The sequence below is a fragment of the Bradyrhizobium sp. Kon10 genome, assembly GCF_055807395.1.
In genome coordinates this window covers 1-56148 of record NZ_JBVVOZ010000023.1, presented here as the reverse complement: position 1 = coordinate 56148, position 56148 = coordinate 1, and the positions used below count along the sequence as shown (strand labels likewise).

55 protein-coding genes and 1 tRNA gene (1 of these 56 only partly in view) are annotated in these 56148 nt (G+C 63.7%); 34 read left to right on the top strand and 22 right to left on the bottom strand.

The genetic code is table 11. From position 1 onward, the window contains the following. Positions 1-1236 carry the 5' portion of an MFS transporter gene (locus AC0L2O_RS26455; RefSeq protein ID WP_473371773.1) on the bottom strand. The gene continues 153 nt to the left of window position 1, outside the view, so the window shows 1236 of its 1389 coding nt (coding positions 1-1236); its start codon is at positions 1234-1236; its stop codon lies beyond the left edge, outside the window. 96 nt (positions 1237-1332) lie between these two features. Between AC0L2O_RS26455 and ggt the strand changes: the two genes are divergently transcribed. Both ggt and AC0L2O_RS26445 read left to right on the top strand, forming a co-directional pair. Further along, positions 1333-3084, top strand: a complete 1752-nt coding sequence (ggt, locus tag AC0L2O_RS26450; RefSeq protein ID WP_473371772.1) for a gamma-glutamyltransferase — start codon at positions 1333-1335, stop codon at positions 3082-3084. Positions 3085-3181: 97 nt separating this feature from the next. Then, positions 3182-4477 (top strand): MFS transporter, encoded by a 1296-nt coding sequence (locus AC0L2O_RS26445; RefSeq protein ID WP_369720090.1) that lies wholly within the window; start codon positions 3182-3184, stop codon positions 4475-4477. Positions 4478-4597: 120 nt separating this feature from the next. Here AC0L2O_RS26445 and AC0L2O_RS26440 read toward each other — a convergent pair whose 3' ends face one another. Beyond that, positions 4598-5263, bottom strand: coding sequence for a glutathione S-transferase family protein (locus AC0L2O_RS26440; protein WP_409191250.1), 666 nt, complete (start codon positions 5261-5263; stop codon positions 4598-4600). Between the two features lie 161 nt (positions 5264-5424). Between AC0L2O_RS26440 and AC0L2O_RS26435 the strand changes: the two genes are divergently transcribed. The 4 genes from AC0L2O_RS26435 to panE all read left to right on the top strand — a co-directional run bounded on the left by AC0L2O_RS26435 (position 5425) and on the right by panE (position 9183). Further along, positions 5425-6006 carry a DUF2239 family protein gene (locus AC0L2O_RS26435; RefSeq protein WP_409191251.1) on the top strand — a complete coding sequence of 194 codons (582 nt, stop codon included), beginning with the start codon at positions 5425-5427 and terminating at the stop codon, positions 6004-6006. Positions 6007-6097: 91 nt separating this feature from the next. Continuing rightward, on the top strand, positions 6098-7447 hold the full coding sequence (locus AC0L2O_RS26430; protein WP_473371771.1) for an MATE family efflux transporter: 1350 nt from the start codon (positions 6098-6100) through the stop codon (positions 7445-7447). A gap of 95 nt (positions 7448-7542) precedes the next feature. Continuing rightward, on the top strand, positions 7543-8151 hold the full coding sequence (locus AC0L2O_RS26425; protein WP_409191253.1) for a 2-hydroxychromene-2-carboxylate isomerase: 609 nt from the start codon (positions 7543-7545) through the stop codon (positions 8149-8151). Positions 8152-8259: 108 nt separating this feature from the next. Then, positions 8260-9183, top strand: coding sequence for a 2-dehydropantoate 2-reductase (gene panE, locus AC0L2O_RS26420; protein ID WP_473371770.1), 924 nt, complete (start codon positions 8260-8262; stop codon positions 9181-9183). 167 nt (positions 9184-9350) lie between these two features. On the opposite strand, the gene AC0L2O_RS26415 is transcribed toward panE, so the two are convergent. The 3 genes from AC0L2O_RS26415 to AC0L2O_RS26405 form a co-directional block, all read right to left on the bottom strand. After that, complete coding sequence (locus AC0L2O_RS26415) at positions 9351-9944, bottom strand: c-type cytochrome (protein ID WP_409191255.1); 594 nt, start codon at positions 9942-9944, stop codon at positions 9351-9353. Positions 9945-10131: 187 nt separating this feature from the next. Further along, the gene (locus AC0L2O_RS26410; protein ID WP_473371769.1) at positions 10132-11409 is read right to left on the bottom strand and encodes a PQQ-dependent sugar dehydrogenase; all 1278 of its coding nucleotides are present in this window, start codon (positions 11407-11409) and stop codon (positions 10132-10134) included. Positions 11410-11788: 379 nt separating this feature from the next. After that, on the bottom strand, positions 11789-12775 hold the full coding sequence (locus AC0L2O_RS26405; RefSeq protein ID WP_473371768.1) for an NAD-dependent epimerase/dehydratase family protein: 987 nt from the start codon (positions 12773-12775) through the stop codon (positions 11789-11791). Positions 12776-12958: 183 nt separating this feature from the next. Between AC0L2O_RS26405 and AC0L2O_RS26400 the strand changes: the two genes are divergently transcribed. Both AC0L2O_RS26400 and AC0L2O_RS26395 read left to right on the top strand, forming a co-directional pair. Next, on the top strand, positions 12959-13219 hold the full coding sequence (locus tag AC0L2O_RS26400) for a hypothetical protein (RefSeq protein WP_473371767.1): 261 nt from the start codon (positions 12959-12961) through the stop codon (positions 13217-13219). An 81-nt stretch (positions 13220-13300) separates the two neighbouring features. Beyond that, positions 13301-13873, top strand: coding sequence for a nucleotidyl transferase AbiEii/AbiGii toxin family protein (locus AC0L2O_RS26395; protein WP_473371798.1), 573 nt, complete (start codon positions 13301-13303; stop codon positions 13871-13873). A 153-nt stretch (positions 13874-14026) separates the two neighbouring features. On the opposite strand, the gene AC0L2O_RS26390 is transcribed toward AC0L2O_RS26395, so the two are convergent. Then, positions 14027-14101: transfer RNA gene (locus tag AC0L2O_RS26390), tRNA-Gly, on the bottom strand. Positions 14102-14375: 274 nt separating this feature from the next. Here AC0L2O_RS26390 and trxA point away from each other — a divergent pair. After that, complete coding sequence (trxA, locus tag AC0L2O_RS26385) at positions 14376-15299, top strand: thioredoxin (protein WP_369720100.1); 924 nt, start codon at positions 14376-14378, stop codon at positions 15297-15299. Positions 15300-15413: 114 nt separating this feature from the next. Further along, positions 15414-16091 carry an LON peptidase substrate-binding domain-containing protein gene (locus tag AC0L2O_RS26380; RefSeq protein ID WP_473371766.1) on the top strand — a complete coding sequence of 226 codons (678 nt, stop codon included), beginning with the start codon at positions 15414-15416 and terminating at the stop codon, positions 16089-16091. A 39-nt stretch (positions 16092-16130) separates the two neighbouring features. Here AC0L2O_RS26380 and AC0L2O_RS26375 read toward each other — a convergent pair whose 3' ends face one another. The 4 genes from AC0L2O_RS26375 to AC0L2O_RS26360 form a co-directional block, all read right to left on the bottom strand. Beyond that, positions 16131-16961, bottom strand: a complete 831-nt coding sequence (locus tag AC0L2O_RS26375; RefSeq protein WP_473371765.1) for an FTR1 family iron permease — start codon at positions 16959-16961, stop codon at positions 16131-16133. Between the two features lie 12 nt (positions 16962-16973). Further along, positions 16974-17318 carry a cupredoxin domain-containing protein gene (locus AC0L2O_RS26370; RefSeq protein ID WP_369720103.1) on the bottom strand — a complete coding sequence of 115 codons (345 nt, stop codon included), beginning with the start codon at positions 17316-17318 and terminating at the stop codon, positions 16974-16976. A gap of 27 nt (positions 17319-17345) precedes the next feature. Further along, entirely contained in the window at positions 17346-18215 is an 870-nt protein-coding gene (locus tag AC0L2O_RS26365; protein ID WP_369720104.1) for a hypothetical protein, read from the bottom strand. Between the two features lie 202 nt (positions 18216-18417). Continuing rightward, positions 18418-18768, bottom strand: a complete 351-nt coding sequence (locus tag AC0L2O_RS26360; RefSeq protein ID WP_369720105.1) for a hypothetical protein — start codon at positions 18766-18768, stop codon at positions 18418-18420. A gap of 95 nt (positions 18769-18863) precedes the next feature. On the opposite strand from AC0L2O_RS26360, the gene AC0L2O_RS26355 reads away from it, so the two are divergent. Together AC0L2O_RS26355 and AC0L2O_RS26350 are read left to right on the top strand one after the other, a co-directional pair. After that, positions 18864-19394 carry a TetR/AcrR family transcriptional regulator gene (locus tag AC0L2O_RS26355; protein WP_473371764.1) on the top strand — a complete coding sequence of 177 codons (531 nt, stop codon included), beginning with the start codon at positions 18864-18866 and terminating at the stop codon, positions 19392-19394. A gap of 153 nt (positions 19395-19547) precedes the next feature. After that, complete coding sequence (locus AC0L2O_RS26350) at positions 19548-19745, top strand: Trm112 family protein (RefSeq protein ID WP_074117933.1); 198 nt, start codon at positions 19548-19550, stop codon at positions 19743-19745. A gap of 192 nt (positions 19746-19937) precedes the next feature. On the opposite strand, the gene AC0L2O_RS26345 is transcribed toward AC0L2O_RS26350, so the two are convergent. Further along, positions 19938-21158 (bottom strand): ubiquinone biosynthesis hydroxylase, encoded by a 1221-nt coding sequence (locus tag AC0L2O_RS26345; protein ID WP_473371763.1) that lies wholly within the window; start codon positions 21156-21158, stop codon positions 19938-19940. A gap of 196 nt (positions 21159-21354) precedes the next feature. On the opposite strand from AC0L2O_RS26345, the gene tesB reads away from it, so the two are divergent. Then, on the top strand, positions 21355-22218 hold the full coding sequence (gene tesB, locus AC0L2O_RS26340) for an acyl-CoA thioesterase II (RefSeq protein ID WP_369720108.1): 864 nt from the start codon (positions 21355-21357) through the stop codon (positions 22216-22218). 46 nt (positions 22219-22264) lie between these two features. On the opposite strand, the gene AC0L2O_RS26335 is transcribed toward tesB, so the two are convergent. Continuing rightward, positions 22265-23149, bottom strand: coding sequence for a DUF4339 domain-containing protein (locus AC0L2O_RS26335; RefSeq protein ID WP_473371762.1), 885 nt, complete (start codon positions 23147-23149; stop codon positions 22265-22267). A 234-nt stretch (positions 23150-23383) separates the two neighbouring features. On the opposite strand from AC0L2O_RS26335, the gene AC0L2O_RS26330 reads away from it, so the two are divergent. From AC0L2O_RS26330 to xth, 12 genes are all read left to right on the top strand, one after another. After that, positions 23384-23722 carry a P-II family nitrogen regulator gene (locus AC0L2O_RS26330; RefSeq protein WP_014438868.1) on the top strand — a complete coding sequence of 113 codons (339 nt, stop codon included), beginning with the start codon at positions 23384-23386 and terminating at the stop codon, positions 23720-23722. Between the two features lie 74 nt (positions 23723-23796). After that, complete coding sequence (locus tag AC0L2O_RS26325) at positions 23797-25098, top strand: ammonium transporter (RefSeq protein ID WP_473371761.1); 1302 nt, start codon at positions 23797-23799, stop codon at positions 25096-25098. A 77-nt stretch (positions 25099-25175) separates the two neighbouring features. Next, on the top strand, positions 25176-25490 hold the full coding sequence (locus tag AC0L2O_RS26320; RefSeq protein ID WP_473371760.1) for an ArsR/SmtB family transcription factor: 315 nt from the start codon (positions 25176-25178) through the stop codon (positions 25488-25490). Then, positions 25487-25843 carry an SRPBCC family protein gene (locus AC0L2O_RS26315; protein ID WP_369720111.1) on the top strand — a complete coding sequence of 119 codons (357 nt, stop codon included), beginning with the start codon at positions 25487-25489 and terminating at the stop codon, positions 25841-25843. Before AC0L2O_RS26320 ends, AC0L2O_RS26315 begins: the two co-directional genes overlap by 4 nt. A 40-nt stretch (positions 25844-25883) precedes the next feature. Then, positions 25884-26486, top strand: a complete 603-nt coding sequence (locus tag AC0L2O_RS26310) for an ATP-dependent Clp protease proteolytic subunit (protein WP_369720112.1) — start codon at positions 25884-25886, stop codon at positions 26484-26486. Between the two features lie 436 nt (positions 26487-26922). Continuing rightward, positions 26923-27261: a P-II family nitrogen regulator gene (locus tag AC0L2O_RS26305; RefSeq protein ID WP_007598642.1), complete on the top strand. Its 339-nt coding sequence runs from the start codon at positions 26923-26925 to the stop codon at positions 27259-27261. 39 nt (positions 27262-27300) lie between these two features. Beyond that, positions 27301-28749 (top strand): ammonium transporter, encoded by a 1449-nt coding sequence (locus AC0L2O_RS26300; RefSeq protein WP_369720113.1) that lies wholly within the window; start codon positions 27301-27303, stop codon positions 28747-28749. 208 nt (positions 28750-28957) lie between these two features. After that, positions 28958-29362, top strand: a complete 405-nt coding sequence (locus tag AC0L2O_RS26295; protein WP_473371759.1) for a GFA family protein — start codon at positions 28958-28960, stop codon at positions 29360-29362. Positions 29363-29713: 351 nt separating this feature from the next. Further along, complete coding sequence (locus tag AC0L2O_RS26290; protein WP_473371758.1) at positions 29714-30928, top strand: aminotransferase class I/II-fold pyridoxal phosphate-dependent enzyme; 1215 nt, start codon at positions 29714-29716, stop codon at positions 30926-30928. Between the two features lie 8 nt (positions 30929-30936). Further along, entirely contained in the window at positions 30937-33402 is a 2466-nt protein-coding gene (locus tag AC0L2O_RS26285) for a DNA translocase FtsK (protein WP_473371757.1), read from the top strand. Between the two features lie 152 nt (positions 33403-33554). Then, complete coding sequence (locus tag AC0L2O_RS26280; protein WP_369726580.1) at positions 33555-34310, top strand: outer-membrane lipoprotein carrier protein LolA; 756 nt, start codon at positions 33555-33557, stop codon at positions 34308-34310. Positions 34311-34507: 197 nt separating this feature from the next. Then, a complete protein-coding gene (gene xth, locus AC0L2O_RS26275; RefSeq protein ID WP_369720117.1) occupies positions 34508-35323 on the top strand; it encodes an exodeoxyribonuclease III in 816 nt (271 codons plus the stop codon). 104 nt (positions 35324-35427) lie between these two features. Here xth and AC0L2O_RS26270 read toward each other — a convergent pair whose 3' ends face one another. Together AC0L2O_RS26270 and AC0L2O_RS26265 are read right to left on the bottom strand one after the other, a co-directional pair. Continuing rightward, complete coding sequence (locus tag AC0L2O_RS26270; protein WP_409191268.1) at positions 35428-35871, bottom strand: Crp/Fnr family transcriptional regulator; 444 nt, start codon at positions 35869-35871, stop codon at positions 35428-35430. Between the two features lie 58 nt (positions 35872-35929). Next, entirely contained in the window at positions 35930-36616 is a 687-nt protein-coding gene (locus tag AC0L2O_RS26265; RefSeq protein WP_007598630.1) for a response regulator transcription factor, read from the bottom strand. Positions 36617-36820: 204 nt separating this feature from the next. Between AC0L2O_RS26265 and AC0L2O_RS26260 the strand changes: the two genes are divergently transcribed. Beyond that, positions 36821-37390: a L,D-transpeptidase family protein gene (locus AC0L2O_RS26260; protein ID WP_473371756.1), complete on the top strand. Its 570-nt coding sequence runs from the start codon at positions 36821-36823 to the stop codon at positions 37388-37390. 61 nt (positions 37391-37451) lie between these two features. Here the strand turns inward: AC0L2O_RS26260 and AC0L2O_RS26255 are convergent, their stop codons facing one another. Next, positions 37452-38141 (bottom strand): YggS family pyridoxal phosphate-dependent enzyme, encoded by a 690-nt coding sequence (locus tag AC0L2O_RS26255; RefSeq protein ID WP_369720120.1) that lies wholly within the window; start codon positions 38139-38141, stop codon positions 37452-37454. Between the two features lie 108 nt (positions 38142-38249). On the opposite strand from AC0L2O_RS26255, the gene AC0L2O_RS26250 reads away from it, so the two are divergent. From AC0L2O_RS26250 to holA, 4 genes are all read left to right on the top strand, one after another. After that, positions 38250-39947: a diguanylate cyclase domain-containing protein gene (locus AC0L2O_RS26250; RefSeq protein ID WP_369720121.1), complete on the top strand. Its 1698-nt coding sequence runs from the start codon at positions 38250-38252 to the stop codon at positions 39945-39947. A gap of 160 nt (positions 39948-40107) precedes the next feature. Further along, positions 40108-42744: a leucine--tRNA ligase gene (gene leuS, locus AC0L2O_RS26245; protein WP_473371755.1), complete on the top strand. Its 2637-nt coding sequence runs from the start codon at positions 40108-40110 to the stop codon at positions 42742-42744. Then, the gene (gene lptE / locus AC0L2O_RS26240) at positions 42731-43282 is read left to right on the top strand and encodes an LPS assembly lipoprotein LptE (protein ID WP_369720123.1); all 552 of its coding nucleotides are present in this window, start codon (positions 42731-42733) and stop codon (positions 43280-43282) included. Before leuS ends, lptE begins: the two co-directional genes overlap by 14 nt. 27 nt (positions 43283-43309) lie before the next feature. After that, complete coding sequence (gene holA / locus AC0L2O_RS26235) at positions 43310-44338, top strand: DNA polymerase III subunit delta (protein ID WP_473371754.1); 1029 nt, start codon at positions 43310-43312, stop codon at positions 44336-44338. 275 nt (positions 44339-44613) lie between these two features. On the opposite strand, the gene AC0L2O_RS26230 is transcribed toward holA, so the two are convergent. The 7 genes from AC0L2O_RS26230 to hemJ all read right to left on the bottom strand — a co-directional run bounded on the left by AC0L2O_RS26230 (position 44614) and on the right by hemJ (position 53015). Continuing rightward, positions 44614-45498, bottom strand: coding sequence for a ParB/RepB/Spo0J family partition protein (locus AC0L2O_RS26230; RefSeq protein WP_369720125.1), 885 nt, complete (start codon positions 45496-45498; stop codon positions 44614-44616). 148 nt (positions 45499-45646) lie between these two features. Beyond that, a complete protein-coding gene (locus tag AC0L2O_RS26225) occupies positions 45647-46501 on the bottom strand; it encodes a ParA family protein (RefSeq protein ID WP_369720126.1) in 855 nt (284 codons plus the stop codon). 30 nt (positions 46502-46531) lie between these two features. After that, positions 46532-47161, bottom strand: coding sequence for a 16S rRNA (guanine(527)-N(7))-methyltransferase RsmG (rsmG, locus tag AC0L2O_RS26220; RefSeq protein ID WP_369726581.1), 630 nt, complete (start codon positions 47159-47161; stop codon positions 46532-46534). Between the two features lie 150 nt (positions 47162-47311). Then, complete coding sequence (gene mnmG / locus AC0L2O_RS26215; protein WP_473371753.1) at positions 47312-49192, bottom strand: tRNA uridine-5-carboxymethylaminomethyl(34) synthesis enzyme MnmG; 1881 nt, start codon at positions 49190-49192, stop codon at positions 47312-47314. A gap of 237 nt (positions 49193-49429) precedes the next feature. Further along, complete coding sequence (mnmE, locus tag AC0L2O_RS26210; protein WP_473371752.1) at positions 49430-50761, bottom strand: tRNA uridine-5-carboxymethylaminomethyl(34) synthesis GTPase MnmE; 1332 nt, start codon at positions 50759-50761, stop codon at positions 49430-49432. Between the two features lie 319 nt (positions 50762-51080). Next, a complete protein-coding gene (gene rho, locus AC0L2O_RS26205; RefSeq protein WP_369720129.1) occupies positions 51081-52346 on the bottom strand; it encodes a transcription termination factor Rho in 1266 nt (421 codons plus the stop codon). Between the two features lie 246 nt (positions 52347-52592). Continuing rightward, positions 52593-53015 (bottom strand): protoporphyrinogen oxidase HemJ, encoded by a 423-nt coding sequence (gene hemJ / locus AC0L2O_RS26200; RefSeq protein WP_473371797.1) that lies wholly within the window; start codon positions 53013-53015, stop codon positions 52593-52595. Positions 53016-53538: 523 nt separating this feature from the next. Between hemJ and AC0L2O_RS26195 the strand changes: the two genes are divergently transcribed. The 4 genes from AC0L2O_RS26195 to dnaQ form a co-directional block, all read left to right on the top strand. Continuing rightward, a complete protein-coding gene (locus AC0L2O_RS26195; protein ID WP_369720132.1) occupies positions 53539-54378 on the top strand; it encodes a pyruvate, water dikinase regulatory protein in 840 nt (279 codons plus the stop codon). An 8-nt stretch (positions 54379-54386) separates the two neighbouring features. Beyond that, entirely contained in the window at positions 54387-54995 is a 609-nt protein-coding gene (locus tag AC0L2O_RS26190; protein WP_409191274.1) for a Maf family nucleotide pyrophosphatase, read from the top strand. Positions 54996-55016: 21 nt separating this feature from the next. Continuing rightward, on the top strand, positions 55017-55616 hold the full coding sequence (coaE, locus tag AC0L2O_RS26185; RefSeq protein ID WP_473371751.1) for a dephospho-CoA kinase: 600 nt from the start codon (positions 55017-55019) through the stop codon (positions 55614-55616). Positions 55617-55643: 27 nt separating this feature from the next. Beyond that, positions 55644-56148, top strand: a 505-nt coding sequence (gene dnaQ / locus AC0L2O_RS26180) for a DNA polymerase III subunit epsilon (protein WP_473371750.1), incomplete at its 3' end; no start/stop codon positions are given.

Sequence of the window (56148 nt, the reverse complement as noted above, 5' to 3'; positions counted from 1 at the left end):
CAGGCCAAAATACTGCGCGATACGGTCCTTCGGCGCGAGGCGGATCAACAGCGTGCGCGAGGCCGCCTGAAGCGGGCCGCCGGCTGCGCCAATCAGACAGCCCAGGATGACGTAGGCGCGCTCCGCGGCACCCGCGAACAGCGCACCTCCGGGCTCCGGTGGCGCAACTTTGACGAAGAAGATCGAGTCCTTGTCGACGAGAAGAATGGCCGCGAGCGCCAGCAGCAGGATCAGCATGCTGCCGGCGATGACGCGCTTCGGCCCCAGAAGGTCGTCGAGCTTGCCGCCAAGCCACGCGCCAAAGGTGCCGGCGATGGCGAGGATGATGCCAAACGTGCCGATCTGGATCGTATGCCAGCCGAAGGTGCCCGCGGCGTAGATGCCGCCGAATGCAAACAGCGAGACCAAGCCGTCGGTGTAGATCATATTGGCGAGCAGAAAGGCTGCCAGCGACTTCTGCTGCGGCAGGCTCTGTAGCGATTGCTTCAGTCCGGAGAGCCCCTCGCGCAGCGCCGCGCGCAGCGGTCGCTTCGCCGGATAATCCGGCGTGAACACGAACATCGGCGTCACGAAGACGATGAACCACAGCCCGGTCAACGGACCCGCGGCGCGGTCGCCTTCATGGCTGGCGGGATCGAGCCCGAACAGCGGCGAGAATCCGAGCAGCGTCCGCCCGGTCTCGGGATTGGCGGCGAGGAAGCCGAGCACGATGATCAGGCTGACGATGCCGCCGATGTATCCCGTGGCCCAGCCCGTGCCGGAGAGCCGGCCGATCCGCTCCGGTGGCACCAGGGTCGGCATCATTGCATTGTTGAAAACGGTGGCGAACTCCGCGCCGACGCTGGCAAGCGCGACCGCAGTGAGCAGCGGCGCAATGATGGTGTGATCCCCGGGCTTGCCGATCCAAAGCGCGCAGGAGGCCACCACCAAGACGGCGCCGAACGCCGCGATCCATGGCTTTCGCCGACCGGAGGCATCCGCGATGGCCCCTAACACCGGCGACAGCAGGGCGATCGCCAGGCCCGCGGCAGCCATCGTGAAACCCCATAGCGATTGTCCGGTGGCAGGATCCGGTGCGACGCTGGTGGCGAAATAGGGCGCGAACACGAAGGTCGTGATCAGCGTGAAATAAGGCTGTGCGGCCCAATCGAAGAAGATCCAACTGATGACGGCGGCGCGCGGCGGATAGGTCGGCTGAGCGACGGCCATGCGCGCATCCGGGGCGATCGTCGTCATCACGTAGTCCTCTTCACGAACAGTTTTGTCTCTCGTGGGGCAAACCGTATAGCATTGCGGCGCAGTGAATTGGCTCGAAGCCACGGCGGAAATTTGATGATGTCGTCATTTTCGACACGGCGGGCGTTTTTCGCCCTCATTGCCACTCTGGCGTTTGGCCTTGCATCCGCGACCGCGCAGGATGCGCGGCGGGCTTATGTTCCGCCCGCGCTCGACACGGTGCACGCCGTTCCCGCCGAGCACGGCATGGTGGTGGCGCAGGAGAAGATGGCTGCGCAAGTTGGGGCCGACATCCTGCGGCGCGGCGGCAATGCGGTCGACGCCGCGGTCGCAACCGGCTTTGCCATGGCGGTGACCTATCCGCGCGCCGGCAATATCGGCGGCGGCGGCTTCATGGTGATCCACTCCACTGAGCGCAACGAGGACATCGCGATCGATTATCGCGAGACCGCACCGGCGGCGACGACGCCACAGATCTTCCTCGGACCCGACGGCAAACCTGATGCCGCCAAGTCGCGCGATTCCGCGCTCGGCATCGGCGTGCCCGGCACGGTCGCGGGACTCGCGCTGGCGCTGGAGAAATACGGCTCGGGCCAGTTCACGCTGGCGCAATTGCTGGAGCCCGCGATCGCACTCGCCCGCGACGGCTTTGTCGTCAGCGACGATATCGCCGATACCCTGCCGGGCCTGTACCCGCGGCTGGCGCACTGGCCGTCCTCCGCCAGGATCTTCTCGCGGCCTGACGGCAAGGCGCTCAGTGAAGGCGATAGGCTGGTGCAGAGCGATCTCGCCGACACGCTGTCGGCCGTTGCGGCGCAAGGGCCGCGCGGCTTCTATCAGGGTCCGGTGGCGGACAAGCTCGCCAAGGCCGTGTCGGACGCCGGCGGCATCATGACATCAGCCGATCTGAAGGCCTACGTGCCAGTGATCCGTGCACCGGTGCGCGGCACCTATCGCGGCTATGACATCGTGTCGATGCCGCTGCCGTCCTCCGGCGGTGTGGTGCTGGTGGAGACCCTCAACATCCTTGAAGGTTTTCAACTCGGAGATCTGAAGCAGGGTTCACCGGCGTCGCTGCATCTCCTCATCGAAGCCATGAAGCGCGCCTATGCGGATCGCGCGCGCTATCTCGGCGATCCCGCCTTCGTCAACGCGCCGATCGAGACGCTGACCGCCAAGGACTACGCTGCCAGGCTGCGCGCCGGCATCTCCACCGCTCGCGCCACGCCCGCAAAGGATATTGTGGCCATCGCGGCTTCGCCGCGCGAAGGCAGCAACACCACGCATTTTTCTGTCGTCGATGCCCGCGGCAATGCCGTCAGCAATACCTATACGCTGAACTTCAGCTACGGCGTCGGTCTCGTCGCCGGCGGCACCGGCGTGCTGCTCAACAACGAGCTTGACGATTTCACCGCGGCGGTCGGCGCCTCCAACGCCTATGGCCTGGTCGGCTACGAGGCCAATCTGCCCGGACCGGGCAAGCGCCCACTGTCCTCGATGTCGCCGACCATCGTGTTGAAGGACGGCAAACCAGTGCTGGTGACCGGCTCGCCCGGCGGCAGCCGCATCATCTCGACCGTGCTCCAGGTCATCGTCAACGTGCTCGACTACAAGATGGACGTGGCGGCCGCCGTGGCCGCGCCGCGGCTGCATCACCAATGGTTGCCGGACGAGGTGCGCGTCGAGCGCGGCTTTCCCGACGACGTCCTGTTCGAGCTCAAAGCGATGGACCACCTCATCGTCGAGCCGATGGGACAGACCTCCGCCAATTCGATTCTCGTAACGCCGAACGGCCCGCTCGGCGCGCCCGATCCGCGCACCCGCGGCGCTGCAGCCGCGGGACAGTAACGCGGCCCTCGCATGGCATGACAGCACGCACCGGCTTGCGCCGGCCGCCGCCCGTGCTACCACCGCGGGACACAAAAAATTGCCCGGGGAAACGCAGATGACCACAGCCGATCCGACCGAGCGCATTGAACGCGCCGAGATCGAGGACACCAGCCTTCTCGCCTTCTATCGCGACATGAATGCGCCGGAACGGCGGACGTTCTGGGCGTGCGCCGCGGGCTGGGCGCTCGACGGCATGGATTTCATGATCTACCCGCTGGTGATCGGGACCATCATCGCGCTGTGGAAGGTCGATCCGGGCTCGGCCGGCCTCGCTGGCACGGTGACGCTGCTGGCGTCCGCCATCGGCGGCTGGCTTGGCGGCTATCTCTCCGACCATATCGGCCGGGTCAGGACACTGCAGATCACCATCCTCTGGTTCTCGGTGTTCTCGCTGGTCTGCGCGGTCGTGCAGAATTTCGAGCAGCTTCTGATCGCCCGCGCGGTGCTGGGCCTCGGCTTCGGCGGCGAGTGGGCCGCGGGCGCCGTGCTGATGGGCGAAGCGATCCGGCCGCAATATCGCGGGCGCGCGGTCGGCTCGGTGCAGTCGGGCTGGGCGGTCGGCTGGGGGCTCGCGGTGCTGTCGCAGGCGATCCTGTTCTCGCTGATCCCGGCCGAGACGGCGTGGCGCTGGATGTTCGTGATCGGCGCGCTGCCCGCACTGCTGGTGTTTTATATTCGCCGCTCCGTCACTGAGCCGGAGATCGCGGCGGCGGCGCGCGCCAGGCACGCTGAGAGCGGCAATCGTCCGGCGCTCTGGGAAATCTTCTCCGGCCCGATCCTGAAGACCACGATTTTAGCGTCGCTGATGGCGACGGGCTGCCAAGGCGGCTACTACGCCGTCACGTTCTGGGTGCCGCAGTTCCTGACCAAGGAGCGGCATCTGTCGATCGTCGGCTCGACCGGCTATCTGTCGACGCTGATCATCGGCTCCTTCGTCGGTTATCTCGTGGGCGCCTGGCTCGCCGACCGGATCGGACGGCGCAATTTGTTCCTGACCTTCTCGCTCGGCGCAATTGCCGTGGTGCTGCTCTACACGCAGTTGCCGCTGACCAACCAGATCCTGTGGGTGCTGGGCTTCCCGCTTGGTTTCTTCGCCTCGGGTTATTTCTCCGGCGTCGGCGCCTTCCTGACTGAACTCTATCCGACGCGCTTGCGCGGCTCGGGCCAGGGCTTTTGCTACAATTTCGGCCGCGGCATCGGCGCGCTGTTTCCGTTCCTGGTCGGCGCGCTCTCAGCGACGGCGTCGCTTGCCAATGCGATCGCCATCTTTGCGGTGGTGGCTTACGCGGTGTTCTTCATTGCCGCATTCGCATTGCCGGAGACGCGCGGTCGCGTGCTGCACCCGGACTAGCAGTCAACGTCGTTCCGGGGCACGCGAAGCGTGAACCCGGAACCCCGAGATTCCCCGGTGCGCAATTGCGCACCTGAGGTCTGGTCCTTTGGACCATCCCGGAATGACGATCAAAGTGGCTTATCGTCCGACCAGGTACGGCCCGCCCTTCTCGAGGGCGCGGCTGTAAGCCGGGCGCGCGTGGATGCGTTCGAGGAACGCCATCGCCCTGGGATGGCCCTGCTCGAGGCCGCCGCGCGCCTGCGCTGCTTCGAGCGGAAAGCTCATCTGAATGTCGGCGGCGCTGAACTCGTTGCCGGCGAACCACTCGGACTTGCCGAGCTCGCTTTCCCAGTAATCCATGTGCTGCTTGAGCTGCGGATTGACCAACCCGGTCAGCGCCTGGTTCGAGACCTTGCGCACCAGAGGCCGCAGCAAGGCCGGCGCGCGCTTCGGCATCAACGTGAACAGCAATTTCAACAGCAGAGGCTGCATCGCAGAACCCTCGGCGTAATGCAGCCAATAGGTGAAGCGCAGCCGCTCCGGCGTGTTCGGCGGCGGGATCAGCCGGCCGTTGCCGTAGGTCGCGATCAGATATTCGATGATCGCGCCGGACTCGGCGACGGTGTTGCCGTTGTCGGTGACGACCGGCGACTTGCCGAGCGGATGGATGGCGCGGAGCTCCTTCGGTGCGCGCATGTCCGGCTGACGCTGATAGCGCACGATCTCGTAGGGCACCCCCAACTCCTCGAGCAGCCACAGCACGCGCTGCGAGCGTGAATTGTTGAGGTGATGAACGGTCAGCATCGGAGGTCCCCAGCTTGCGGTGGTCGGTTGGCCGCGCGTTCGTGCCAGCCCGGGACGGCAATGTCGAGCCGTGCGGACGATAATTTCACCCGGGTATATTGACGTTGGCAATTTACCCGGGTATTAAGAGGCCGACGTCACAAATTTTGGCAATGATTTCGATGCATAGGACTTTCACCGCCTTCCAGGGCCAGCGGCGCCTGGCGTCCGGACCGGCCGGAGAGGTCGCGCTGGTCGTCAAGCGGATGGCAGCGCGGCCGGACGAGCCCATCATCATCTTCGAGGACAGCACGGGCCGATCGATCGATTTCGATCTGCGTGGCGGCGATCGCGAGGTGCTGGCGCGGGTGGCGAAGCTCGTGCCGCCGCCGGCCGACGTCGCCGAACCAGCGAGCGAGCCGCGCGGGCGCGGCCGGCCGAAGCTCGGCGTGGTCGCGCGCGAGGTGACCTTGCTGCCGCGCCACTGGGAGTGGCTCAACGCGCAGCCGGGCGGCGCCTCGGTCGCGCTGCGCAAGCTGGTCGAGGAGGCGCGGCGCACCAGCGGCGACAAGGACCGCGAGCGGCAGGCGCGCGATGCGGCCTATCATTTCATGTCGACCATGGCCGGCAACCTGCCGCAGTTCGAGGAAGCCTCGCGTGCGCTGTTCGCCGATGACCGGCGCCGCTTTACCGGACTGATCGCCGACTGGCCCGCCGACATCCGCGACCACATCGTCAAGCTCGCCTATAGCGACCGCGCTTAAGCCGCGCCGCTCTCCAACCACCCCATCGACGGCCAGGCCGCGCGTGCTTCGCGCGGCAACGGTCTTGCTCGCCCTGATGAAAGGCCCATCCATGTCCGCGCCAAAGCCACTCTGGAAAACCTTCCTGCGCTTCCTCGCACCATTGATGCTGAGCAACGCGTTGCAATCGTTGTTCGGCACCATCAGCAATGTCTATCTCGGCCAGATGATCGGCGTCGATGCGCTCGCGGCGGTCTCGGTGTTGTTCCCGGTGATGTTCTTCCTGTTCGCCTTCGTCATGGGCCTGAGCACCGGCGCTACCGTGCTGATCGGCCAGGCCTTTGGCGCCGGCGAGCACGGCCGGATCAGAAGCATCGTCGGCACGACGCTCGCGGTGGGCCTGCTGCTCTCGATATCGGTTGCACTGGTCGGCGGGATGTTCGGCCGGCAATTGATGATGGCGCTCGCCACGCCGGCCGATATTCTCGACCAGGCCAGCGCTTATGCGCGCGCGATGCTGGTCACGATGCCGCTCGGCTTCACCTTCCTGTTGACGACCGCGATGATTCGCGGCGTGGGCGACGCGGTGACGCCGTTGCTGGCGCTGGCCTTGTCGACCACGATCGGCCTGATCCTGACGCCGATGCTGATCCGCGGCATGTTCGGATTGCCCGCGACCGGCATCTGTAGCCCCGCCTGGGCGTCCGCGATCGCCAACGCACTGACGCTGATCGCGCTGGCCGCGTATCTGCGGCGGAGGAAGCATGCGCTGGCACCGGACGCTGCACTGCTGCGCCATCTGCGGCCCAGCGGCGCCGTATTTGGAAGGATCCTCAGTATCGGACTGCCGAGCGCGATCGGCATGGTGGTCATGGCGATCGCCGAGCTGGTGCTGCTCGGCCTCGTCAACGGCTTCGGCTCCGACGCCACCGCGGCCTACGGCGCCGTCAACCAGGTGATGGGCTACACCCAGTTCACGGCGATCTCGATTTCGATCGCGGTCTCGATCCTCGGCGCGCAAGCGATCGGCGGCGGCGACAAAGCGCGCCTCGAGGGCATCGTGCGCACTGGCCTCGCGTTCAACCTGGTCCTGACCGGGGGACTTGTGGCGCTGATTTATCTCGCGCCGCGTGCGGTGCTCGGCATTTTCATTACCGACGGCGCTGTGCTCGATCTCGCCAAGGAATTGCTTCACATCGCGTTGTGGAGCTCGGTGCCGTTCGGCATGGCGACGGTGTTCTCGGGTGCAATGCGCGCCGCCGGCGTGGCGCTGACGCCGATGCTGCTGGCGATCTTCGCCATCGTCGCGATCGAGCTGCCGGCAGCGGTGATCCTGAGCCGCGCGGTCGGCGTTCAGGGCGTATGGGCCGCCTATCCGATCGTGTTCTGCGCCATGTTCGTGTTGCAGATGGGCTATTACCTGCTGGTGTGGCGCAAGCGCGCGATCCGGCGTCTGATCTAACCGGATCATCAAGGTATTATGACCATCATTATACGGTGGACCTGCGGCGCGCCCTGCGCCACAATGTGACAAAAGCGATGTCAGGGAGGACGATTTTGACCCGCACAGCCCCGCAATTCCTGTTCGATTTCGGCAGCCCGAACGCCTATCTCAGCCATCTGGCTATTCCGGCGATCGAGCAGCGGATCGGCGTGAAATTCGAATATGTTCCGATCCTGCTCGGCGGTATCTTCAAGTCGACCAACAACAAGTCGCCCGCCGAAACCCTCGCCGGCGTCAAGAACAAGCGCGAATTCCACGCGGTCGAAACCGAACGTTTCGTCAAGCGTTTTCAGGTCCCGCCCTATGTCTGGAATCCCTTCTTCCCTGTCAACACGCTGAACCTGATGCGCGCCGCGATTGCGGCGCAGGTCGAAGGTGTATTCGAGGCCTATGTCGACGCCGCATTCCACCACATGTGGCGCGAGCCGAAGAAGATGGATGATCCCGACGTCGCCGCGAAAGCGCTCGCGTCCTCCGGCCTCGATGCCCAAAAGCTGTTCGCCCGAGCCCAGGAGCCGGAGGTGAAGGGCAGACTGATCAAGAACACCGAGGAGGCGGTCGCGCGCGGCGCGTTCGGCTCGCCGACGTTCTTCGTCGGTGAGGAAATGTTCTTCGGCAAGGAGCAGTTGCGCGAGGTCGAGGAGATGGTGTCGGGGAAGTGATTTTCGTATGATGGATAGATCGAGCCATCATCTCTGATGTCGTCTTGACGAAAGCCAGGACGACGGCAAGAAACAACAACGACGGCAAGAAACAACAAGGACAATCCCATGCGTATCCTCGTGGTCGGCGCTGGCGCCATCGGCGGTTATTTTGGCGGCAGGCTCTTGCAGGCCGGTCGCGACGTCACCTTCCTGGTCCGGCCAAGGCGCGCCGCCGAGCTTGCGAGCGCCGGCCTCGTCATCAAGAGCCCGAATGGCGATGTGACGCTGAAGGATCCGCCGCGGGTCGAGGCCGACAAGCTCAAGGACAAGTTCGACGTCGTGCTGTTGAGCTGCAAGGCGTTCGACCTCGACGACGCCATCAACTCCTTCGCGGCCGCGGTCGGCCCTAACACCGCAATCATCCCGATGCTCAACGGCATGAAGCATCTCGACACGCTCGACGGCAAGTTCGGCAAGGAGCGCGTGCTCGGCGGCCTCTGCGCCATCGCGGCGACGCTGAACGAGAAGCGCGAAGTGGTGCAGCTTCAGCCGATGCAGTCGATTAACTACGGCGAGCGCGACGGAAAATTGTCGGACCGCGTCAAGGCGATCGACGCGGCATTCAAGAGCGGGATCAATGGCGCAACCGCCAGCCAAAACATCATGCAGGACATGTGGGAGAAGTGGGTCTTCCTGTCGTCGCTGGCGGCGTCCACCAGCCTGATGCGCACCTCGGTCGGCAACATCCTCGCCGCCCCCGGCGGCCGGGATTTCCTACTCGGCATGCTCGATGAAACCAGCGCGATCGCCACGGCTTACGGCTATGCGCCCGCAGGTGCGTTCTTCGAACGCGCCAAGGGCATGCTCACCACCGAGGGATCGCCGCTGACGGCGTCGATGTTCCGCGATCTCAAGGCAGGCTTGCCGGTCGAGGCCGATCACGTCATCGGCGACCTCATCGCGCGCGGCGATGCGGCGAAGGTGCCGGTGCCGAAGCTGCGCATCGCCTATACGCATTTAAAGGCGTATGAGAGGCAGCGGGAGGGGTAGCGATCTCTGTCGTCCCGGCGAAGGCCGGGACCCATACCGCGGAATCCATCCATCGTGAATGGTAGTCGTCCCGTCACGACCAATCATCGCCAAACTAGTCCCTGGGGTAATGGGTCCCGGCCTTCGCCGGGACGACAGCAGAGTTTGCTGCTTGCCTTGCACGACCCCTACTGCAAATGCGCCAGATAATGTGCGAGCGCGGTGATCTCTTCCTCGTTCAGGGAGTAGGCGATTTCGGCCATGGCGGCGCCGGCGCCGCCGACGCGCTGGCTGGTTTTGTAGTCGTGCAGCGCCTTCACCAGATATTCCTCGCGCTGGCCGGCGAGCCGCGCGACGGCCTTGGTGCCGGCATAGGAATCCGTATGGCATGAGGCGCAGCGGCGACCGGCCGCGGCTTGCGCGCCTTTCTTGGAGAGATCGGGGTCGTTGTCCTCCGCGCCCTTCGGCGGCGTCAGCGAGGCGAAATAGGCGCCGAGATTGCGGATGTCCTCGTTGTTGATCTCTCCGATGATCGGCTGCATCTGCTCGTTCTTGCGCGAGCCGGAACGGAAGAACACGAGCTGCCACTGGATATACTGGTCCGGCTGGCCGGCAATCGAAGGGATGTTCTCGGTCTGCGAGATGCCATTGTCGCCGTGGCAGCCGGCGCAGATTTCTGCTTTTGCCTGGCCGGCCGCGACATCGGCGGCGTTCGCGGGGAGAGGGTTGAGCGTGACCAGCGCAAGCGTACTGATTGCGAGTAAGGGAAGCTGCCGACGCATGTTTGGAGATCCGATCTCACAGGCTCGTCATTCCGGGGCGCGCGGAGCACGAGCCCGGAAGCCATAACCACCAGTCGGGGCTATGGGTTCCGGACTCGCGCTAACGCGCGATCCGGAACGACATTGGAACTAAAACAAAGAGGCTGCGGCCGCCGTACAGGCTGCCGCAGCCTCGTTTCGTCACGCGCTACTTCTTGTAGCTGATGCGATAGATCGCGCCGGCCCAGTCGTCGGCGACGAGGATCGAACCATCCTTGGCGAGGACGATGTCGTCGGGACGGCCGAGATAGCCCTGGTCGCCTTCGATCCAGCCGGAGGCGAACACCTCCTGCTTGGCGTTCTTGCCGTCGGGCCCGACGATCACGCGCATGATGCGGCCGCCCTGGTACTTGTGACGATTCCAGGAGCCGTGCTCGGCGATCAGGATGTTGTTCTTGTACTCAGGCGGAAATTGGTCGCCGGTATAGAACTTCATGCCGAGCGGAGCGACGTGCGCGCCGAGATTCAGCACGGGCGGCGTGAACTCGGAGCATTTGTGCCCCATCGCGAACTTCGGATCGGGAAGGTCGCCCTGGTGGCAGTAGGGATAGCCGAAGTGCTCGCCCATCTTGTTGATCATGTTCAGCTTGTCTGAGGGCAGATCGTCGCTGACCCAATCGCGGGCGTTCTCGGTGAACCAGTATTTGCCCGTGCGCGGATCGACGTCGCCGCCGACCGAGTTGCGGACGCCGAGCGCATGGATTTCGGCGTTGCCGGTCTTGGGATCGACGCGCCGGATCTGCGAGACGCTGGTCGGCGGAATGCCGATGTTGAAGGGCGGTCCGAATGGAATGTAGAACCAGCCGTCCTTGTCGACCGCGATGTATTTCCAGCCATGCGCGGCATAAGACGGCATGTCGTCATAGACGACCTTGCCCTCGCCGAGCTTGTCCAGATTGGCTTCCGCATTGTCGTAGCGGATCAGCTTGTCGACCGCGATGACGTAGAGCGCGCCATCCTTGAAGGCGAGACCGGTGGGCATGTTGAGGCCCTTAAGGATCGTCTTGACCTCCTTCTTGCCGTTGTTGTCGGTGATGGCATAGACGTTGCCGAGGCCGAACGAGCCGACGAACAGCGTGCCCTTGTCACCCCAGGCCATTTGCCGCGCGGCCAGCACGCCGGACGCATAGACGTCGATCTTGAAGCCCGCCGGCAACTTGATCTTCTTGACGATATTGGCGAGCTCGGCGTCGGAGGCGCCGGTCGGCGGGCCTGAGGGCGGCGCGAGGCCCTTCTGCGCCTCGGTCTCGTCGCCGAGGAACCAGTCGTCCGGCGGATGGGTCCAGAATTCCTTGGTGCCGGATTCGTATTTCTTCAGTGGCTTGTTTTTGTCTTGCTGTTGCGCATGGCCGACGCTTGTCCCCGCAAGAAGGGCAAACGCTGCAAGCGCCAGGATCGATTGAAACACGGATCGATGGAATGTCATCGCGTCACTCCCCTAAGGCAGCCATCAGGGCTGCACGTTATTTGTTTTATTCGTCGAGAGGCGAGGTTCTGCGTCTGTCGAAAAGGCAGACGCCGAAAGGTTAGCACATCCGCGCGTGCTGAAAAGCGCGTCGCGTGCACCGGGGTTGCGCTGAATAAAAATTGAGACGGATTGTCAATCAAGGCGACCGTGAGGCGAACAAAACCCTCGCTGCGACGCGGAATCAAAATGGCGCGCGGCTCATTTTCCGGCCGCCCGGCGTCGCCCCAAACAAAAACGCGAAAACAACCCCATGCACAGTAGAACGACTTGGGCCAGGCTCGTTCCGGTGAGGCCCGGCATACATTTGACGCGCCAAGCAAAACGGCAAAAGCAGCGATTACGATGCGACGGGGTAGGGCCCGTCGTCGAAAGTCGTCTCATGATAGCCTTTTGATCCGACCTCGCGCGCCAGCGCGCTGCGAAAATCCTGTCCGGTGCGAAGGCTGCTCAGGACATGGGCAAAGTCGAATTCGGGACGCCAGCCCAATTCGCGCCGCGCGCGATCGTTGACGTAGACCCGATCGATCTGCGGGAACAATTGCCAGCCGCGCGCCGCATAGAGTTGCGCGCAATCCGGATAGAGCTCGCGTACGACGCTAGCTGCGTCGCGAGCGAGCGCCGCGAGATGGTGCGGCTGGAATGGGCTGGTCGCGGACACGATGTAACGGGCGAAGCCGATGTCAGGCGCGCGCTCGACGGCGGCAAGATGAGCGCTCACCGCGTCCGCGATATCGAGCCGGCGATACAGCAGCTCGTTGGCTTGCGCATTCTCCGGCGCATACGCGGACCGCAGCTCGGCATCGTCATCTGCCTCCGGAAAGAAGCGCGACGTTCGCAAAATGACGACGGGCAGCCGGCGCTCGCGCGAGAACAGCTCGCACAGATTCTCCGCCATCAGCTTGGTGGTGCCATAGATGTTTTTCGGCACCGGCGGCAGCTCCTCGGTGACCCACACCGCGGCCTGTCCCGCCTCCCGCCGCAGCTGCGAACCGAATGCGCTGGTGGTGCTGGTGAAGACGAAGCTCGTCACGCCGGCGGCCGCAGCCGCCTCGAGCAGATTGAGCGTGCCGCCGACGTTGGTGTCGATGAATTGTTGCTTTGTGTGGGTCGCCACATGCGGCTTGTGCAGCGTCGCGCTGTGGATGATCGCGGTGACGCCGTGCATCTGCCGCCGGACGAAGCCCGGGTCGACGATCGAGCCGACCGCATCGGTGAAGGGCGATGGCTTCAAATCGAGCCCGCGCACAGGCGCGCCCCGCCTGCTGAGCGTGCGAAGAAGGGCCTCCCCGAGATGGCCGGCGCTGCCGGTGACCAGGATTGTCATGTGAGACCTCGCCCCACCTGCCCACGACGGAAAACCACCGTCCGTTCCGTACATTTAGTTGAGGTTCGCTGCGAATCTGTCCCTGCAAACGGAACAAAAAGAAAACAAATTGACTGTGACGGTTGTTGGGCGGACTGTAGATGCTCCAAGTCAGTCCTACCGGGCATCCAGATAGTGACGCAGATGAAAAGCCCCATCCTGGTCCTGACGACCGTCAATGCGCCGTACAGCAAAAAGCTGGACGCGCAGGAGCTTGTCCAATGTCTGCTGGATCCCGCTTCGGCGAAGGCAGCTTGCGGTCCGATGTCGTCATTTTTTGGCGATGTTAAGCCTGAATTGCAAATCGCGTTCGCTGAGATGCATGGCATCAGCCACGATCAATTGGTTGCCGCAGCGAAGGCGTTTGCCGAGTTTTCGGGGCAATCCTTTCCCGTCGCGGCCTAACAAATGAGCGCTCAACTAAATTGGGCGCAACTTTTTCGCATTGCCTTTGCGATGATCCGGCAAGTCGACGCCGAATAGGACATCATCGATCGTTGGACCTTCGGCGGCGGCACAGCGATGATGCTGCAAATTGATCATCGGATAAGCCACGATATCGATATCTTTCTCCCGGACCCTCAATCTCTTGCTTTCCTAGATCCACAGAAGCATGACTTCGATTTCGAGGTTAGGCCTGCTGACTGCAATGGGGACGGCACACGCTCCCTGAAGCTCGGCTTCGAATTTGGTCAGATCGATTTTATCGTCGCGCCGCCACTAACCTCCTCGCCGACCACGCAAGCGACAGTTGAGGGCGAAATGGTCCTCCTGGAGACAATTCCGGAAATCATTGCGAAGAAGATCTATCATCGGGGCAACAGCATCGCGCCGCGCGATATATTTGACATCGCCGCGGGCGGCGAAAAGCACGCCGAATCCATGATTAGCGAGCTGGCGAGCTATCGCGACAGCGTCGCTAGTGCGCTGGCTGCAATCGAAAAGCTGAAGCCTGACTTTGTGAGCGCAGCGATCAATCAACTCTCGATCAAAGAGCCATATAAGCTGATCGCGATCGCCGCACTGGAAAAGACCAAAGACCTTCTTCGCGCCGTATAGCTTGGGCGAGGCTCCCGTAAATTGCGGGTTGGCGCCATTTCAGGATCTGGGAACTTTGAAACGCCGCCATACGCGTCAGACCAAAACCGGCGCAGAGCGCTCTCCTCGGCAGGGATAGCCAACTCATTTATGTTTTGGACGCTGGGAAAAAATTGGAGCGGGCGAAGGGGCTCGAACCCTCGACCCCGACCTTGGCAAGGTCGTGCTCTACCACTGAGCTACACCCGCATCCTGTGTCAGCCGCGTGAACGCGTCCGGCAACGGCTGTCGTATGCCAAAACCGGGCGGCGAATGCAACAGCTACGGGCAGCATAGATTCGGTTTCGGGACCCCATATGGCCTCCATTCCGGCAAAATCGACCCAAAATGCCGCAGGACGTCCGAATCGGGTCCCGTGGATTGAAATTCGGCCGTCCCGGCCCAATTTAGGGCCAACAGCGGAGCATATGAATTGGCGACGTGCTAAAGACCCGCAATTCCAGACATCAGACGAGGGGATCCCGTGACGATCATCGACCAGGGTAACGGAGCGGCGGGCCCGACTGCTGCCGATCTGATCAAGGACACCACCACCCAGACCTTCGTGAAGGACGTCATCGAGGAATCGAAGCGCCAGCCGGTGCTGATCGACTTCTGGGCCGAGTGGTGCGGCCCCTGCAAGCAGCTCACCCCCGTGCTCGAAAAAGCGGTCAAGGCGGCCAAGGGCAAGGTCAAGCTGGTCAAGATGAACATCGACCAGCACCCGGCGATCCCGGGCCAGATGGGGATCCAGTCGATCCCGGCCGTGATCGCCTTCGTCAACGGCCAGCCCGCCGACGGCTTCATGGGCGCGGTGCCGGAGAGCCAGGTCAACGCCTTCATCGAAAAGCTGACCAAGGGCATGACCGCGCCGGGTGAGCCGAATATCGCCGAAATCCTGCAAGAGGCCGAGGCCGTGCTCGCCGAAGGCGATGCCGCCGCCGCCGCGCAGATCTATGCCGAGGTGCTCCAGCACGAATCCACCAACATCGCGGCGCTGGCCGGGCTCGCAAAATGCTACGCCGTCTCCGGCGCGATGGAGCAGGCCAAGCAGACGCTGGCGATGGTGCCGGAATCCAAGCGCAACGACCCCGCGGTGAAGGCGGTGCAGACCGCGATCGATCTCGCCGAGCAGGCGCAATCGCTCGGCCCGGTGGCGGAGCTCGAGCAGAAAGTCGCCGCGGACCCGCTCGATCACCAGGCCCGGTTCGACCTTGCGATCGCACTCAACGCGCAAGGTGACCGGGCGGCGGCGACCGAGCATCTGCTCGCGATCGTCAAGCGCGACCGCAAATGGAACGACGACGGCGCCCGCAAGCAGCTGGTGCAGTTCTTCGAAGCCTGGGGCGGAACCGATGAGGCGACCGTCGAAGGCCGCAAGCGCTTGTCGATCATCCTGTTTTCGTAAGGCGCAGTTGTTGTTTGAGCATGATGTTGTCGGAAATCCGCTGCACACTTTGCGCTAACGCGGCCCTTCGGGTCGGGATCATGCTCTAGCAAAAGCCAGCGGGGGACCGGGCAGATGCCGATCAACATCGAATATCGCGGCCCCGCCGACCTTCCGGAAATCATCCCGGTGTTTCCGCTGCCGGGTGCGTTGCTGTTGCCGCGTGGCCAGATGCCGCTCAACATCTTCGAGCCGCGCTACCTGGCGATGGTCGACGATTCCCTGCGCGACGGCCATCGCCTGATCGGCATGATCCAGCCGGACATCGCGCATTCGCCGAAGAATTCCGACAAGCCGGCGCTGTTTCGGGTCGGCTGCGTCGGCCGCATCACCCAGCTCGCCGAATCCGGCGATGGCCGCTACATCCTCGAGCTCACCGGGATCGCACGGTTCAAGGTGGTGCAGGAGCTCGAGGTGCTGACGGCGTACCGGCAATGCAAGGTGGATTTCTTCGCCTTCATGGACGATTTCACCGCGCGCATGGGCGAGGACGAGGTCAACCGCGAGGCGCTGCTGGTGGCGCTGGCGGATTTCCTGAAGGCCAACAACCTCAAGGTCGACTGGGAGGGCGTCGAGAGCGCGCCCAACGAAGCGCTCGTCAATGCGCTGGCGATGATGTCGCCCTACGGCCCGGCGGAAAAGCAGGCCATGCTGGAAGCGCCGGACCTGAAGACCCGCGCCGAGATCCTGATCGCGGTGACCGAGATGGATCTCGCCAAGAAGCGCACCTCGGGCGATCCGCCGCTGCAGTGAACGGCCGCCATTCGTCGCGCGGCAACCTCGTATCGTCGATCAACCGGCCGCAACCGCCTGCCGCGGCCGCTCCGCTGCAATCACGCGCATCAGGACGATGGTGACGACAATAACGACCAGGTACACCGCAAGCTGCATCTGCGTCGGCTGATCGGTGTATCCGATCAGCGTGTGCAGCGTGCGGCCCAAAATGCTGTTCTCCGGCAGCAGCCACCCGGTATCCCACACCACGGTGTCGAGGGCGGTGAGCCAATTGGCTCGCTCGAGGAAGGCGACCGCTTGCGCGGCCATACCTGCGGCGAGCAAGGTGATCAGCACCGTCGTGGTGGTGAAGAGGGACCGCGGCGGGATGCGCAACAGCCCGAGATAAGTGAGCAGGCAAACGGCACCGCCCAGCACGAGGCCGAGCAGGCCGCCCAGGAACAGGCTCATCGCCGAGCCGCCGTCGGACGCCGCGATGCCATAGAGAAACAGGGCGACTTCGCTGCCCTCGCGCAACGCCGCTACGCCGACCACGACGGCGAGTGCCGGCAGCGATTTGGATCCTTCCGCCACGGCCTGTCCGACCGCCCGCAACTCGCCGGCCATTGCCTTGCCGTGCTTGGCCATCCAGACATTGTGCGAGGTCAGCATCACCACGGCGACGCCGAGAATGGCGGCGTTGAACAGCTCCTGTCCCATGCCTTCGAAGAGCTGCGACAGCGCGCCCGCGAACGCCGCGACAAGACACGCCCCCGTGACGCCTGCGAGCACGCCGCCCACGATCCAGCGGTTGCGGTGCTGAACCGAGCGCGTAACCGCAAGCACGATGCCGATGATCAGCCCGGCCTCGAAAACCTCGCGGAAGACGATAATGAGCGCGGCGAGCACGGCGGGACCACCTTATTCGACGATCAGCACACCACGCGCCTTGTCGTTGAAGTCATCGTAGAATTCGTACCGGCCGGGCTTCAGCGCGCGGACATTCACCACGCCTTGGCTCTTGGCCGCAACGACCTTTTCGACCCGCAGCGAGGTGCTTTCGAACTCCATGGCTTTGGCATCGAGATTCTTGACGTGGAACACCACCGGCTTCTCCTTTGGCGCACGAACCTCGGCCGGCTGGAATTGGCCCCCGGAATAACTGATCTGAATCTCCATCGCCTGCTGAGCCAGAGCGGCCGACAATGGCAGCGTCACGCAGATTGCAGCGAGAGCGAGCTTCCGGGTCAGGGTCAGAGCGTGCATCACAAATCCTTCGGAAGTTGAGGGAGATCAGAATTCGACGGCGAATTTGAGTCTGGCGCGGTGGCGTTGAAACTCTGCCAGGTTGAGCGACAGGGGATTGCCGACCTCACGGCCCCAGACCTGTGCGTTCCAGGCCGCGGTCATGAAGATCTTGGGGGTGAAACGGACAAAGAGATTCGGGCCGAGCATCACAGCATCGCCGCTGAAAGCCGACAGACCGAAATCGTCGTAGTGACGGAGATACCACACCTCGCCGCCGATGACGACGTTGGGCGCAACGCGCAACGAGAGCGCAGCGGAGGTCCCAAGCGTGGTCTCCCGGACCGTCTCGTTCATCAGCGTGTGGGTATATTCAGGCTCGTAAAGCAGATTGAACCCGGCATAGAGCCGGTTTCTCAGCAGCTCCACATCGGCATTCAGCGTGGTCTCGAATTCGTAATTGTGCACTCGTTCGCCGCTCGTCTCGTCCATCAGTCGCACGGTCGGCTCGACGGCGAGCGTCACGGACAGCGGGTTGTTCGAGGTGCGCTCGACCGCGAGGTAGCGGAATTCGCCGAAGCCGCCGGTAACCGCGACCTGCCGGCGATCGTCGAGATCGGTCACGTTGCGGATGTCGTGGGTCGAGCCGAGCGCGCCGAACTCGATCTGCACGAATTGAGAGGGGGTAAATTCGTACTCGTACTTGGTCTCGGTCGCGTTGTAGCGGCCATCGCGCTTGCCGAAGCGCCCGATCGTGTCGATGGTAAATTCCTTCTCGCCTTCGATGCCGATGCCCGAACCGGTGGTGAAGCCGAAGATGTACTTGGTCTCGAGCTCGCGCCAATTCTCTGGATCGTCAGCGCGGACGGGCGCACTGAAACAGAAGCTGGCCAGTACGCTTGCGGCAAAAACCCGCATGCCTCGCACAGGAAAGGGCACTCGCATCGGCTCTCGCGTCCGCCAATCAATTGCAGTTATGGACTTCCTGCTAGCGGCTGCGCCGCGACACTGCAAAGAGAGTCGTTCTAAGCTAGAGCGATTCTAAGTCGGCGGACGGACCTGGCGGCGGATGCGCGTGGCAGCGCGCCAGTGGCCTTGATGAGCGCGTCAATAGGGCAGATCAATAGCCGGCGACTGCAAGCGCAACGACGGCGCTCAGGCACAGCCAGCCAAAATGTCGTCCGCGTGTCGCCCAGGCATTGGCGAAGCCTGCGAAGCCGAACACGATCGCGAGCGTCACGACGATCCAGTGCCGCGCCAGGTTCGACTCCATCCAGGGCGCGGCCAGCAGCAGCACGCCGCCGCCGATCCAGGCCACCGTGCCGGCCTGCCACACCAGGCGGATCAGGGTGCGCAGCCGCGGCGGCTCGATGCTGGCACGGGCAAACACCTTGGTCTCGCCGAGTGTGCCGTGAATCAGCGCGACCAGGATCGCGGCCACGCCGGAACATTGCAGGAGAAGGTCGCGCATGGGATCAGCTCCGTCCATACAGTACTGTATGGGTATGGACCTGCTTGCAGCTGCCTGTCAATACAGTAGTGTATGGTCTCCTTCTGGAACCTGATATGACCGAGCAGTTCTCTGCCGACGACTGGATCAAACAGGGCCTCAAGGCGCTGGCCAGGAGCGGCTTCACCGCGCTCAAGGCTGATCCGCTGGCGAAGGCCATGGGGGTCTCCCGCGGCAGTTTCTACTGGCACTTTGCGGATCTCGGCGCGTTCCATGCCGCCGTGCTCAAGCGCTGGCGCGAGATTGCGGCCGAGCAGATCATCGCCGACGTCGAGGCCGGCAGCGACGAGCCGCTGAAAGCGCTGCTGCGCAGGACGTTTGGCGCGCGGCTCGATCTGGAGCGCGCGGTACGCAACTGGGCCGCGTTCGATCCCGCCGCGCAAGCGGCTGTCCGCGCCATCGACCGCCGCAGGCTCGATTACATCGAGACGCTGCTGGCGCGGCGCGGGCTTGCCGCGCCAATGGCGCAGGTCCGCGCGCAAATCCTGTACTGGACGTTCCTCGGCTTCGCCTTGTCAGGCTCGCCGGGACCGGCGGCGCGGCTTCAGCCGCTGCTCGACGAGATCCTGCGCATGGTATCGGCCTGAACCGCGATGGGCCGGCGGGATTTTCTGTGCTAGAGCCCCATTCCGATGGAATCGGAACGGGACTCTAGATTCTTTTTTGACGCGTTTTCTTTACGCGAACCGGTATCCACTTCGCTCGAAAACGCTCTATAGGCAACCGATCCGGAGAGCATGATGAACGCGCCCACCGAACGCCCCGAAAACAGCGTCGATCCGAAACTGCTGGAGATCCTGGTCTGTCCGCTGACCAAGGGTCCGCTGGAATTCGATTCCGCCAGGCAGGAGCTGATCTCGCGCTCCGCCAAGCTCGCTTATCCCATTCGCGACGGCATCCCGATCATGCTGCCGGAAGAGGCAAGGAAGATCGATTGAGCTGGAAGTTTCGTGCGATCGCCGCGCGATAAGCCTCACTGTCGCCCCGGCGAAGGCCGGGACCCATAACCACAGGGGGTGGTTGCGGCGCGACGCTGGTAACTCCGGGTCTTCGCAAAACTATTGCTGCGGCGTATGGGTCCCGGATCGGCGCGCGCTTGAGGCGCGCTTGTCCGGGACGACAGGAAAAACCTACAACGCCTCGCCCTTCAACAACCGCGGCACCTCGCCGGTGAGGCCTGCGGCCTGGCGGATGAACAGGTTCTTCAACGGCGGGGCGCGGTCGACAATGCCAAGGCCGATGTCCCGGACGGTGCGCAGCAGCGTCGATTTGTTCGAGAACAGGAAATTCAGCGAGTTGGTGGCAACGCCCATCGCCATGGTGTCGAAGCGGCGCCAGCGCTGGTAGCGCTCGAGCACGTCGGCGCCGCCGATATCCATGCCGAGCCGCGCGGCGTCGACCACGACCTCAGCCAATGCGGCCACGTCCTTCAAGCCCATGTTGAGGCCCTGGCCCGCGATGGGATGGATGACATGGGCGGCATCGCCGACCAGCGCCATCCGTTCGGCGATGAAGGAGCGCGCCACGAAATAGGACAGCGGGAACGCGCGCGGCTTGTCCAGCGCCTTGACCTCGCCGAGATGCAGGCCAAAGCGCTGCTCGAGCTCGCTGTGAAATTCGTCGTCGCTCAAGCCGACGATGCGCGCGGCTTCCGAGCGGCGCTCGGTCCACACCAGCGAGGAGCGCTTTCCGGTGAGCGGCAGGATCGCGAACGGACCCGCGGGCAGGAAGTGCTCCTCGGCGCGCCCGCCGTGATCGCGCTCGTGGCCGACGGTGACGACGATGCCGGATTGATCGTATTCCCAGCCATGGGTGGCAATGCCGGCGCGCTCGCGCAGCTTTGATCTCGCACCATCGGCGGCAATGAGCAGGCTTGCGGCAACCACCGTTCCGTCACCGAGCGTCACCTCGATGCCGTCTGCACGCGCATCGTAAGACGTCACCGCGGTGGCGCGGAGCTCGACGCCCGCCGCTTCGGCGCGGACAACCAGCGCATCGATCAGACGGCGGTTCTCGACCATATGCGCGAAGGATTCGCCGGGCGCGACATCGCCGGCAAAATTCAGGAACACCGGACGCGTCGCGTCCTCCACCTTGGAATCAGTGACCACCATGTCCAGGATCGGCTGCGCTTCGCCCTTGACGTCGTCCCAAGCGCCCAGCGCCTCGAACAGGCGGCGGCAGGCCGCGACGATCGCGGTCGCGCGGGGATCACGGCTCGGCCGGACGCTGAGCGCCGGATCGGCAACAATGACGGGAATCTCGGGGCCGAGCCCCTGGCGCAGCGCCAGGGCCAGCGCGAGGCCCGCAAACGCGCCACCGCCAATGACTATGCTACCCTGTCCCGACATACTCAATTCCCGGCTAAATCCTGGTCTTGCTAGCAGACTTGAGGTGGGCGAAACAGTGCGGTGAAACAAGGGCGGCATCCTCCCGTCATTCCGGCGCGCGCGCGAGCGCGAACCCGGAATCCAGAGGTTTTGGCTCGAAATTCCGGGTTCGCACTCCGTGCGCCCCGGAATGACAAGGCATTTTGAAAGCACCGGCATGTCCAAAGGCCTGATCGACCTCATTTCCATTCTCGACCTCGAGCAGCTCGAGGTGAATCTGTTCCGCGGCAACAGCCCGAAGACGAGCTGGCAGCGGGTGTTCGGCGGCCAGGTGATCGGGCAGGCGATGGTTGCGGCCTGCCGCACCGTCGAGGGCCGGCTGCCGCATTCGCTGCACTGCTATTTCATCTTGCCGGGCGATCCGCAGATCCCGATCATCTACCAGGTCGAGCGGCTGCGCGACGGCAAGAGCTATTCGACCCGCCGCGTCACCGCGATCCAGCACGGCAACGCGATCTTCTCGATCATGGTGTCGTTCCATGCCGAGGAGGCCAGCGCCTTCGACCATCAGGAGACGATGCCGGACGTGCCGCCGCCGGAAAAGCTGACCGCGGAGGAAGTGGCGAAGCAGCCGATGTTCAAGGAGATGCCGGAGTTCATCCGCCGCTACTATGAATCCGATCGGCCGATCGAGCTGCGCCCGGTCGAGCTCGGCCGCTATTTCGGCCAGAAGATCGCGGACGGCCGCATCCATGTCTGGATCAAGACCGCGGCGACGCTGCCGGACGACCCGGCGCTGCACATGTGCGCGCTCGCTTACGCGTCGGACTTCTCGCTGCTCGACGCAATCATGGCGCGTTACGGCCGCACGCTGTTCGACAAGCGCATGATGCCGGCGAGCCTCGATCATGCGATGTGGTTTCACCGGCCGTTCCGCGCCGACGAATGGCTGCTCTACGCGCAGGATTCGCCGAGCGCCCAAGGCGGCCGCGGCCTGACCCGCGGCTCGATCTTCAAGCCGGACGGTACGCTGGTCGCCTCCGTCGCACAGGAAGGCTCGGTGCGCGAGCGGAGGAGCTGATCATCTCGAGCGCGAGTTCATCGCACTTGAGACATTAGGATCGTGCTTACATCGGGCCGCGCGGCGCGAGCTCGGTCTGCGACGCGAACCAGTTCATGATCCAGCGGTACACCCACGGGATCGGGATGATCAGGCTGCACAGGATGGCGGCCACAATTCCGCGCCAGAGAATCCCAAGGCCGCTGCCCTTGAAGAAGATGTCACGCCGCGTGCCCTGGATGTTGCGGCACATCCAGCGGAGCTGGGCGGCTGCGACCCAGGCCCACCCGATGATGGTGAGGATGGAGATCGCGAACAGCAAGTTCCAGCCGATATAGGCCCAGACCGAGCCGGTGAAGCTGAGGCCGAGCGGCTGGCCATTGGAGGCGAGGTTCGCAACCATCCATTTGAGCAACATCCAGTAGAGCACGATCTGGACGATGTAGAATGCGGTGCTCAGCACCTGGATGCCGGTGTAGCCGACGACAATCGCCAGAACGATGAAGCCGAAGAACCAGGGCACGATCGCCATGGCACTCCCCGTGAAGGAGAGGTTCGGCCGTCCCGGGACTTTCACGCAGGACACGATCCATTTCGTGTACCAGACGAACACCCACGGCACCGGGATGATCAAGCACATGCCGATCAGCGCCACGATGGTCCGCCAGGTGAACTCGAGGATGCCGAAATCGACCGAGAGCGACCCTCCGCCTCCGCCGCCGGCGTAGCCACCGGAGCCCATCATCGGCGGACCGCCGGCTGGCATCATCGGTGGCGCTCCGCCGCCGCCGATCAGTCCCGGAATTTCGGCGGCCTTCTGCCAGCCCGCCATGCCCTCGGACCACACCAGCGTATCGGGACGGACGACGCCCTGGGCGACGAGGTCGCGGAATTGGCCGTCCGGATAGGGGCCCTGCTGCTTGCCCTCGGATGCGTAGAACCAGTTCGTCATGAACGCCCCCCAAAATACTTTTGTACCGTTCGGCGCGCGCGGGTTCACCGCATCCATGCCAAAAATGTATTGTGGGGGATGAACGGCTGCCCTGTACAGAGGCGGCGGCCTGTGGCCGGACGCGTTTTTCCGCTTCAGTCTGCAAGTTTTTTATGCCATTTGCCCAGAAAGATGCCAGATTGACGCAGCGCCGGGGACATACGGCGCGCCGAATCCCGGGGAACAGGCCTGACCATGAAACTCGTCGTCGCGATCATCAAACCCTTCAAGCTCGATGAAGTCCGTCAGGCGCTCACGGCGATCGGAGTCCACGGCATGACCGTGACTGAGGTGAAGGGCTACGGCCGGCAGAAGGGCCACACCGAGATCTATCGCGGCGCCGAATATGTCGTGAACTTCCTGCCCAAGCTGAGAATCGAAATCGCGGTCGCCTCCGACATCGCCGAGAAGGCCGTCGGCGTGATCACCGCGTCGGCGCGGACGGGACAGATCGGCGACGGCAAGATCTTCGTCACGCCGATCGACCACGCCCTGCGCATCCGCACCGGCGAAACCGACAGCGACGCGCTCTAGAGACCGTCTTCTTCGATCGCACCGGGCAACGACGCCATTTCGTGCGACGCAAATTCTATGCTGGGGGAAATGACATGGCGGGATTGTTGCGCCGCGCAGCTGCTATGGCTGCGCCGATCGGATTTGTGTCCGTCGTGGCCGCGCCGGCACACGCTGCGAGCTCCGGGATCAACACCGCCGACACTGCCTGGATGATCGTCGCCACCGCGCTGGTGCTGATGATGACGATCCCCGGGCTTGCGCTGTTCTACTCCGGCATGGTGCGCAAGAAGAACGTGCTCGCGACCATGGCGCAGAGTCTCGCCGCGGTGACGATGATCTCGATTCTCTGGGTCGCGTTCGGCTATTCGCTGTGCTTCGTCGGTGACGGTCCGTGGATCGGCACGCTCGACCGCTGGTTTCTCGCCGGCATGACCATGGACAGCGTCAACCCGGCGGCGAAGACGATCCCGGAATCGCTGTTCATGCTGTACCAGATGACGTTTGCGATCATCACGGTGGCGCTGGTCGCGGGGTCGGTCGCCGATCGGATGCGGTTCTCCGCCTATCTGCTGTTCTCGGTCGCCTGGTTCATCTTTGTCTACATTCCGCTGGCGCATTGGGTCTGGGGCGGCGGCTTCCTCAACAGCATGGGCGTACTCGATTTCGCTGGCGGCCTCGTCGTGCATCTGTCGGCCGGTACCGGCGGCCTCGTCGCGGCAAAGGTGATGGGACGGCGTCACGGCTACGGCACTGAAAATCTGTCGCCGTTCGATCTCTCGCTCGCGGTGATGGGCACCGGCCTGTTGTGGGTCGGCTGGTTCGGCTTCAACGGCGGCTCGGCAGGCGCGGCCAATTCGCGCGCGGTGATGGCGATCATCGCGACGCATCTCGCGGCCTGCTCCGGCGCGCTGACCTGGGGCGCGATCGAATGGTCGGCGCGGCGCAAGCCCTCGGTGCTCGGCATGATCTCGGGCGCGGTGGCAGGTCTCGGGACCATCACGCCGGCCTCGGGCTTCGTCGCGCCATGGCACGGCATTGTCATCGGCATCGCCGCAGGCGCGATCTGCTACTGGGCCTGCACCTGGCTGAAGCACCGCTTCGATTACGACGACTCGCTTGACGTGTTCGGCGTCCATGGCATCGGCGGGCTGACCGGCACGCTGCTCGCCGGCGTGTTCGCGACCAGCGCGATCGGCGGCACCGCGGGCCTGATCGAGGGCCATCCGCAACAGTTGCTGATCCAGCTCTACGGGGTTGCCGTCACCTTCGTCTGGTCGGCCGGCGTGAGCTTCCTTCTCCTCAAGCTGGTCGGTCTGTTCGTGCCCCTGCGTGTATCGCGCGAGCACGAACTCGAGGGACTCGACATTTCGCAGCACGGCGAAGCGTTGCAGTAGGGGCCATTCGGACCACCAAACCGCCTGAGATCACTCGGCGCTTGCGCAACACATAAGCTTGTGCTTATGTGTTTGTCATGATCGAAGCCGACATCTTCAAGGCGCTGGCCGACCCGACGCGCCGAAAGGTCTTTGAGAAGCTCGCGGGCGGCAGCCAGAACGCCAGCGCCTTGCGCGACGGGCTGGAGATCAGCCAACCGGCGATGTCGCAGCACCTTTCGGTGCTGCGCGCGGCAGGCCTGGTGCGTGAGCAGCGGCAGGGCCGCTTTGTGAATTACGAAGTCGACCCCGACGGAATCGTCGCCATCGGGGGATGGCTTGCGCGCTACCGGGCCTACTGGCCGAAGCGCATGGAAGCACTTGCCGACCTCTTGAGGGATATGGATCAATGAGCGACGCCGTGAAGCCTGACCGTCCCGACGCGAAGCTGGTGCTCGAATTCGATTTCGATGCACCGCCGACAAAAGTCTGGCGCGCCGTGACCATTCCCGAATTGCGCGAGCGCTGGCTGCCGAACTCCGACCTTGCGGGCGCCGAGGCGGAATCGTCGATCCCGGGCGAAGAGGTGCGCTACCGGCTTCGCGATTCCGAACCGCCGTTTCGCGAAAGCCACGTCATCTTCCGGCTCGAACCGAACGAGGACGGCGGGACTCGTTTTCGCATCATCCAGCAGGGCTGCGAGGAAGGCGTGAAGCTGCCGCAGCCGGCCAACAGCAATTGCTGCCTGATGCGTGCGGCGGCCTGACAACAACAGACGTCATCACCTGCAGACATGGAGGTCGCCGATGCGCGACATGCTTCAGCTCGTCCCTATGGTCGTCGAACAATCCACCCGCGGCGAGCGATCCTTCGACATCTATTCGCGGCTGTTGCGCGAGCGCATCATCTTCCTCAACGGCGAGGTCAATGACGCGATGTCCGGACTGGTCTGCGCGCAATTGCTGTTCCTGGAGGCGGAGAATCCGAACAAGCCGATCAACCTCTACATCAACTCCTATGGCGGCGTGGTCACCAGTGGGCTGGCGATGTACGACACCATGCAGTTCATCAAGGCGCCGGTCCACACGCTGTGCATGGGCACGGCGCGCTCGATGGGCTCGTTCCTGCTGATGGCCGGCGAACCCGGTCACCGCGCCGCCCTGCCCAACGCAAGCCTTCACGTGCACCAGCCTCTCGGCGGCTTTCAGGGCCAGGCGTCCGACATCCTGATCCACGCCACCGAAATGCAAGAGACCAAGCGGCGCCTCATCCGGCTCTATGCGCAGCATTGCCGGCGGCCCGTGGAGGAGGTGGAACGCACCCTGGACCGCGACCACTTCATGACCGCGCAGCAGGGGGTCGAATGGGGATTGATCGACAGGGTGATTACCGAGCGCGTCGCCGCGTGACGGTCCGACACGGAGCTTCAGCCTGATACCGTCCGGCACGCTTCGTCCGGCCCGGGCCAGCGGGTCTGCCGCGCGCATCCCGTGAGCACGACTTCGGAGGCTCGACATTTTACATCACGACGAACCAATTTTCTGTAATTAGATACCCATCGGCTGCCCGACGCGTGAGCAACATTGTGTCGGCAGCCTGTCTTGCCTACATTTTGACCAGGTGTGATCACGTATTGAGCGCGACGTATTAGCGCACCGCAGCACAATACCCGTCAAACGCGAAAACCCCCGTTTTCATAGTCCGTTAGCCAACGCGCCCGATCTGGCACGGCATTTGATTCTAGGGGGCGTGGCTGTGCCCGCGTAGTGAACTTTCTCCCTCGTGGCGAACCAGTCGAGAAGCGCCCGGCCACGTCCGGACCGGGCCCAAGCGGGGATAGGACCCATGAAAATTGTTATGGCGATTATCAAGCCATTCAAGCTGGAAGAAGTCCGGGACGCCCTGACCGCCATTGGCGTTCACGGTCTCACGGTGACGGAAGTCAAGGGATATGGCCGTCAGAAAGGCCATACGGAAATCTACCGCGGCGCCGAATATGCCGTGAGCTTCCTGCCCAAGATCAAGATCGAGGTCGCAGTCGCCTCCGACCAGGTCGACAAGACCATCGACGCCATCACGACCGCCGCGAAAACCGGACAGATCGGCGACGGCAAGATCTTCGTCATCAACCTCGACCATGCGGTTCGCATCCGCACCGGCGAGGCCGACGCCGCGGCCCTTTGATTTCGCGCTCAAGCAAAAATTCAATCAGGAGTAAATGAAATGACGTTTAAGCGTCCCTATGGCGCGGGATTGGCGGCTCTCGCAGTCGGCCTGTTCGCTGCGACCGCAGCCTATGCCGAGCCAACGGTCAATAAGGGAGACAACGCCTGGATGCTGACATCGACAGTGCTCGTGCTGTTGATGACGATCCCGGGTCTCGCGCTGTTCTACGGCGGCCTCGTCCGTTCCAAGAACATGCTCTCTGTCCTGATGCAGGTCTTCTACACAGTCTGCGTCGTCACCGTGATCTGGGCCGTGTACGGCTACAGCCTGGCCTTCACCGGCGGCTCCGACTTCATCGGTGGCTTCTCCAAAGCCTTCATGATGGGCGTCACGACCGACTCGAAGGCTGCGACCTTCAGCGTCGACGCCAACATCTCGGAGCTCGTTTATGTGTGCTTCCAGATGACCTTCGCGGCGATCACGCCCGCCCTCATCGTCGGCGCCTTCGCCGAGCGCATGAAGTTCTCGGCGATCGCCCTGTTCATCCCGCTCTGGGTCACGCTGATCTACTTCCCGATCGCGCACATGGTCTGGTACTGGCCCGGCCCGGACGCGATCCAGGATGCGGCCAAGGCACTCGCTGCTGCGGCTGACGGAGCGGCGAAGACCGCGGCCCAGGCCAAGCTCGACGAGATCAACGCCGACGCCGGCTGGATCTTCAAGAAGGGCGCGATCGACTTCGCTGGCGGCACGGTGGTGCACATCAACGCCGGCATCGCAGGTCTCGTCGGCGCTCTCCTGATCGGCAAGCGCACCGGCTACGGCAAGGAGCTGATGGCTCCGCACTCGCTGACCATGTCGATGATCGGCGCCTCGCTGCTCTGGGTCGGCTGGTTCGGCTTCAACGCCGGCTCCAACCTGGAAGCCAACGGCGGCGCTGCGCTTGCCATGACCAACTCCTTTGTCGCCACTGCAGCCGCCGCGCTGTCGTGGATGTTCGCGGAGTGGATCATCAAGGGTCACCCGTCGGTGCTCGGCGTCATCTCCGGCGCTGTCGCGGGCCTCGTGGCGGTGACGCCTGCGGCCGGCTTCTCCGGCGTGATGGGTGCGATCGTCCTCGGCCTGGTCGTCGGCGTGGTCTGCCTGTTCTTCTGCACCGTCGTGAAGAACGCGCTCGGCTACGACGACTCGCTCGACGTGTTCGGCGTGCATTGCATCGGCGGCATCATCGGCGCTCTCGGCACCGGCATCCTGGTCAATCCGGCTCTCGGTGGTGCGGGCATCATCGACTACACCGCGATCCCGCCCAAGGTTGCCGATTACGACTTCACGGCGCAGATGATCTCCCAGATCGAGGCCGTCTGCACCACGCTGGTGTGGTCGGGCATCGGTTCGGCGATCCTCTACAAGGTCGTCGACGTGATCGTTGGGCTCCGCGCGAATGTCGAGACCGAGCGTGAAGGCCTCGACATCACCGAGCACACCGAGCGCGCCTACAACATGTAACTCTCCTCCCGGGGCGCGATCCTCCCGGGGATCGCACCCACAACTACGGTTTGGGCACATACCCGGCAATGCCCCGACCGTTGAGGGGCTCCAGCGCAAGTTGGAGCCCCTTTCTTTTTGGACGGCGACGGCGCGAAGAAAAAGGTTGCCATTCGAAGCGGCCGGCGCAGAAATATCGACCACAACCAACAATAATCGGGAGGTCGTCATGCGTTTGGAAGGCGGATGCTATTGCGGCGAAGTGCGCTACGTGGCCGAGGGCGACCCGATGATGCAGGCGGAGTGTCATTGCCGCGAGTGCCAGTACATCTCGGGCGGCGCGCCGAACCTGTTCATTGCGATGCCGGCGGCGGGCTTCACCTACATCACCGGCCAGCCCAAGCAGTTCACGCGGAAGGATCTCGCCCGCGCCGTGACGCGCGAATTCTGCGCCGAATGCGGCACCCATCTGGTGACAAAAGTCCCGGGACTGCCGGCGGCGGTCTTGAAGGTCGGCACGCTGGACGAGCCGGCGCAGTTCCATCCGCAGATGGCGATCTACACCTGCGACAAGCAGGAGTTCAACGCGATCCCGTCGGGCATGCCGGCATTCGAGAAGTTGCCGGGGCATTAGGCCCAGATGACGGTGCGCTCCCTCCCCCGCTTGCGGGGGAGGGTTGGGGAAAGGGTGGCTCAACATCGGGATAGTCCCTGCGTTGAGAGAACCCTCACCCGGCACGCGGGACGATGCTTCGCATCGCCCGGACGCGCCGACCTCTCCCGCAAGCGGGAGAGGTGAGACCAGCACCGCCATCCCGCTCTGGACGGGGCGGACCTCCGATCAGGGTCACGGAAATGACTCTTGATGGCGCGGAAGACCGATGGTTAATCGCGTCTTAACCTCGCCCTATCTATGGTGAACTGAACCGCTTCCCGCCGGTGCGCTCGTGCGACCGGCTGTTCCAAGAGTGCTGGCGCCCAACGAATGGCTATGACCGCTTCATCCCGAGCGCCGCAGGGCAGTGGAAGCTCCGATACCGAACGCTCGCCCTTCGTCCGGCTGAACGAGCTACTGGCGCCGCATCAGCCCGGCAAGCCGTTGATTTCACTCGCAGTCGGCGAGCCACAGCATCCGGTTCCCGATTTCGTCGGCCCGGTGCTGGCCAAGCACATCGCCGATTTCGGCCGTTACCCCATGAACAAGGGCACCGACCCGTTCCGCAAAGCCGCGGGTGCCTGGTTGTCGTCGCGCTTCAAGCTGCCGCGACCGCTCGACCCCGAGAGCGAGATTCTCGTCCTCAATGGCAGCCGGGAAGGGCTGTTCCTGGCCGCGATCGCAGCCGCGCGCTATGTCGGCCCACGTCCCGGCAAGCCCGCCATCCTGATGCCGAACCCGTTTTATCCGGTCTATGGCGCCGGGGCCGGCGCCGCGGCTTGCGAGCCGGTCTACCTGCCGACGACGATCGAAAACGGCTTCCTGCCCGATCTCGACGCCATCGACGAGGCGACGCTGGCACGTACGGTGGCGTTCTATCTGGCCTCGCCCGCCAATCCGCAGGGCTCGGTCGCGTCGCGCGATTATTTCACGCGCCTGAAGGGCCTCTCCGACCGCTACGGCTTCGTGATCCTGAGCGACGAGTGCTACTCCGAAATCTACACCCGCCAGGCACCGGGCAGCGCGCTCGAATGCGCTGGGCCCGATTTCACCCGCGTGCTTGCGTTCCAGTCGCTGTCGAAGCGCTCCAACCTGCCGGGCCTGCGCGTCGGCTTCGCCGCCGGCGACAAGAAGCTCATCGGCACGTTCCTGGAGCTGCGCAACATCGCGGCGCCGCAGGTGCCGGTGCCGCTCCAGCATGTCGCGACCGTCGCCTATGGCGACGAGGCGCATGTCGAGGAGAATCGCAGGCTCTACCGGATCAAGTTCGATCTCGCCGACCAGATCATCGGCAATCGTTACGGCTATCGCCGGCCCGACGCAGGCTTCTGCGTCTGGCTCAACACGTCGGAGCTCGGCGACGACGTCTCGATCACGCTCAAGCTCTTCAAGGAAGCCGGCGTGCGCGTGGTGCCGGGCTCCTATCTGGCGCGGCGTCAGCCCGACGGCTTCAATCCCGGTGCCGGCTACATTCGCCTGGCGCTGGTACAGGACAATGAGACCACGGCTCAGGCACTGCACCGCCTGGTCGAGACTCTGGGTTAGGCGGGCCCATGAGCATGTCGACAATCGAACGCGTCATTCCCATGGTTGGCCATCTGCCGCCATCGATCCGCGAGGCGCTGAGCCGCCGCGTGCGCGAGCTCACCGGCCTCGGGCTGATCGCGCTATCGGGTACAGCGTCTGCCGCGCTGATGACCTGGTCGGTGCAGGATCCGAGCCTCAGCCACGCCACCTCGCGGCCGATCCGCAATATTCTGGGCTATGCCGGCGCGATCGGTGCCGACCTCGCGATGCAAATCCTCGGGCTCGGCGCGATCATGCTGATCCTGACCGTCGCGGTGTGGGGCTGGCGCATGATGACCCACCGGCCGTTCGACCGCGAAGCGCTGCGGCTCGGCTGCTGGATTCTCTGCACGGTGATCGCGGCCGGCTTTGTCAGCTGCTGGCCGCATGGCGGCGCCTGGCCGCTGCCGACCGGGCTCGGCGGCGTGGTCGGCGATGCGCTGGTGCGCGCGCCCGCGGTGATCTTCGGACCGCCCGGCGCGATCTACCGCATCATCCTGGGTGTCATCCTGTTCGGCGCGCTGGCCGTGACTTTCCTGATCGCCTGCGGCCTCGGCGCGCGCGAGCACGACGAAGAGCTCGCCTCGCTCGAGGACGAGGATACGCCGCTCGACGAAGACGAAGACAACGATCGCGGCTCGGTGTCGCTGGGCTGGCTGTTCCATGCGCTGATGAGCACCAAGGCGCGGCTGATCTGGCTGCTCGGCACCGCCTATCGCGCGCTGGTCTCGAGCGCGCCGAAGGCGAAGGCGGTTGCGTTCAACCGGCAGGAACCCAATCTCGGCGGCCGCGCAGCGCCTTCGATCTCGCCGCCGTCCGAGGACGAGGATTACGAGGACGAGCACGAAGACGAAGAGGAGGAAGAGGAGGTGCCGGCCGCGCGCGCACCGCGCAAGAAGGCCGCACCGAAGGCTGCGCCCAAGAAATCCTCCGACAAGTTCGAGCTGCCGTCCGTGTCCGTGCTGGCCGCGCCCAAGGCCGGCGATCGCCAGCCGCTCAGCAAGGCCGAGCTGGAGGCCAATTCGCGCGCGCTCGAAGGCGTGCTGCAGGATTTCGGCGTGCGCGGCGAGATCGTGAAGTCCAATCCCGGCCCCGTCGTCACGTTGTACGAACTTGAGCCCGCACCCGGCATCAAATCGTCGCGCGTGATTGGATTGTCCGACGACATCGCCCGCTCGATGAGCGCGCTGTCGGCGCGCGTCGCCGTCGTCCCCGGCCGCAACGCCATCGGTATCGAACTGCCGAACGCCCATCGCGAAAAGGTCTATCTGCGCGAGCTGCTGGTCGCCAAGGAGACCGTGGACACGGTCGCCAAGCTGCCGCTCTGCCTCGGCAAGACCATCGGCGGCGATCCCGTCATCATCGATCTCGCGCGCACGCCGCACATGCTGATCGCGGGCACCACCGGCTCCGGCAAATCGGTCGCGATCAACACCATGATTCTCAGTCTGGTCTACCGGCTGCGTCCCGACCAGTGCCGGTTGATCATGGTCGACCCGAAGATGCTCGAACTGTCCGTCTATGACGGCATCCCGCATCTGCTCACCCCCGTCGTCACCGATCCGAAGAAGGCGGTGGTCGCACTGAAATGGGCCGTGCGCGAGATGGAGGAGCGCTACAAGAACATGGCCAAGCTCGGTGTCCGCAACATCGACGGCTACAATGCGCGCCTGCTCGAAATGAAAGCCAAGGGCGAAGAACCGACGCGCACGGTGCACACCGGCTTCGACAAGGAAACCGGCAAGGCGATCTACGAGGAAGAAAAGCTCTCGCTGGAGCCGCTGCCCTACATCGTCATCATCGTCGACGAAATGGCCGACCTGATGATGGTTGCGGGCAAGGACATCGAAGGCGCGGTGCAACGGCTGGCCCAGATGGCGCGCGCTGCCGGCCTGCACGTGATCCTCGCCACCCAGCGTCCGTCGGTCGACGTCATCACCGGCACCATCAAGGCGAACTTTCCGACCCGCATCGCGTTCCAGGTCACATCCAAGATCGACAGCCGCACCATTCTCGGCGAAATGGGTGCCGAACAACTGCTCGGCCAGGGCGACATGCTCTACATGGCCGGCGGCGGCCGCATCAGCCGCGTGCACGGACCTTTCGCGTCGGACGAGGAAGTCGAGAAGGTGGTGCGCCACCTCAAGACCCAGGGCCAGCCGGAATATCTCGAGGCGGTCACGGCCGAAGAGCCCAGCGAGGACGAGGATGGCGCGGTGTTCGACGCTTCCGCCATGGGCGCCGATGGCGGCGGCGATCTGTTCTCGCAGGCCGTTGCCATCGTCAAACGCGACCGCAAGGCCTCGACCAGCTACATCCAGCGCCGCCTGCAAATCGGCTACAACCGCGCCGCATCGCTGATGGAGCGCATGGAACTGGAAGGCATTGTCGGACCCGCCAACCACGCCGGCAAGCGCGAGATCCTGGTCGAGGAAGAAGACAGCCACATGTGAGGCGGACCGCCTCAAAACACTGTTTCACGCAAAAACGTTATCTGCTTTTGCCCGAAATCACGCTAAAACGACGCCCAGCCACACAGGACGACGCGTTGATCAGACATCCCGAGATTCAATTCACTGCCGCCATCGCTGCGCGAAGCGCGCGCGTGGCCGGCGTGCTTCTCGTCACCGCAGCCATGGTGACCGCAGCCTCGTTCGCGCAGACCGTGCCGGTGCCGAAGCCGGCACCGAAAGGCCGCGATAGCGCTGCGTCGGCGGGACCGTCGACGACGGGTGCGACCCAGGCACCGCCGAATCCGGTGATTCCGGATCCGCGCCGCAACGTGCCGAGCAGCATCTTCCAGACCTTCGATGCTAACCAGAAGGCGCAGGCCGCCAAGGTCAGCGCGTATCTGTCGTCGCTCTCGACGCTGGCCGGAAACTTCGTCCAGGTCGGTCCGGACGGCAGCAAGACGCAAGGCGATTTCTACATCCAGAAGCCGGGCAAGGTGCGCTTCGAATATGACCCGCCGAGCCCGATCGACATCGTCGCCGACGGCTCGTCGGTCGTGGTGCGCGACCGCAAGCTCGCCACGCAGGACGTCTATCCGCTGTCGCAGACGCCGTTGCGTTTCCTGCTGTCGGACCGCATCGACCTGATGAAGGACACCAACGTCGTCAACGTCACCGCCGACGACGTCTTTGTCAGCGTTACGATCGAAGAGAAGCAGGCCCTCGTCGGTACCAGCCGCCTCATGCTCATGATCGGCGCCAAGGACGGCCAGCTGAAGCAATGGACCGTCACCGACCCGCAAGGTTACGACACCACGATTGCGGTCTATAATCTCGATGCGGGCAAGAAGCTCGATCCCAATATGTTCAAGATCGACTTCACCAATTACAATATACCGTCACCGGGCTGAGCGCCCGATCGCCGTAGGGTGGGCAAAGGCGCGCTTACGCCGTGCCCACCATCTTTCCTCCTCGTGGTCAGCATGGTGGGCACGCTTCCGCCTTCGCTCTCCGAGCTACGGCGGACAAGTCGCTTTGCCCACCCTGCAATTCTGCCGCTGTGGACAAGCATTTCGCTCACGCCAATCCATGCTAAGACGCAATTCTCATGCGTCTTTCCCTGACAACCTGGAACATCAATTCGGTGCGGCTGCGCATCGATCTGGTCGCGAAGTTTCTCAAGAGCGCGCGGCCGGACGTGCTGTGTCTGCAGGAGACCAAGTGCATCGACGACGCCTTCCCGCTGAAGCGCTTCAAGCGGCTCGGCTATGAGCACGTCGCGCTGAACGGGCAGAAGGGCTATCACGGCGTCGCCATCGTCTCCAGGATTCCGTTCGAGTCCAAGGACATCCGCACCTTCTGCGACAAGATTGATTCACGCCACATCTCGGTGTCGTTTGGCGAGAAGGCGCAAATCGCAAAGCCGCTGGTGGTGCATAATTTCTACGTGCCCGCGGGCGGCGACATTCCCGATCCGGCGCTGAACGAAAAATTCGACCACAAGCTTCGCTTCCTCGACGAGATGACGGCCTGCGAACCGCTGCATCCGCGCGGCGATGACCGGCACATCCTGGTCGGCGACCTCAACGTCGCGCCGCACGAGAACGACGTGTGGTCGCACAAGCAGCTGTTGAAGGTGGTGTCGCACACGCCGGTCGAAACCGAGAAGCTCAACGCCGCGCTGAACGCGGGCGAATGGATCGACGTCGCACGCGAACGCATTGCGATGTCGGAAAAAGTCTATACCTGGTGGAGCTATCGCTCCGCCGACTGGACCGTCGGCGACCGCGGCCGCAGGCTCGACCACATCTGGGTGTCGCGCGCGCTGAAAGACGCGGTCAGCGATTTCACGATCTTGCGCGACGCCCGCAGTTGGGAGCGGCCGTCGGACCATGTTCCGGTGACGGTGACGCTGGAGGTGTGATCTCGCCGTGCCTGTAGCCCGGATGCAGCGCAGCGAAATCCGGGGCGGTATTTCCGGAGGCGCGAATCCCGGATTGCGCTACGCTCCATCCGGGCTACGACAGCTCACGTGCTGAGCTTGCTGCCCGCCATCAATATGTCGCTGGCGATCTGGCTGGAGCGGATCGCGAATTCGTCCCGAAGCCGGAGCGCGGCGGCGGGATCGCTTTCGAGCACGCGCTGAAACAGGCTGCGCGCCACGCGGATGACCGAGGAATGCTCCAGCGCGACCGCGCCCGAGGGCCGCTTCATCGGAACGACCAGCGCGAGCTCGCCGATCAGCGTGCCGGGCCCCGCGATCATCTCGGCGCCGGCACCGTCATCGACGCGAAAGGCGCCGCGCTGGACCACGAAGCCGGCATCGGCATCGTCACCGAGATTGAACAGGACGTCGCCGCGGACGAAGTCACGCTGCTCGGAGCCGATCGCCAGCATGCGCAGCGAGGCGTCTCCCAACAGGCGCAGTGTCGGGACACGCTCGAGCAGCGCTACGTCGTCGTCGATTGACATTCAGGTCCGAGGCTCAAGGGCGCGCGATCTCAAACGATTCGCACGCCCATCAAGCGTATCACGGCACCAGCTTGTAGCCACCGGCTTCCGTCACCAGGATTTCCGGATTGGCGGCGTCCTTCTCGATCTTCTGGCGGAGTCGGTAGATGTGGGTTTCCAGCGTGTGGGTGGTGACGCCGGAATTGTAGCCCCACACCTCCTGCAGCAGGGTCTCGCGCGAGACCGGCATCTGGCCGGCCCGGTAGAGGAAGCGCAGGATCGCCGTCTCTTTCTCCGTCAGCCGGACCTTGCGGGCATTGGCCGCGGTCAGCATCTTGGAGCCGGGACGGAAAGAATAGGGCCCGACCGAGAACACCGCGTCCTCGCTGGCCTCGTGCTGGCGCAGCTGGGCGCGGATGCGGGCCAGCAGCACGGCAAAGCGGAAGGGTTTTGCCACGTAGTCGTTGGCGCCGGATTCCAGGCCCAAAATCGTGTCGGAATCGGTGTCATGCCCGGTGAGCATGATGATCGGCGCCTTGAAGCCGCCCTTGCGCAGGGAGCGGACCACCTCGCGGCCATCGGTGTCGGGGAGGCCGACGTCCATCAGCACCAGATCGGGGGCGTTGGCCTTTGCGGCGCTCGCACCCTTGGCGCCGGTATCCACGGCCGAGGCTTCAAATTCTTCGTGTAGCGATAATTGCTCCACCAACGTATCGCGCAGATCGGTATCGTCATCCACGATCAGGATCTTGCGGGCATTGGCCATAGGGGGTCATCCTTTTGGGGTCCGGCTCGGCGCGCATACATGCCGCACTCAACCGTAGTGGGAAGTTTTTGGGGTCGCTATTTTTATTGTTGTTCGTGTTGAAGTAGTGGGCTGTTACCGATTCACAAGCTGGAATTACTTTAACCCAGAATAGCAGGGCGGTTTGATGAATGTCCTGTAATGAATTCGACACTGCGCTTTCACATGAAAAACAAAGCTAATTCAAGCGGTTACATTCAAAGGCGGCGCTTCGGCCCGCTGGCGGCGATCCGCGTTAAGGCCGCGGCCGGCAATCCGCGCCGGGGCTGGCTCACCGCCGGACCACTGACGATCCCAGTGGCGCTGGGGCGCGGCGGCATTTTGGCCAACAAGCGCGAGGGCGATGGCGGCACCCCCAGAGGCAGCTACCGGCCGCGGCAATTGTGGTGGCGGGGCGACCGCCACAGCCGGCCGCAAACATTTCTGCCGGCCCGGATCATCACCGGCGCGGATGCCTGGTGCGAGGACCCCGGCGACCGCCACTACAACCAGTGGATCCGGCGCGGAAGCGGGCAGGGCGGCGACCGGCTCAAGCGCACCGACCATCTCTATGATTTCATCATCGAGATCGACCACAACAGGCGGCCACGCATCGCCGGCCGCGGCAGCGCGGTGTTTTTGCACCTGGTCCGCGACAATTTTGCGCCAACCGCAGGCTGTGTCTCCATGACGAAATCAGCGATGCTGCAATTGCTGCGGCGATTGGGACCACGAACACGCATCATCATCGGGTGAGGACGTATCTCTCCAGGCGTCATTGCGAGTTCGTATGGCTCCCGGCCGTCGCTGACGACTATTACCTGTGCCCGAAGATCGCGCTGCCCACGCGGACATGCGTGGCGCCGAGCATGATGGCGGTGGCATAGTCCGCGCTCATGCCCATCGACAGATTACTCAGTCCGTTGCGCGCGGCGATCTTGGCGGTGAGCGCGAAATGCGCCGCCGGCGGCTCGTCCACCGGTGGGATGCACATCAGCCCGGAGATCGTCAGCCCATAGGTGTCGCGGCAGCTCGCGAGGAAGGCATCGGCCTCACCCGGCGCGATGCCGGCCTTCTGCGGCTCCTCACCGGTGTTGATCTGGACGAACAATTGCGGGTGCTTTTTCTGGGATTCGATTTCCTTGGCTAACGCCTGGCAAATGCTCGGACGGTCAACCGAATGGATGGCGTCGAACAGCGCCACCGCCTCTTTCGCCTTGTTCGATTGCAGCGGCCCGATCAGATGCAGCGCGATACCGGGGTAAACAGAGGTTAACTGCGGCCATTTGCCTTTGGTCTCCTGCACGCGATTCTCGCCGAATACGCGCTGTCCGGCGCCGATGACGGGGATAATTGCATCCGCGGCAAAGGTCTTGGATACCGCGATCAGCGTGACCGAGGCGCGCTCGCGCCGCGCGTCCTTGCAGGCACGCGCGATTTCCGCCTCGACGGCGGCGAGCGCGTTTGGTGAATGGCCGGTTACCGGCGCGGCGTTGGCTTCTGTCATCACATCGATCGGCTGCAGGAGTGACGGAGTTAGTTCCAATTTTACCGAGTTCAAGAAAGGGTTTTTGAACCCTTCGCTTTACCTTGCCGATTGGGGTGGGCAGCGAAGATGGCAAACGTCAGTTTCAACCGCAAGCGAGCAAAACTCAAGCAGGTCCTCGGAATCCGGGCGCGGCTTGCGTTGCTCGCGGTGATTCTGGTCGCTCCCTTGATGCTCGAGCGGATCCGTTCGCTCGAGGACACGCGTACCAAACAGATCGCGCAGGCCACGACCGAATTCACCACCGTGGCGAGGCATAGCGCCGATGCGCAGCGCGAAGTGATCTCGTCGGTCGAGACCATCCTGAAATCGGAAGCCTTTATCCGCGCCTCCGCCGGCGGTGTCAGCAAAAGCTGCGACGTGCTGCGCGCCAGCCTGCCGACGAGCCTTCCCTGGATCCGCACGCTCTTGATCGCCGGCCAGGACGGCCGCATCCAGTGCGCGACCAACAATATGTATGTCGGCCTCGACCTCAGCGAGCGCCCCTATTTCCAGCAGGCGCAGGAGACCGGCCGCTTCGTGCTGTCGGACTTCATCATGTCGCAGCCGGTGCCGTCGCCGACTGTGATGGCGGTGTATCCGGTCTCTGCGTTCAGCGGCGTCGCTGACGCCGTCGTGCTCGCGACCGTCAATCTCGACTGGATGTCGAAGGTCATGAACAATCTTGGCGGCCGTCCCGGCATCACGGCGGTGCTGGTCGACAGCGCCGGCACCGTGCTGGCTGCGCCCGCCGATCAGCGCAGCGCAGTCGGACGTCCGCTCGACAACATGCCGCTGATGGCGGCGATTGCCGACATGGCGCTCCGTTCGGACCAGGACGAGGGCTCGCTGTCGTTCCTCGCCGCCGACGGCTCGCAGCGCGCGGTCAGCTTCACCCGCATTGCCGGCACCAATGCCCGCCTGATCGCCAGCATCGACGAGGACAAGGTGTCTGCGGCGGTCAGCCGCGATATCCGCACCGCCTATCTCCAGCTTGCCTTCGTCGTGATGTTCGTGCTGCTCGGTGCGCTGATCGCCGCCGAGAAGCTGGTGATCAACCCGATCGAGATGCTGGCGGACATGGCCAAGCGCCTTGGCGAGGGCGACCTGTCGGCGCGCGCGGCGCGCAATCGCCTGCCATCCGAATTCGTGCCGCTGGCGCGCGCGTTCAACGCCATGGCCGCGCAGCTCAGCCAGCGCGAGCGCGAGTTGATCGCGAGCAACGACCGGCTGACCGTGATGGCCTCGATCGACATGCTGTCGGGGCTCGCCAATCGCCGCGGCTTTCAGAGTCGTCTCGACTTCGAATGGATGCGCGCGCAGCAATATGGCAGCGAGCTCGCGCTGCTGATGATCGACGTCGACCATTTCAAGCTGTTCAACGACACCTATGGCCATCTCGAGGGCGACTCTTGCCTGACCCGGCTCGGCGAGTCGCTGTCCGGCATCGCCGCCGACACCATGGGCTTTGCCGCGCGTTACGGCGGCGAAGAATTCTGCCTGTTGCTGCCCAACACCGACGTGATGCGCGCGGTCGAGATCGGCGAGCTGGTGCGCGCGGCCGTGCTGAAGCTCTGCCTGCCCCACATCACGTCCGCTCACATGATCGTCACGGTCTCGATCGGCGTGGCCGCGACGCGGCCCAACGAGACCTTGCGTCCGGGCGATCTGATCGAAGCCGCCGACGCGGCGCTCTACGCCGCCAAGCACCGCGGCCGCAACAATGTCGTCCAACACGGCATTTTGCGGATCGAGGGCGCCACGGGCGAGATCGCGATGGCGGGCTAGCCGGCCCGGCAGCCATGACGCGATTGCGGCGACCGCACTTGCCGAGATGACGCGGGCGGTCGGTTCCTGACGCGCGGCAAGCCATTGACCCGTTGTAGGCTTTTATGGCCTAGTCCGGCCTCTTTAGCCGGCCCGAACTCACGAAAAGCCCAACGATTCCATGACCTCCGAACGCTATAACGCCCGCGACGCCGAACCGCGCTGGCAACGCCAATGGGACGAGCAGGCGATCTTCGTCTCCAAGAACGACGATCCGCGGCCGAAATACTACGTGCTGGAGATGTTCCCCTATCCGTCCGGGCGCATCCATATCGGCCATGTCCGCAATTACACGCTCGGCGACGTGCTGGCCCGCTTCATGCGCGCCAAGGGTTTTAACGTGCTGCACCCGATGGGCTGGGACGCGTTCGGGCTGCCGGCCGAGAACGCCGCGATCGAGCGCAAGGTCGCGCCAAAGGCCTGGACCTACGACAACATCGCCGCGATGAAGAAGCAGCTCCGCTCGATCGGGCTGTCGCTGGACTGGAGCCGCGAGATCGCGACCTGCGATCCCTCCTATTACAAGCACCAGCAGAAGCTGTTTCTGGACTTCCTGCGCGCCGGTCTCGCCGAGCGCGAGAAGCGCAAGGTGAACTGGGATCCGGTCGACATGACCGTGCTCGCCAACGAGCAGGTGATCGACGGCCGCGGCTGGCGTTCGGGAGCCGTTGTCGAACAGCGGGAAATGAACCAGTGGGTCTTCAAGATCACGAAGTACTCGCAGGAGCTGCTCGACGCGCTGGACGGTCTGGACCACTGGCCCGACAAGGTGCGGCTGATGCAGCGCAACTGGATCGGCCGCTCCGAGGGCCTGCTGGTCCGCTTCACGCTGGATCAGGCGACCACCCCCGCGGGCGAGAGCGAGCTGAAGATCTTCACGACGCGGCCGGACACGCTGTTCGGTGCAAAGTTCATGGCGATCTCGGCGGATCATCCGCTGGCGCAGGCGGCCGCCGCCAAAAACCCGAAGCTCGCGGAGTTCATCGCCGACATCAAGAAGATGGGCACCGCGCAGGAGATCATCGACACCGCGGAAAAGCAGGGTTTTGACACCGGCATCCGCGCGCTGCACCCGTTCGATTCCAGCTGGAAGCTGCCGGTCTATGTCGCGAACTTCGTGCTGATGGAATACGGCACCGGCGCGATCTTCGGCTGCCCGGCGCATGACCAGCGCGACCTCGACTTCGTCAACAAGTACAATCTCGGCAACACGCCGGTGGTGTGCCCCGAGGGCCAGGATCCCAAGGCCTTTGTCATCACCGACACCGCCTATGACGGTGACGGCCGCATGATCAATTCCCGCTTCCTCGACGGGATGACCATCGAGCAAGCCAAGGACGAAGTCGCAAAACGCCTTGAAAACGAGCTGCGCGGCAATGCGCCGGTCGGCGAGCGTCAGGTCAATTTCCGGCTGCGCGACTGGGGCATTTCGCGGCAGCGCTATTGGGGTTGCCCGATCCCTATCATCCATTGCCCGAAATGCGACGTCGTGCCGGTGCCGGACGCGGACTTGCCGGTCAAGCTGCCGGATGACGCGACCTTCGACAAGCCGGGCAATGCGCTCGACCATCACCCGACCTGGAAGCACGTCACCTGCCCGCAATGCGGCGGCAAGGCGAGCCGCGAAACCGATACCATGGACACCTTCGTGGACTCGTCCTGGTATTTTGCGCGCTTCACCGATCCCTGGAACGAGAACGCCCCGACGACCCCCGCGATCGTCAACCGGATGATGCCGGTCGACCAGTATATCGGCGGCGTCGAGCACGCCATCCTGCATCTGCTCTACAGCCGCTTCTTCGTCCGCGCGATGAAGGCGACCGGCCACATCGCCATGGACGAGCCGTTCGCCGGCATGTTCACCCAGGGCATGGTGGTGCACGAGACCTACCAAAAGGCCGACGGCGCCTATGTGCAACCGGCCGAGGTCAAGATCGAGGTCGGTGGTAACGGTAGGCGCGCGGTTCTGATGGCGACCGGCGAGGACATCACGATCGGTCCGATCGAGAAGATGTCGAAGTCGAAGAAGAACACGGTCGACCCCGACGACATCATCGAGACCTACGGCGCCGATGTCGCGCGCTGGTTCATGCTGTCGGACTCGCCGCCCGATCGCGACGTGATCTGGAGCGACGAGCGCGTCCAGGGCGCCTCGCGCTTCCTGCAGCGGCTGTGGCGGCTCCTGAACGACTCCGTGGAGCTTGGCAAGACCGCGCCCGCAGCGCGGCCGGCCTCGTTCGGCCCCGACGCCACCGCCTTGCGCAAGGCCGCCCATGGCGCGCTGGACAAGGTCACGACCGGCATCGAGCGGCTGCATTTCAACGTCTGCCTCGCCCATATCCGCGAATTCGCCAACGCCCTGTCCGAGACGCTCCAGCGCGCCGGCCAGCCATCCCCCGGCCTTGCTCCAGATTTGGCTTGGGCGATCCGCGAGGCCGGCCAGATCCTGGTCCAGCTGTTCTCCCCGATGATGCCGCATCTGGCCGAGGAGTGCTGGCAGCTCCTGGGCCATGACGGGCTGGTTTCCGAGGCCAATTGGCCGCAAATCGAACGCGATTTGCTGGTTGAAGACGCCGTGACCCTGGTGGTCCAGGTCAACGGCAAGAAGCGGGGTGAGGTCACGGTTGCAACAGCGGCCCAAAATCCGGAAATCGAGGCTGCCGTTTTGGCGCTCGATGCGGTAAAACTGGCCCTGGACGGCAAGCCCGTCCGCAAGGTGATCATCGTCCCCAAGAGGATCGTGAATGTTGTCGGCTAGGATCCGCATCGCAGCCCGTTTGCTGGCGGTTGCCGCATTGGCGGCGCTGACGGCTGGGTGCTTCCAACCGATGTATGCCGAGCATACCGACGGCACCCCCGGCCTGCGCGAGAAGCTGATGGGGGTGGATCTCCCGCCGATCTCGAAGCCGAACGCCTCTCGCGAGGCCCGGGTCGGAGTCGAAGTCCGCAACGCGCTGGCGTTCAAACTCTACGGCTCGGCCACCGGCATGCCGCCGACGCACCGACTGGACATCCGCTTCACCAGCAGCAAGTCCTCCCTGATGATCGATCCCAATACCGGCCTGCCGAGCAGCGAGAATTACGGCATCGACTGCCAGTACAATCTGATCGAGGTCGCGACCGGCAAGTCGGTGATGACCGGGACGACCTTCTCGCGCGTGTCCTACGACATGCCCGGCTCCTATCAGCGCTTCTCCCGCAACCGCGCGGTGCGTGATGCCGAGGATCGTGCCGCCAACGAGATCGCCGAGAACATCAACACCCGGCTCGCCTCGTTCTTCACCGCAGGCACTTAGGTTGCTCCTGGCATGACGATCTAGGTCATGGTCGCACTGCGCGGAAAAGAGATCGACGCCTTCCTCGCCCGCCCCGACGCGGGCCGCCCGATCATCCTGCTCTATGGTCCTGATGCCGGCCTCGTGCGCGAACGCGCCGATGCGCTGATCGCCTCAGCCGTCGATGATCCGAACGACCCCTTCTCGCTGGTCAAGCTCGACGGCGACGAGCTTTCGGCCGAGCCGTCGCGCCTGGTCGACGAGGCCATGACCGTGCCGCTGTTCGGCGGCCGCCGCGCCATCCGCGTGCGCGCCGGCTCGCGCAGCTTCGCCAGCGGCATCGACACGCTGGCCGAGATGCCGGTGAAGGATTGCCGTATCGTGATCGAGGCCGGCGAACTCCGCGCCGAGTCGCCGCTGCGCAAGGCCTGTGAGCGGGCCAAGACGGCCGTGGCGATCGCCTGTTATCCCGACACCGAGCGCGACCTCGCCAAGCTGATCGACGACGAGCTCCGCATCGGCAATCTGCGCATCGCGCAGGATGCCCGCGCCGCGCTGATGTCGTTCCTCGGCGGCGACCGCCAGGCCTCGCGCAACGAACTGCGCAAGCTCACGCTCTACGCCCATGGCAAGGGCGAGATCACGCTGGACGACGTGATGGCCGTCGTCGCCGATGCCTCCGAGTTGAAACTCGATCCGATCGTCGACGGCGCCTTCGCCGGCCGGCCTGACATCGTCGAAACCGAATTCGCAAAAGCCATGATCGCCGGCACCTATCCCGGGGTCATCATCTCCGCGGCGCAGCGCCAGGCCGCGTGGCTGCACAAATCCGCGCTCGCGATTGCCGACGGCACGCCGGCCTCCGCGGTGCTCGATGGCGGATTTCCGCGGCTGCATTTTTCAAGAAAGCCCGCGGTCGAAACCGCGCTGCGCAATTTCAGCGTAACGCGGCTCGCAGGAATCATCGAGCAACTTGCGACCGCCGCGCTCGACACCCGCAAGCAATCCACCCTCGCCTCGGCCATCGCCCAGCGTACGCTGATGGCGATCGCCGCGAATGCGAAGCGACGGGGCTAATCAGGATCGCGCTTTCTCCCCGTCATTGCGAGGAGCCCTTGCGACGAAGCAATCCAGAGTCTCTCCGCGGAAAGATTCTGGATTGCTTCGCTGCGCTCGCAATGACGGTGTAGAGGCGGCGCGCCAAGCTCTCACCAAGGTCGTCCCGGCGAAGGCCGGGACCCATAACCACAGGGAGAAGCTTTGACGAAGGCTCGTCTTTCGGTACTGCGGGCTTCCGCAATCGATGGATCACGCAGTATGGGTCCCGGCCTTCGCCGGGACGACACCGATGATCAGAGCGCGCCTTTGGCGAGCCGCTTCATCACCTCGTCGAGCTGATCGAGGTTGCGGTAGTTGATCTGAACGGAGCCGCCGGGGTCGCGATGGCTGACGGTGACCTTGAGGCCCAGCGCGTCGCTGACGCGCTTCTCGAGGTCGACCGTATCGGGGTCTTTCTCCTTGGCACCGGCGCGCGCCTTCTGCGGCTTGCGCTCCGGCACGCCCTCTTCATGGGCGAGCGCCTCGGTCTGGCGGACGTTGAGGCCCTCTTCGACAATGCGCTTGGCGGCCGCGAGCGGATCGGGCACGCCGATCAGCGCACGGGCATGGCCGGCCGTCAGCTGGCCGTTCGCGATCAAGCCCTGCACCTCGGCAGGCAGCTTTGTCAGCCGCATCATGTTGGCGACGTGGCTACGACTCTTGCCGACGACTTTCGCGATCTCGTCCTGGCTGCGTTTGAACTCGTCGGCGAGCGCGTGGTAGCCCAGCGCCTCTTCCATCGGGTTGAGATCTTCGCGCTGCACGTTCTCGACGATCGCGAACTCCAGCGCATCGCTGTCGCTGATGTCGACGGGGACGATCGGCACGTCGTGCAGGCCGGCCATTTGCGAGGCGCGCCAGCGCCGCTCGCCGGCGATGATCTCAAAGCGATCCTGCACGCCTTTCACCGGACGCACCACGATCGGCTGGATCACGCCGTGCTGCTTGATGGAGTCGGAGAGCTCCTTGAGCTCGGTTTCCGAAAAGGCGCGGCGCGGATTGCGCGGATTGGGCTTGATGAATTCGATCGGCACCTTGCGCTGCGCGCGCGGACGATCGACATGCTGCGCCTCGCCGCCAACATCACCGATCAGACTCGCAAGACCCCGGCCCAGTCGCGAACGCGCTTCGTCGGCCATCGCCAGCTCCCTTGGATTCACTTTGGCAACACTCCAGAACTGAATTTCGAATCGTAGGGTGGGTTAGCGCAGCGTAACCCACCATTGGTTTGTTCGAGGCCGCAGACGTGGTGGGTTACGCCTTCGGCTAACCCACCCTACGTCGTCGTCAATGTGTCGTACGCAGCTCGCGCTCGCGCTGGATCACTTCGGTGGCGAGCCGCAGATATGCTTCGCTGCCGACGCATTTGAGATCGTAGACCAGCACCGGCTTGCCGTAGGACGGCGCTTCGGAGATGCGCACGTTGCGCGGGATCATGGTCTTGTAGACCTTCTCGCCCATGAATTGCCTGACGTCGGCGACGACCTGGTTCGAGAGGTTGTTGCGCGAGTCGAACATGGTCAGCACGATGCCGTGGATCGACAGGTTCGGATTGAGCGTCGAGCGCACCTGCTCTACCGTCTGCAGCAATTGCGACAGGCCTTCGAGCGCGAAGAACTCGCATTGCAATGGCACCAGGATCGCGTCGGAAGCTGCCATCGCGTTCACAGTGATCAAGTTGAGCGAGGGCGGACAGTCGATCAGCACGTAGGTGTAATCGGCATCGGGCGAGACGTTGTTGTTGAGTGCGCTGATCGCGTCGCGCAGCTTGTACGCACGACCGGGCGTGGTGCCGAGCTCGAGCTCGAGGCCGGACAGATCCATCGTCGAAGGCGCGATATGCAGCCGCGGCACGGCAGTCGACACCACCGCTTCGCGCAGGCTCGCCTCGCCCACCAGAACGTCGTAAGTCGAGCAGGAGCGGTTGCGGCGATCGATGCCAAGCCCGGTCGAAGCATTGCCCTGCGGATCGAGATCGACGATCAGGACGCGCTCGCCAATCGCTGCGAGCGCCGTGCCGAGATTGATCGCGGTGGTTGTTTTGCCCACACCGCCCTTTTGATTCGCCAGCGCCAGGATGCGCGGGTGACCCTGGGGCACCGCCACGGTCTGTTCTTGCTGCGGTTCGTCAATCACGGTCATCGCACATCCCCCAGTCAGTCCCTGAACGTCTCAGCTGCGCCGTTCGACGGTATCGAGTTCAACGATCCAGCCATCACCCGTCCGACTTTGATGGAGCTGGGGCTGAATATTCCAATATTTAGCGGCTTCGGTCAATTCAGCCTCTACATCTTGTCCCTTGAGGAACAGCGCTTTCGCCCCTTGGCGCATCAGCGGCTCCGCAAAGCCGATCAGTTGATGTAGCGGAGCCAGCGCGCGCGCGGTGACGCAATCGACCGGGCCAGTGATTCTATCCACATTATCCCCGATCTCGGCGAGATGTACGACTCCGGGAGATGTGGTGACGCGGATGGCTTCGCGCAGAAAGGCAGCCTTCTTGGCGATTCGCTCGACGAGATGGACGCTCGCGCCCGGCGTCCCGGCCACGGCACAGGCCAATACCACGCCAGGAAAGCCGCCGCCGCTTCCGAGGTCGGCCCAGCGCTTTGCGGACGGCGCCAAGTCCACGAGCTGGAGCGAGTCGGCGATGTGCCGGGTCCAGAGATGCGGCAGGGTCGAGGGCGCGACCAGATTGGTCTTGGCCTGCCACGCCCGCAGCAGCGCGATGTAGCGATCGAGCCTATTTTCCGTTTCATGTGAAACGGGGGCGAGCCTCAATGCCTCTCGCTTGTCGGCGGCGATAGTGGAATCGAGCGCCCGATCGTTGGCGCTGGCCTTGTCGATCTTCGGCCTGGTCGGTGCCGGTTCGGATCGACCAGCGCCCTCACCTGTTCCGGGTCGTCGGGATAGCGGTTTGTCCCCGCCCGGTCCGCGCTGTTTCACGTGAAAGGCCTATGCGATTGCTCTGGAGGTCTTCCGTGCTTCACGGCGAAGGTAGGCCGCGAGGATGCCGAGTGCCGCCGGCGTCATGCCGTCGATGCGGCCGGCTTGGCCGACAGTGAACGGCCGTGCTTTCTCGAGCTTGGCACGAACCTCATTGGAGAGGCCCGGCACCAGCTGGAAGTCGACATCGGACAGCACCAGCCCCTCGTCCCGCCGGAAGGCTTCAACGTCGGCGCTTTGCCGCTCCAGATAGACGTCGTATTTGGCGTCGATCTCGAGATGGGTCGCGATCACGGGATCGATGCTCGACAGCTCCGGCCAGATCGCGCGGACCTGGCTCCAGCCGACGTCAGGATAGGCCATCAGTTCAAAGGCCGACCGGCGCTGTCCGTCCCGGTTCAGCGACAGCCCGTGCTTGATCGCTTCATTCGGGGTAATCGTCAGGGATTTCGACAGCGTCCGCGCCGCATTCAAAGCGTCCATCTTGGCGCGATGATGCTGCGTCCGGGCGCCGCCGACACATCCGAGGGCGATGCCCTTCGCGGTCAGGCGCTGGTCGGCATTATCCGCCCGCAGGGTGAGGCGGTACTCGGCGCGCGACGTGAACATCCGATAGGGTTCGCTGATCCCGCGGGTGACGAGGTCGTCGATCATCACCCCGAGATAGCCATCTGCCCGGTCGAACACCGTCAGCGCAGCGCCACTGGCGGATAGTGCCGCGTTGAGCCCGGCGACAATGCCCTGGCCCGCGGCTTCCTCATATCCGGTGGTGCCGTTGATCTGGCCAGCCAGGAACAGGCCGCGCAACCGCTTGGTCTGAAGGGTCGGGTCGAGCTCGCGGGGATCGATATGGTCGTATTCGATGGCATAGCCTGGCCTGACCATCTTGACCCGCTCCAGCCCCGGAATGGTGGCGAGGATCGCGAGCTGGACCTCCTCCGGCAGCGAGGTGGAGATGCCGTTGGGATAGACCGTGCTGTCGTCGAGCCCTTCCGGCTCCAGAAAGATCTGGTGGCCGTCGCGGTCGCCGAAACGGACGATTTTGTCCTCGATCGAGGGACAATAGCGCGGCCCAGAGCTTTTGATCTGGCCCGAATACATCGGCGAGCGATGCACATTGGCCCGGATCACGTCGTGCGTTGCAGAGGTGGTGCGGGTGATCCCGCACTGAATCTGCGGCGTCGTGATCCGCTCGGTCATCACCGAAAACGGCTCCGGCGGCTCATCCCCGGGCTGCATTTCGACCGCCGACCAGTCGATCGTGGTGCCATCGAGGCGCGGCGGCGTGCCGGTCTTCAGCCGTCCAAGGACAAATCCGGCGCGCTCGAAGGAGCTCGAAAGGCCCATGGCTGGGGCCTCGCCGACCCGGCCGGCCGGCCAATTCTTCTCACCGAGATGGATCAAACCGCGCAGGAAGGTGCCGGTGGTGATGACGACGGCCCCTGCTCCGAACTCTCGGCCATCGGCCAGGCGCAGGCCAGTGACCCGGCCCCCCGCGACGATCAGTTCGTCGGCCTCGCCTTCGATCACCGAAAGACCTTCGGTGCCGCGGATCGCGGCTTGCATCGCTGCAGCATAGAGTTTCCGGTCAGCCTGAGCGCGCGGACCACGGACAGCCGGGCCCTTACGGCGATTGAGGACGCGAAACTGGATGCCACCGGCGTCCGCCACTCGCCCCATCAAACCATCCAGCGCATCGACCTCGCGCACCAGATGACCCTTGCCGAGACCGCCGATCGCCGGGTTGCAGGACATCGCACCGACCGTCGAAAAGCGGTGCGTCACCAGGGCGGTGATCGCGCCCATCCGAGCGGCCGCAGCCGCGGCTTCGCAGCCGGCATGACCGCCCCCGATAACGATGACGTCGAAGCTCTCGCGCTCTGTTCGCATGGGCGACTTCTAACTCAGAGAGGAAAAAGCCGGAAGTGGAAACTCAGGCAGCCTGCTGTTTCACGTGAAACCGGCTCAGGGCTTCGAACACTTTTCGCGAAAACAACCCCATGCACAGTAGCCAAGACTTAAAATCGTTGCGTTTCACGTGAAACACTCAGCCCTACGGGCAGGTTTGTTTCACGTGAAAACAGCAAGAACTGGAACAAGAAATAGTTCTAGAATGAAGAACTAGACCTACTTCCCTATGCAGAACTTCTGGAAAATGGCCCCAAGAACGTCCTCGACGTCGACCCGGCCCAGCAGCCGGCCCAAGGCATAAGCGGCGGTGCGCAGCTCTTCGGCGGCCAGCTCCTCGCCCTCTTCTACAAGCTCCAGACTTCGGCGCAAGCTGTCCGACGCCTGGTGCAACAGATCGCGCTGCCGTATCCGGGTCACCAAGGCGCCCTCGCTGGTTCCAAAGAACTCGGCTGCGAACCCCACCATGGAATTGATTAGCTCCGGCAATCCGTCGCCCCGGCTGGCCGAGATCGCGAAGGTCTTGTCCGCGCTCGGCCCGGCAGCCGAGACACCCTCCGTGAGGTCGATCTTGTTCCGGACGGTCCACACCGGTGCCGTCCCCGTCGTCTTCTCCTCCGCTGTTGCCTCAGGACTTGTCAGCCACAGCACGAGATCGGCATCGGCCGCCCGTGCCCTCGCCCGGCGCACGCCCTCCTGCTCCACCGGATCGTCGGTCTCGCGAATGCCGGCGGTGTCGATCACCGTGACCGGATAGCCATCGAGATCAAGCTGCACCTCGATCACATCGCGCGTGGTGCCGGCGTGCGGCGAGACGATCGCAACCTCGCGGCGCGCGAGCTGATTGATCAGCGTCGACTTGCCGACATTCGGCGGCCCGGCGATCGCAACCACCAGGCCGTCCCGCAGACGTTCCGAATGTCCCTGTGCCGCAAGGACTTCTGCGATTTCATCCTGCAACGCCTTGATCGCCTTTACCGCCGGCGCCCTCAGCTCGGCCGGCACATCGCCCTCGTCCGAGAAATCAATGCCGGCTTCGATCAGCGCGGAGGCCTCGATGATGCGCTCGCGCCAGTCGCGCGCGCGATTGCCGAGCAGCCCCTGCAACTGACGCAGCGCCTGGCGGCGCTGGCGGTCGGTGTCGGCGTGGATGAGATCGTCGAGGCCCTCGGCTTCGGTGAGATCGAGCTTGCCGTTCTCGAAGGCGCGCCGCGTGAATTCACCGGGTTCGGCCGCCCGCGTATTCGGAATTACGGAAATCGCGGCCAGGAGCGCCGCCAGCACCGCGCGTCCACCGTGGACATGAAATTCGGCGACGTCTTCGCCGGTCGCGCTCGCCGGCCCCGGAAACCACAGCACGACCGAATCGTCGATCGGCCGGCCAGCCGCGTCTCGGAGCAGCCGCCGGCTCGCCTGTCTCGGCGCCGGCAGCCTCCCCGCCAGCACGCTCAACACTGGCCCGGCTTGCGGTCCCGAAACCCGAACGACCGCAATCGCGCTCGGCGGCCGGCCGGACGACAATGCAAAGATGGTCTGGTCTCGCGGATGCATGGCCTATTTGTCCGGCTGTCCGCGAAAAGGCAAATTTCCGTTTCGGCGCGGCCATGCTGCTTCCCTTGCTGCAGGATGGACTGCAGCAAATGGCTTATATTGCGATGCAACATTAAAAGCAGTATTCTGCTGCAATAATTCGCCACGTCAGCCGGTCGCGTTCGATCGATTCTCAGCATTTAGTAGCAGAATCAATCGATTATCCCGTATAAAAACCTACCCTCAATCCCGTCGGCTATGCTGCGCTTTGCTGCAGCATAGCCGCACAAAAAGAAAAGGGCGCCCGAAAGCGCCCTCCAATTCCTTGCTGCACCCGGGCTCAGGTGTTCATCGAGTCGAAGAACTCGGAATTGCTCTTGGTCGAACGCAGCTTGTCGAGCAGGAAGTCGATCCCATCCATCGTTCCCATCGGGTTCAGGATGCGCCGCAGCACGTACATCTTCTTGAGGACCTGCGGATCGGTGATGAGCTCTTCCTTGCGGGTGCCGGAGCGGGAGATGTCGATCGCCGGGAAGGTCCGCTTGTCTGAGACCTTGCGGTCCAGGATCAGCTCCGAGTTACCGGTGCCCTTGAACTCTTCGAAGATGACTTCGTCCATGCGGCTGCCGGTATCGACCAGCGCGGTCGCGATGATGGTGAGCGAGCCGCCCTCCTCGATGTTGCGCGCGGCACCGAAGAAACGCTTCGGCCGCTGCAGCGCATTGGCATCGACACCGCCGGTCAGCACCTTGCCGGATGACGGCACCACGGTGTTGTAGGCACGGCCGAGACGCGTGATGGAGTCGAGCAGGATGACGACGTCGCGGCCATGCTCGACCAGGCGTTTTGCTTTTTCGATCACCATCTCGGCGACCTGAACGTGGCGCACTGCCGGTTCGTCGAAGGTTGAAGACACCACCTCGCCCTTCACCGAGCGCTGCATGTCCGTGACTTCTTCCGGACGTTCGTCAATCAGCAGCACGATCAGATAGCATTCGGGGTGATTGTGCGCGATCGAATGCGCGATGTTCTGCATCAGCACGGTCTTGCCGGTGCGCGGCGGCGCCACGATCAGCGCGCGTTGGCCCTTTCCGATCGGCGCGACGATGTCGATCACCCTTGCAGAAAGGTCTTTTCGCGTCGGATCGTCGATCTCCATGCGGAAACGCTGGTTCGGAAACAACGGCGTGAGGTTGTCGAAATTGACCTTGTGCTTGGCCTTTTCCGGATCCTCGAAATTGAGCGTGTTGACCTTGAGCAGCGCAAAATAGCGTTCGCCCTCTTTCGGGCTGCGAATATGGCCTTCGATGGTGTCGCCGGTGCGCAGGCCGAAGCGGCGGATCTGCGAGGGCGAAACGTAGATGTCGTCCGGGCCCGGCAAATAATTCGCGTCCGGCGAGCGCAAGAAGCCGAAGCCGTCGGAGAGCACCTCGACGACGCCCTCACCGACGATGTCGGTTTCCGCGAGCGCAAGCTGCTTGAGGATGGCGAACAGCAGCTCCTGCTTACGCATGGTGCTGGCATTCTCGACCCCATTCTCTTCCGCGAACGAGACGAGCTCGGCCGGCGTCTTCGACTTGAGGTCCTGGAGTTTAATTTCCCGCATTGGGGTGGTCCTGTGGGGTAACCTGGGGAGGGGTGCGAGGAGGCTCTGAGATGCGGACGCGAGAAGGTAAGGTCCGCAGGTCTGGCAAGGAGAGTGCCGGTGAGGCTTCAAACCTGATGCGGTGTCCGGCCTTCAAGAAGCTCAGACACAACCACATCCGCCTGCGTTGGGTGGGATAGCCTCAATATAGAAAATCGCTTCCCACTCCGCAAGCCGAAGCGCTGAGCGAACATCCACGATCTTTGCCTAGAACGGCTTCACGATCACCATCACGACGATGAGAATCATCAGGACAGTCGGTACTTCGTTGATAATACGATAGAATTTCTGACTGCGGGGGCGCCGGTCGGCGGCGAAGTCTTTCAGCCAGCGCGAAAAAAAGCCGTGGACCGCCGACATCGCCAAAACCAGTGCCAATTTTACATGCAGCCAGCCGGACGCAAACCAATGGCCCGACCAGGCGAGGTAGAGCCCGGCGAGCCAGGTGACGATCATGGCCGGGTTGATGATCGCCTTGAACAGCCGGCGTTCCATGACCTTGAACGTCTCCGACTGCTTCGAGCCTATCTCGGCCTCGCAGTGATAGACGAACAGCCGCGGCAGATAGAGCATGCCGGCCATCCAGGAGATGACGGCGATCACGTGCAGCGCCTTGATCCATACGTACATGCCGGAAAGCCTTCTTTGGTATTTTTTGACGGGTTTTCTTGCGCGAAGGAGATCCACTTAGCTCGAAAACGCTCCGGTCTCACCAATCGGTGGATGGAACGCAATCGGTAAGAATTCATTCATAAATGCGGGTGCACACACATATCCGCGGTCTCGGCTCTCCTCTACCTAAAACTTTTAGAATCTTAAGGTTTGAGTCTGTGTGACCGTGAATAGGACTCACACAACGCCTTCCGCCCGTTCACCGGCGCTTGTTCACATCCATCAACATGTCCTGCGATGATCCCGGCTGACTGGATAAGTCATCCGGCCTCAAGGGCTTGCGCGCGGCGCTCGGCAGCTTATCAAGAGGGTTGTCCGCACAATCCCATTTTCGCGTTGGGCGGCCACCGAACTTGTTCAGACCGGCAGTGGTGTGAACAAAATTGGCACTTGTCCCGCCCTTAGTGTCGCGCAACCCTTTCCAAGGGGTTAAGGTCCACAGAAATCCACAAACCACACCGCCTTCATACAAAGAGCTTTTGTGCCGACCTCGAACAATTATTTTCATCTGCACCTCGTCTCCGACTCCACCGGTGAGACGCTGATCACCGTGGCCCGCGCGGTCGCCGCGCAATATGCCAACGTGACCCCGGTCGAGCATGTCTATCCGCTGGTGCGCAGCCAGAAGCAGCTCGATCGTGTCCTCGACGAGATCGAGGAAGCGCCGGGGATCGTGCTGTTCACGCTGCTGGAAAAGGACCTGGTCGCGCGGCTCGAGGACAAGTGCAAGGGAATCAACGTTCCGAGCCTGTCGATCATCGGGCCGGTGATGCAATTGTTCGAGGCTTATCTCGGGGCTGCCACGACCGGCCGCGTCGGCGCCCAGCACGTCCTCAACGCCGAATATTTCAAGCGTATCGATGCGCTGAACTACACCATGATCCATGACGACGGTCAGCATGTCGAGGGGCTCGAAGACGCGGATGTTGTGCTCGTCGGTGTCTCCCGCACCTCGAAGACGCCAACGTCGATCTATCTCGCCAACCGCGGCATTCGCACGGCCAATGTGCCGCTGGTGCCGGGCATTCCCGTGCCGGCGCAGTTGGAGACGCTGACCCGGCCGCTGGTCGTCAGCCTGCATGCGACGCCGGAGCGCCTGATCCAGGTCCGCCAGAATCGCCTGCTCTCGATGGGCGCCGATTCCAGCAGCGACACCTATACCGACAGGCAAGCCGTCGCCGAGGAGGTCGCGTTTGCGCGCAAGCTGAGTGCCAAGCACGATTGGCCGCTGCTGGACGTCACGCGGCGCTCGATCGAGGAAACCGCCGCGGCGATCATGAAGCTCTACAGCGATCGCCAACGCAACCGGCCATCGGACTAGTTTCGCCCATGAGTCTCTGGCGCGGCGAAACTCCGTTGATCCTGGCCTCGCAAAGCAGCGCGCGAAAAATGTTGCTGGCCAACGCCGGGTTGGAGTTCAAGGCGATCACGGCAGACATCGACGAGCGCAGCATTCAGGCTGCTTCAAAGCTGTCGAATCCGCGCGAGATCGCCCTGCTGCTGGCCCGCGAAAAGGCCAAGGCCATCTCGGCACATCATCCCGGAAGCTACGTGATCGGTGCCGATCAGACGCTGGCGCTTGGCGAGCATCTCTTCAACAAGCCCGCGGGCCGTCCCCAGGCGATGGCGCAACTGCGCGATCTCGCCGGGCAGACACATGAACTGAATTCCGCGGTTAGTGTAGTGCGCGACGGTAAGATCATTTTTGAGGATGTCTCGGTGGCGCGCATGACCATGCGGCAGATGACCGAGGCGGAGCTTTCAGCCTATCTCGACGCGGCCGGCGATGCCGTGACGTCAAGCGTCGGCGCCTATCAGCTCGAGGGCCTGGGCATCCACTTGTTCGAACGTGTGGAAGGCGACCACTTCACCGTTCTCGGCCTGCCGCTGCTGCCGCTGCTTGCGTTCCTGCGGCGCGAGCGGCTAGTTGCGGTGTGATGGCGAGGATGGCGTGAGCTGATGCGGATCCTGGGACTGACCGGTTCGATCGGGATGGGCAAATCCACCACCGCGAAATTGTTCGCGGAGGCCGGCGTCCCCGTTTACGACGCCGATGCCGCGGTCCATCAACTCTATGAGGGGGAGGCTGCGCCGGCGATCGAGGCCGCTTTCCCCGGAACAACGTCCGAGGGCAAGGTCGATCGCACCAAGCTGTCAGCGCGCGTGGTGCACGATCCCGCTGCCATCAAGCAGCTCGAGCAGATCGTCCATCCCATGCTCGGTGCTTCCCGGCAAAAATTCTTTGCCGATGCGGAAGCAGCCAACGCGCCAGTGGTGGTCCTGGACATTCCGTTGCTGTTCGAGACCGGTGGCGAGAAGCGGGTCGATGCCGTCGTCGTGGTGTCGACCTCTGCGGAACTCCAGCGCGAGCGCGTGCTGGCGCGCGGCACCATGGACGCGGCGAAACTCGACGCCATCATCGCCAAGCAGATGCCTGACGCCGAAAAACGCAAGCGCGCCGATTTCGTGGTGGATACGTCGCACGGACTGGAGCCGGTGCGTGCTCAAATCGCGCACATTCTGGCCGAGGTCGCTAAGATGCCGCAGCGGCGAGCCTGATTCGCCGTCTCACCCCGGCCCAATCTGATGCGCGAAATCGTTCTCGACACCGAAACCACCGGCCTCGATCCCCTGCGCGGCGATCGCCTGGTCGAAATCGGCTGCGTCGAGATCTACAATCGCATGCCGACCGGCCAGAGCTTCCATGTCTACATCAATCCCGAAAGGGACATGCCGGCGGAAGCGTTCGCCGTGCACGGGTTGTCGGCCGAATTTCTGGCGACCAAGCCGCTGTTCCACGAGATCGTCGACGAGTTTCTGGAGTTCATCGGCGATGCGCCGCTGGTGATCCACAACGCCTCGTTCGACATCAGCTTCATCAATGCCGAGCTCGACCGCATCAAACGCGCGGCTGTCCCGCGCGAGCGGCTGGTCGACACGCTGCTGCTGGCGCGGCGCAAGCATCCCGGTGTGTCCAACCGGCTCGACGATCTCTGCTCGCGTTATGCCATCGACAATTCACACCGCACCAAGCATGGCGCGTTGCTCGACGCCGAGCTGCTCGCCGAGGTCTATATCGATCTGATCGGGG

What these genes read in the sequence shown, in the direction of transcription:
- AC0L2O_RS26255 (WP_369720120.1), bottom strand. Translation starts at nt 38,141, where the DNA reads ATGACAGAAGCCAACGCCGCGCCGGTAACCGGCCATTCACCAAACGCG.
- AC0L2O_RS26305 (WP_007598642.1), top strand. Translation starts at nt 26,923, where the DNA reads ATGAAAATTGTTATGGCGATTATCAAGCCATTCAAGCTGGAAGAAGTC.
- AC0L2O_RS26300 (WP_369720113.1), top strand. Translation starts at nt 27,301, where the DNA reads ATGACGTTTAAGCGTCCCTATGGCGCGGGATTGGCGGCTCTCGCAGTC.
- AC0L2O_RS26430 (WP_473371771.1), top strand. Translation starts at nt 6,098, where the DNA reads ATGTCCGCGCCAAAGCCACTCTGGAAAACCTTCCTGCGCTTCCTCGCA.
- ggt (WP_473371772.1), top strand. Translation starts at nt 1,333, where the DNA reads ATGATGTCGTCATTTTCGACACGGCGGGCGTTTTTCGCCCTCATTGCC.
- AC0L2O_RS26380 (WP_473371766.1), top strand. Translation starts at nt 15,414, where the DNA reads ATGCCGATCAACATCGAATATCGCGGCCCCGCCGACCTTCCGGAAATC.
- AC0L2O_RS26250 (WP_369720121.1), top strand. Translation starts at nt 38,250, where the DNA reads ATGGCAAACGTCAGTTTCAACCGCAAGCGAGCAAAACTCAAGCAGGTC.
- AC0L2O_RS26345 (WP_473371763.1), bottom strand. Translation starts at nt 21,158, where the DNA reads ATGTCGGGACAGGGTAGCATAGTCATTGGCGGTGGCGCGTTTGCGGGC.
- leuS (WP_473371755.1), top strand. Translation starts at nt 40,108, where the DNA reads ATGACCTCCGAACGCTATAACGCCCGCGACGCCGAACCGCGCTGGCAA.
- AC0L2O_RS26290 (WP_473371758.1), top strand. Translation starts at nt 29,714, where the DNA reads ATGGCTATGACCGCTTCATCCCGAGCGCCGCAGGGCAGTGGAAGCTCC.
- AC0L2O_RS26440 (WP_409191250.1), bottom strand. Translation starts at nt 5,263, where the DNA reads ATGCTGACCGTTCATCACCTCAACAATTCACGCTCGCAGCGCGTGCTG.
- mnmG (WP_473371753.1), bottom strand. Translation starts at nt 49,192, where the DNA reads ATGCGAACAGAGCGCGAGAGCTTCGACGTCATCGTTATCGGGGGCGGT.
- xth (WP_369720117.1), top strand. Translation starts at nt 34,508, where the DNA reads ATGCGTCTTTCCCTGACAACCTGGAACATCAATTCGGTGCGGCTGCGC.
- rho (WP_369720129.1), bottom strand. Translation starts at nt 52,346, where the DNA reads ATGCGGGAAATTAAACTCCAGGACCTCAAGTCGAAGACGCCGGCCGAG.
- AC0L2O_RS26350 (WP_074117933.1), top strand. Translation starts at nt 19,548, where the DNA reads ATGAACGCGCCCACCGAACGCCCCGAAAACAGCGTCGATCCGAAACTG.
- tesB (WP_369720108.1), top strand. Translation starts at nt 21,355, where the DNA reads ATGTCCAAAGGCCTGATCGACCTCATTTCCATTCTCGACCTCGAGCAG.
- AC0L2O_RS26260 (WP_473371756.1), top strand. Translation starts at nt 36,821, where the DNA reads ATGAAAAACAAAGCTAATTCAAGCGGTTACATTCAAAGGCGGCGCTTC.
- AC0L2O_RS26285 (WP_473371757.1), top strand. Translation starts at nt 30,937, where the DNA reads ATGAGCATGTCGACAATCGAACGCGTCATTCCCATGGTTGGCCATCTG.
- AC0L2O_RS26415 (WP_409191255.1), bottom strand. Translation starts at nt 9,944, where the DNA reads ATGCGTCGGCAGCTTCCCTTACTCGCAATCAGTACGCTTGCGCTGGTC.
- AC0L2O_RS26265 (WP_007598630.1), bottom strand. Translation starts at nt 36,616, where the DNA reads ATGGCCAATGCCCGCAAGATCCTGATCGTGGATGACGATACCGATCTG.
- lptE (WP_369720123.1), top strand. Translation starts at nt 42,731, where the DNA reads ATGTTGTCGGCTAGGATCCGCATCGCAGCCCGTTTGCTGGCGGTTGCC.
- panE (WP_473371770.1), top strand. Translation starts at nt 8,260, where the DNA reads ATGCGTATCCTCGTGGTCGGCGCTGGCGCCATCGGCGGTTATTTTGGC.
- AC0L2O_RS26365 (WP_369720104.1), bottom strand. Translation starts at nt 18,215, where the DNA reads ATGCGGGTTTTTGCCGCAAGCGTACTGGCCAGCTTCTGTTTCAGTGCG.
- AC0L2O_RS26435 (WP_409191251.1), top strand. Translation starts at nt 5,425, where the DNA reads ATGCATAGGACTTTCACCGCCTTCCAGGGCCAGCGGCGCCTGGCGTCC.
- AC0L2O_RS26400 (WP_473371767.1), top strand. Translation starts at nt 12,959, where the DNA reads ATGAAAAGCCCCATCCTGGTCCTGACGACCGTCAATGCGCCGTACAGC.
- mnmE (WP_473371752.1), bottom strand. Translation starts at nt 50,761, where the DNA reads ATGCATCCGCGAGACCAGACCATCTTTGCATTGTCGTCCGGCCGGCCG.
- AC0L2O_RS26230 (WP_369720125.1), bottom strand. Translation starts at nt 45,498, where the DNA reads ATGGCCGACGAAGCGCGTTCGCGACTGGGCCGGGGTCTTGCGAGTCTG.
- AC0L2O_RS26190 (WP_409191274.1), top strand. Translation starts at nt 54,387, where the DNA reads ATGAGTCTCTGGCGCGGCGAAACTCCGTTGATCCTGGCCTCGCAAAGC.
- AC0L2O_RS26320 (WP_473371760.1), top strand. Translation starts at nt 25,176, where the DNA reads ATGATCGAAGCCGACATCTTCAAGGCGCTGGCCGACCCGACGCGCCGA.
- AC0L2O_RS26360 (WP_369720105.1), bottom strand. Translation starts at nt 18,768, where the DNA reads ATGCGCGACCTTCTCCTGCAATGTTCCGGCGTGGCCGCGATCCTGGTC.
- hemJ (WP_473371797.1), bottom strand. Translation starts at nt 53,015, where the DNA reads ATGTACGTATGGATCAAGGCGCTGCACGTGATCGCCGTCATCTCCTGG.
- AC0L2O_RS26315 (WP_369720111.1), top strand. Translation starts at nt 25,487, where the DNA reads ATGAGCGACGCCGTGAAGCCTGACCGTCCCGACGCGAAGCTGGTGCTC.
- AC0L2O_RS26355 (WP_473371764.1), top strand. Translation starts at nt 18,864, where the DNA reads ATGACCGAGCAGTTCTCTGCCGACGACTGGATCAAACAGGGCCTCAAG.
- AC0L2O_RS26325 (WP_473371761.1), top strand. Translation starts at nt 23,797, where the DNA reads ATGGCGGGATTGTTGCGCCGCGCAGCTGCTATGGCTGCGCCGATCGGA.
- AC0L2O_RS26270 (WP_409191268.1), bottom strand. Translation starts at nt 35,871, where the DNA reads ATGTCAATCGACGACGACGTAGCGCTGCTCGAGCGTGTCCCGACACTG.
- AC0L2O_RS26370 (WP_369720103.1), bottom strand. Translation starts at nt 17,318, where the DNA reads ATGCACGCTCTGACCCTGACCCGGAAGCTCGCTCTCGCTGCAATCTGC.
- coaE (WP_473371751.1), top strand. Translation starts at nt 55,017, where the DNA reads ATGCGGATCCTGGGACTGACCGGTTCGATCGGGATGGGCAAATCCACC.
- AC0L2O_RS26335 (WP_473371762.1), bottom strand. Translation starts at nt 23,149, where the DNA reads ATGACGAACTGGTTCTACGCATCCGAGGGCAAGCAGCAGGGCCCCTAT.
- AC0L2O_RS26310 (WP_369720112.1), top strand. Translation starts at nt 25,884, where the DNA reads ATGCGCGACATGCTTCAGCTCGTCCCTATGGTCGTCGAACAATCCACC.
- AC0L2O_RS26410 (WP_473371769.1), bottom strand. Translation starts at nt 11,409, where the DNA reads ATGACATTCCATCGATCCGTGTTTCAATCGATCCTGGCGCTTGCAGCG.
- AC0L2O_RS26445 (WP_369720090.1), top strand. Translation starts at nt 3,182, where the DNA reads ATGACCACAGCCGATCCGACCGAGCGCATTGAACGCGCCGAGATCGAG.
- AC0L2O_RS26295 (WP_473371759.1), top strand. Translation starts at nt 28,958, where the DNA reads ATGCGTTTGGAAGGCGGATGCTATTGCGGCGAAGTGCGCTACGTGGCC.
- AC0L2O_RS26225 (WP_369720126.1), bottom strand. Translation starts at nt 46,501, where the DNA reads ATGACCGTGATTGACGAACCGCAGCAAGAACAGACCGTGGCGGTGCCC.
- AC0L2O_RS26330 (WP_014438868.1), top strand. Translation starts at nt 23,384, where the DNA reads ATGAAACTCGTCGTCGCGATCATCAAACCCTTCAAGCTCGATGAAGTC.
- holA (WP_473371754.1), top strand. Translation starts at nt 43,310, where the DNA reads ATGGTCGCACTGCGCGGAAAAGAGATCGACGCCTTCCTCGCCCGCCCC.
- AC0L2O_RS26405 (WP_473371768.1), bottom strand. Translation starts at nt 12,775, where the DNA reads ATGACAATCCTGGTCACCGGCAGCGCCGGCCATCTCGGGGAGGCCCTT.